General features: G+C 67.0%; 57 protein-coding genes (1 of these 57 running past the window's edge). 31 read left to right on the top strand and 26 right to left on the bottom strand.

Annotated elements, in window-relative coordinates:
- Positions 1-168 carry the 5' end (the start) of a cold shock domain-containing protein gene (locus tag DKG74_RS22450; protein WP_279340896.1) on the bottom strand. The gene continues 588 nt to the left of window position 1, outside the view, so 168 of the gene's 756 nt are visible here — the first part of the coding sequence; it begins with the start codon at positions 166-168; its stop codon lies beyond the left edge, outside the window.
- A gap of 353 nt (positions 169-521) precedes the next feature.
- Between DKG74_RS22450 and DKG74_RS18390 the strand changes: the two genes are divergently transcribed.
- The 3 genes from DKG74_RS18390 to DKG74_RS18380 are packed head-to-tail and all read left to right on the top strand — an operon-like array spanning position 522 to position 5,325.
- Positions 522-1,070 carry a PadR family transcriptional regulator gene (locus DKG74_RS18390; protein ID WP_109907645.1) on the top strand — a complete coding sequence of 183 codons (549 nt, stop codon included), beginning with the start codon at positions 522-524 and terminating at the stop codon, positions 1,068-1,070.
- A gap of 14 nt (positions 1,071-1,084) precedes the next feature.
- Positions 1,085-2,173, top strand: coding sequence for an efflux RND transporter periplasmic adaptor subunit (locus DKG74_RS18385; protein WP_109907644.1), 1,089 nt, complete (start codon positions 1,085-1,087; stop codon positions 2,171-2,173).
- Positions 2,170-5,325: an efflux RND transporter permease subunit gene (locus DKG74_RS18380; protein ID WP_109907643.1), complete on the top strand. Its 3,156-nt coding sequence runs from the start codon at positions 2,170-2,172 to the stop codon at positions 5,323-5,325. The genes DKG74_RS18385 and DKG74_RS18380 overlap by 4 nt, the downstream gene beginning before the upstream one ends.
- Before the next feature lie 37 nt (positions 5,326-5,362).
- Here DKG74_RS18380 and DKG74_RS18375 read toward each other — a convergent pair whose 3' ends face one another.
- The 4 genes from DKG74_RS18375 to DKG74_RS18360 all read right to left on the bottom strand — a co-directional run bounded on the left by DKG74_RS18375 (position 5,363) and on the right by DKG74_RS18360 (position 9,988).
- A complete protein-coding gene (locus DKG74_RS18375; RefSeq protein ID WP_109907642.1) occupies positions 5,363-6,394 on the bottom strand; it encodes an aromatic ring-hydroxylating dioxygenase subunit alpha in 1,032 nt (343 codons plus the stop codon).
- 153 nt (positions 6,395-6,547) lie between these two features.
- Positions 6,548-7,399, bottom strand: coding sequence for a CDP-diacylglycerol--serine O-phosphatidyltransferase (gene pssA / locus DKG74_RS18370; protein ID WP_109907641.1), 852 nt, complete (start codon positions 7,397-7,399; stop codon positions 6,548-6,550).
- Between the two features lie 25 nt (positions 7,400-7,424).
- Positions 7,425-8,117 carry a phosphatidylserine decarboxylase gene (locus DKG74_RS18365; protein ID WP_207779415.1) on the bottom strand — a complete coding sequence of 231 codons (693 nt, stop codon included), beginning with the start codon at positions 8,115-8,117 and terminating at the stop codon, positions 7,425-7,427.
- Positions 8,118-8,143: 26 nt separating this feature from the next.
- Positions 8,144-9,988, bottom strand: a complete 1,845-nt coding sequence (locus DKG74_RS18360) for an ABCB family ABC transporter ATP-binding protein/permease (protein ID WP_109907639.1) — start codon at positions 9,986-9,988, stop codon at positions 8,144-8,146.
- Between the two features lie 112 nt (positions 9,989-10,100).
- Here DKG74_RS18360 and DKG74_RS18355 point away from each other — a divergent pair, with 112 nt between their 5' ends.
- Positions 10,101-10,472, top strand: coding sequence for a hypothetical protein (locus DKG74_RS18355; protein WP_109907638.1), 372 nt, complete (start codon positions 10,101-10,103; stop codon positions 10,470-10,472).
- Here DKG74_RS18355 and DKG74_RS18350 read toward each other — a convergent pair.
- Positions 10,441-11,361, bottom strand: coding sequence for a DMT family transporter (locus tag DKG74_RS18350; protein WP_207779411.1), 921 nt, complete (start codon positions 11,359-11,361; stop codon positions 10,441-10,443). The genes DKG74_RS18355 and DKG74_RS18350 overlap by 32 nt on opposite strands.
- Before the next feature lie 101 nt (positions 11,362-11,462).
- On the opposite strand from DKG74_RS18350, the gene DKG74_RS18345 reads away from it, so the two are divergent.
- Positions 11,463-12,341, top strand: coding sequence for a LysR substrate-binding domain-containing protein (locus DKG74_RS18345; RefSeq protein WP_109907636.1), 879 nt, complete (start codon positions 11,463-11,465; stop codon positions 12,339-12,341).
- A 310-nt stretch (positions 12,342-12,651) separates the two neighbouring features.
- A complete protein-coding gene (locus tag DKG74_RS18340) occupies positions 12,652-14,664 on the top strand; it encodes a diguanylate cyclase domain-containing protein (RefSeq protein WP_243404163.1) in 2,013 nt (670 codons plus the stop codon).
- Positions 14,665-14,707: 43 nt separating this feature from the next.
- Here DKG74_RS18340 and DKG74_RS18335 read toward each other — a convergent pair whose 3' ends face one another.
- Together DKG74_RS18335 and DKG74_RS18330 are read right to left on the bottom strand one after the other, a co-directional pair.
- Positions 14,708-15,043 (bottom strand): hypothetical protein, encoded by a 336-nt coding sequence (locus tag DKG74_RS18335; RefSeq protein WP_109907634.1) that lies wholly within the window; start codon positions 15,041-15,043, stop codon positions 14,708-14,710.
- 32 nt (positions 15,044-15,075) lie between these two features.
- The gene (locus DKG74_RS18330) at positions 15,076-15,975 is read right to left on the bottom strand and encodes a flagellin N-terminal helical domain-containing protein (protein WP_109907633.1); all 900 of its coding nucleotides are present in this window, start codon (positions 15,973-15,975) and stop codon (positions 15,076-15,078) included.
- 331 nt (positions 15,976-16,306) lie between these two features.
- Between DKG74_RS18330 and DKG74_RS18325 the strand changes: the two genes are divergently transcribed.
- On the top strand, positions 16,307-16,717 hold the full coding sequence (locus DKG74_RS18325; RefSeq protein ID WP_133251621.1) for a hypothetical protein: 411 nt from the start codon (positions 16,307-16,309) through the stop codon (positions 16,715-16,717).
- A 12-nt stretch (positions 16,718-16,729) separates the two neighbouring features.
- Here the strand turns inward: DKG74_RS18325 and DKG74_RS18320 are convergent, their stop codons facing one another.
- From DKG74_RS18320 to flgE, 3 genes are read right to left on the bottom strand one after another with little or no spacing between them, the layout of a single operon-like run.
- A complete protein-coding gene (locus DKG74_RS18320; RefSeq protein ID WP_109907631.1) occupies positions 16,730-17,716 on the bottom strand; it encodes a flagellin N-terminal helical domain-containing protein in 987 nt (328 codons plus the stop codon).
- Between the two features lie 6 nt (positions 17,717-17,722).
- Positions 17,723-19,081, bottom strand: a complete 1,359-nt coding sequence (flgK, locus tag DKG74_RS18315) for a flagellar hook-associated protein FlgK (RefSeq protein ID WP_109907630.1) — start codon at positions 19,079-19,081, stop codon at positions 17,723-17,725.
- 33 nt (positions 19,082-19,114) lie between these two features.
- Entirely contained in the window at positions 19,115-20,353 is a 1,239-nt protein-coding gene (flgE, locus tag DKG74_RS18310) for a flagellar hook protein FlgE (RefSeq protein WP_165837751.1), read from the bottom strand.
- A 232-nt stretch (positions 20,354-20,585) separates the two neighbouring features.
- On the opposite strand from flgE, the gene DKG74_RS21520 reads away from it, so the two are divergent.
- From DKG74_RS21520 to DKG74_RS18280, 5 genes are all read left to right on the top strand, one after another.
- The gene (locus DKG74_RS21520; protein ID WP_165837750.1) at positions 20,586-21,707 is read left to right on the top strand and encodes an SH3 domain-containing protein; all 1,122 of its coding nucleotides are present in this window, start codon (positions 20,586-20,588) and stop codon (positions 21,705-21,707) included.
- On the top strand, positions 21,704-24,808 hold the full coding sequence (locus DKG74_RS18295; RefSeq protein WP_109907628.1) for a caspase family protein: 3,105 nt from the start codon (positions 21,704-21,706) through the stop codon (positions 24,806-24,808). Before DKG74_RS21520 ends, DKG74_RS18295 begins: the two co-directional genes overlap by 4 nt.
- A 94-nt stretch (positions 24,809-24,902) precedes the next feature.
- On the top strand, positions 24,903-25,760 hold the full coding sequence (locus tag DKG74_RS18290) for an AAA family ATPase (protein ID WP_109907627.1): 858 nt from the start codon (positions 24,903-24,905) through the stop codon (positions 25,758-25,760).
- 60 nt (positions 25,761-25,820) lie between these two features.
- The gene (locus tag DKG74_RS18285; protein WP_109907626.1) at positions 25,821-26,999 is read left to right on the top strand and encodes a vWA domain-containing protein; all 1,179 of its coding nucleotides are present in this window, start codon (positions 25,821-25,823) and stop codon (positions 26,997-26,999) included.
- Positions 27,000-27,013: 14 nt separating this feature from the next.
- A complete protein-coding gene (locus tag DKG74_RS18280; protein WP_109907625.1) occupies positions 27,014-27,445 on the top strand; it encodes a hypothetical protein in 432 nt (143 codons plus the stop codon).
- Positions 27,446-27,631: 186 nt separating this feature from the next.
- On the opposite strand, the gene recA is transcribed toward DKG74_RS18280, so the two are convergent.
- From recA to flgB, 8 genes are all read right to left on the bottom strand, one after another.
- On the bottom strand, positions 27,632-28,714 hold the full coding sequence (recA, locus tag DKG74_RS18275) for a recombinase RecA (RefSeq protein ID WP_109907624.1): 1,083 nt from the start codon (positions 28,712-28,714) through the stop codon (positions 27,632-27,634).
- A gap of 124 nt (positions 28,715-28,838) precedes the next feature.
- Positions 28,839-31,217 (bottom strand): hybrid sensor histidine kinase/response regulator, encoded by a 2,379-nt coding sequence (locus DKG74_RS18270; protein ID WP_109907623.1) that lies wholly within the window; start codon positions 31,215-31,217, stop codon positions 28,839-28,841.
- A gap of 9 nt (positions 31,218-31,226) precedes the next feature.
- Positions 31,227-32,315: a flagellar biosynthesis protein FlhB gene (gene flhB / locus DKG74_RS18265; RefSeq protein WP_109907622.1), complete on the bottom strand. Its 1,089-nt coding sequence runs from the start codon at positions 32,313-32,315 to the stop codon at positions 31,227-31,229.
- 10 nt (positions 32,316-32,325) lie between these two features.
- On the bottom strand, positions 32,326-33,081 hold the full coding sequence (gene fliR / locus DKG74_RS18260; RefSeq protein WP_109907621.1) for a flagellar biosynthetic protein FliR: 756 nt from the start codon (positions 33,079-33,081) through the stop codon (positions 32,326-32,328).
- Between the two features lie 4 nt (positions 33,082-33,085).
- The gene (gene fliQ, locus DKG74_RS18255) at positions 33,086-33,442 is read right to left on the bottom strand and encodes a flagellar biosynthesis protein FliQ (protein WP_109907620.1); all 357 of its coding nucleotides are present in this window, start codon (positions 33,440-33,442) and stop codon (positions 33,086-33,088) included.
- Positions 33,443-33,469: 27 nt separating this feature from the next.
- On the bottom strand, positions 33,470-33,808 hold the full coding sequence (fliE, locus tag DKG74_RS18250) for a flagellar hook-basal body complex protein FliE (protein WP_109907619.1): 339 nt from the start codon (positions 33,806-33,808) through the stop codon (positions 33,470-33,472).
- Positions 33,809-33,828: 20 nt separating this feature from the next.
- Positions 33,829-34,248, bottom strand: coding sequence for a flagellar basal body rod protein FlgC (gene flgC / locus DKG74_RS18245; protein WP_109907618.1), 420 nt, complete (start codon positions 34,246-34,248; stop codon positions 33,829-33,831).
- 22 nt (positions 34,249-34,270) lie between these two features.
- Positions 34,271-34,696, bottom strand: a complete 426-nt coding sequence (flgB, locus tag DKG74_RS18240) for a flagellar basal body rod protein FlgB (protein ID WP_165837749.1) — start codon at positions 34,694-34,696, stop codon at positions 34,271-34,273.
- Between the two features lie 148 nt (positions 34,697-34,844).
- Between flgB and DKG74_RS18235 the strand changes: the two genes are divergently transcribed.
- The 3 genes from DKG74_RS18235 to fliP are packed head-to-tail and all read left to right on the top strand — an operon-like array spanning position 34,845 to position 36,258.
- On the top strand, positions 34,845-35,177 hold the full coding sequence (locus tag DKG74_RS18235) for an EscU/YscU/HrcU family type III secretion system export apparatus switch protein (protein WP_109907616.1): 333 nt from the start codon (positions 34,845-34,847) through the stop codon (positions 35,175-35,177).
- Positions 35,174-35,509 carry a flagellar biosynthetic protein FliO gene (locus tag DKG74_RS18230; RefSeq protein ID WP_109907615.1) on the top strand — a complete coding sequence of 112 codons (336 nt, stop codon included), beginning with the start codon at positions 35,174-35,176 and terminating at the stop codon, positions 35,507-35,509. The genes DKG74_RS18235 and DKG74_RS18230 overlap by 4 nt, the downstream gene beginning before the upstream one ends.
- The gene (fliP, locus tag DKG74_RS18225) at positions 35,506-36,258 is read left to right on the top strand and encodes a flagellar type III secretion system pore protein FliP (RefSeq protein ID WP_109907614.1); all 753 of its coding nucleotides are present in this window, start codon (positions 35,506-35,508) and stop codon (positions 36,256-36,258) included. Before DKG74_RS18230 ends, fliP begins: the two co-directional genes overlap by 4 nt.
- A gap of 25 nt (positions 36,259-36,283) precedes the next feature.
- On the opposite strand, the gene DKG74_RS18220 is transcribed toward fliP, so the two are convergent.
- Positions 36,284-36,706 carry an MAPEG family protein gene (locus tag DKG74_RS18220; RefSeq protein WP_165837748.1) on the bottom strand — a complete coding sequence of 141 codons (423 nt, stop codon included), beginning with the start codon at positions 36,704-36,706 and terminating at the stop codon, positions 36,284-36,286.
- 153 nt (positions 36,707-36,859) lie between these two features.
- Between DKG74_RS18220 and DKG74_RS18215 the strand changes: the two genes are divergently transcribed.
- The 5 genes from DKG74_RS18215 (at position 36,860) to DKG74_RS18195 (ending at position 43,101) form a co-directional block, all read left to right on the top strand.
- Entirely contained in the window at positions 36,860-38,296 is a 1,437-nt protein-coding gene (locus tag DKG74_RS18215) for a cryptochrome/photolyase family protein (protein WP_109907612.1), read from the top strand.
- Positions 38,293-39,591: an NAD(P)/FAD-dependent oxidoreductase gene (locus DKG74_RS18210; RefSeq protein WP_109907611.1), complete on the top strand. Its 1,299-nt coding sequence runs from the start codon at positions 38,293-38,295 to the stop codon at positions 39,589-39,591. Before DKG74_RS18215 ends, DKG74_RS18210 begins: the two co-directional genes overlap by 4 nt.
- Positions 39,588-40,349, top strand: a complete 762-nt coding sequence (locus tag DKG74_RS18205) for a DUF1365 domain-containing protein (protein ID WP_109907610.1) — start codon at positions 39,588-39,590, stop codon at positions 40,347-40,349. Before DKG74_RS18210 ends, DKG74_RS18205 begins: the two co-directional genes overlap by 4 nt.
- Positions 40,346-41,605, top strand: a complete 1,260-nt coding sequence (locus DKG74_RS18200) for an SAM-dependent methyltransferase (RefSeq protein ID WP_109907609.1) — start codon at positions 40,346-40,348, stop codon at positions 41,603-41,605. Before DKG74_RS18205 ends, DKG74_RS18200 begins: the two co-directional genes overlap by 4 nt.
- A gap of 119 nt (positions 41,606-41,724) precedes the next feature.
- Positions 41,725-43,101 carry an MFS transporter gene (locus DKG74_RS18195; RefSeq protein ID WP_165837747.1) on the top strand — a complete coding sequence of 459 codons (1,377 nt, stop codon included), beginning with the start codon at positions 41,725-41,727 and terminating at the stop codon, positions 43,099-43,101.
- A 2-nt stretch (positions 43,102-43,103) separates the two neighbouring features.
- On the opposite strand, the gene DKG74_RS18190 is transcribed toward DKG74_RS18195, so the two are convergent.
- The 4 genes from DKG74_RS18190 to DKG74_RS18175 all read right to left on the bottom strand — a co-directional run bounded on the left by DKG74_RS18190 (position 43,104) and on the right by DKG74_RS18175 (position 45,361).
- On the bottom strand, positions 43,104-43,550 hold the full coding sequence (locus DKG74_RS18190; RefSeq protein ID WP_109907607.1) for a nuclear transport factor 2 family protein: 447 nt from the start codon (positions 43,548-43,550) through the stop codon (positions 43,104-43,106).
- Positions 43,547-44,293 (bottom strand): SDR family NAD(P)-dependent oxidoreductase, encoded by a 747-nt coding sequence (locus DKG74_RS18185; protein WP_109907606.1) that lies wholly within the window; start codon positions 44,291-44,293, stop codon positions 43,547-43,549. Before DKG74_RS18185 ends, DKG74_RS18190 begins: the two co-directional genes overlap by 4 nt.
- Positions 44,290-44,979 (bottom strand): DUF6134 family protein, encoded by a 690-nt coding sequence (locus DKG74_RS18180; RefSeq protein ID WP_109907605.1) that lies wholly within the window; start codon positions 44,977-44,979, stop codon positions 44,290-44,292. Before DKG74_RS18180 ends, DKG74_RS18185 begins: the two co-directional genes overlap by 4 nt.
- Positions 44,980-45,118: 139 nt before the next feature.
- Positions 45,119-45,361, bottom strand: coding sequence for a YMGG-like glycine zipper-containing protein (locus DKG74_RS18175; RefSeq protein ID WP_109907604.1), 243 nt, complete (start codon positions 45,359-45,361; stop codon positions 45,119-45,121).
- Positions 45,362-45,521: 160 nt separating this feature from the next.
- Here DKG74_RS18175 and DKG74_RS18170 point away from each other — a divergent pair, with 160 nt between their 5' ends.
- The 5 genes from DKG74_RS18170 (at position 45,522) to DKG74_RS18150 (ending at position 49,841) form a co-directional block, all read left to right on the top strand.
- A complete protein-coding gene (locus tag DKG74_RS18170; RefSeq protein WP_109907693.1) occupies positions 45,522-46,118 on the top strand; it encodes an NUDIX domain-containing protein in 597 nt (198 codons plus the stop codon).
- 63 nt (positions 46,119-46,181) lie between these two features.
- Positions 46,182-47,180: a cysteine synthase A gene (locus tag DKG74_RS18165; protein ID WP_109907603.1), complete on the top strand. Its 999-nt coding sequence runs from the start codon at positions 46,182-46,184 to the stop codon at positions 47,178-47,180.
- Between the two features lie 23 nt (positions 47,181-47,203).
- Positions 47,204-48,049: a 3-mercaptopyruvate sulfurtransferase gene (sseA, locus tag DKG74_RS18160; RefSeq protein WP_109907602.1), complete on the top strand. Its 846-nt coding sequence runs from the start codon at positions 47,204-47,206 to the stop codon at positions 48,047-48,049.
- Between the two features lies 1 nt (position 48,050).
- The gene (locus tag DKG74_RS18155) at positions 48,051-48,638 is read left to right on the top strand and encodes a GNAT family N-acetyltransferase (RefSeq protein ID WP_165837746.1); all 588 of its coding nucleotides are present in this window, start codon (positions 48,051-48,053) and stop codon (positions 48,636-48,638) included.
- Between the two features lie 306 nt (positions 48,639-48,944).
- Entirely contained in the window at positions 48,945-49,841 is an 897-nt protein-coding gene (locus DKG74_RS18150; RefSeq protein WP_133251619.1) for a hypothetical protein, read from the top strand.
- A 62-nt stretch (positions 49,842-49,903) separates the two neighbouring features.
- Here the strand turns inward: DKG74_RS18150 and DKG74_RS18145 are convergent, their stop codons facing one another.
- The gene (locus DKG74_RS18145) at positions 49,904-50,197 is read right to left on the bottom strand and encodes an addiction module antidote protein (protein ID WP_243404162.1); all 294 of its coding nucleotides are present in this window, start codon (positions 50,195-50,197) and stop codon (positions 49,904-49,906) included.
- Positions 50,198-50,428: 231 nt separating this feature from the next.
- Here DKG74_RS18145 and DKG74_RS18140 point away from each other — a divergent pair, with 231 nt between their 5' ends.
- The 6 genes from DKG74_RS18140 to DKG74_RS18115 all read left to right on the top strand — a co-directional run bounded on the left by DKG74_RS18140 (position 50,429) and on the right by DKG74_RS18115 (position 54,711).
- Entirely contained in the window at positions 50,429-50,683 is a 255-nt protein-coding gene (locus DKG74_RS18140; protein ID WP_109907599.1) for a ribbon-helix-helix domain-containing protein, read from the top strand.
- 4 nt (positions 50,684-50,687) lie between these two features.
- Complete coding sequence (locus tag DKG74_RS18135) at positions 50,688-50,999, top strand: type II toxin-antitoxin system RelE/ParE family toxin (RefSeq protein ID WP_109907598.1); 312 nt, start codon at positions 50,688-50,690, stop codon at positions 50,997-50,999.
- Positions 51,000-51,067: 68 nt separating this feature from the next.
- On the top strand, positions 51,068-52,252 hold the full coding sequence (locus tag DKG74_RS18130) for a PA0069 family radical SAM protein (protein WP_109907597.1): 1,185 nt from the start codon (positions 51,068-51,070) through the stop codon (positions 52,250-52,252).
- A gap of 51 nt (positions 52,253-52,303) precedes the next feature.
- The gene (locus DKG74_RS18125; protein ID WP_109907596.1) at positions 52,304-52,933 is read left to right on the top strand and encodes a ribonuclease HII; all 630 of its coding nucleotides are present in this window, start codon (positions 52,304-52,306) and stop codon (positions 52,931-52,933) included.
- A 56-nt stretch (positions 52,934-52,989) separates the two neighbouring features.
- Complete coding sequence (locus tag DKG74_RS18120; protein WP_109907595.1) at positions 52,990-54,129, top strand: site-specific DNA-methyltransferase; 1,140 nt, start codon at positions 52,990-52,992, stop codon at positions 54,127-54,129.
- A 111-nt stretch (positions 54,130-54,240) separates the two neighbouring features.
- On the top strand, positions 54,241-54,711 hold the full coding sequence (locus DKG74_RS18115) for a DUF2867 domain-containing protein (protein WP_109907594.1): 471 nt from the start codon (positions 54,241-54,243) through the stop codon (positions 54,709-54,711).
- Positions 54,712-54,838: 127 nt separating this feature from the next.
- Here DKG74_RS18115 and DKG74_RS18110 read toward each other — a convergent pair.
- Positions 54,839-55,379, bottom strand: a 541-nt coding sequence (locus DKG74_RS18110; protein WP_207779409.1) for a transposase, incomplete at its 5' end; no start/stop codon positions are given.

Genomic DNA, 55,379 nt, shown 5'->3' with positions numbered 1-55,379 from the left:
GCCCGCGGAGCTGAGGACGGAGACATGAAGAAAGGCGTCAGGGGAACCGTCGATCGGGGCAACGAAACCGAAGCCCTTCATGCTGTTGAACCACTTGACACGCGCTTTGACGTTGTTCGGCACTGGATGAGACCTTGAGAGACGCGCCGCTCGACCACGGCGACGCAAATGCTTTGTCGGACGCTACCCGCGACGCGCAGATTGGTTGCCGGCACCACCGAGCCCTGCCGACCCGCGCTTTAGGAAGCACTCGAACGATATGCGGCGTTTGCCCCACATTCAAATTAAATTTGGGGCTTGGGCGCACGAAGCCGTGCGTCATCGCAAAAAAATCTGATCCCCGGGCGGCTTGAGAGCCATGCAATTACAGAATGCGAGTTGGAGAATCTGCGCATAGCTCCCTGCACATTGCAACAACTTCGATTGACGCTGCCAGGCCATCGCCGGCATATATCGGGCGAGCATATATCGTTCCGATATAAATTCGTGAAATCGACCCAGCCCCTGCAACCGGACGCGGCATGGACATCAAGACGGTCTGTCTCGGCCTGCTGACCTTCGGCGAGGCCAGCGGTTATGAAATCAAGAAGCTGTTCGAGGACGGTACCTTCAACGGCGTCTTCGACGCCTCCTTCGGCTCGATCTATCCGGCCCTGACCCGCCTTGCCGAGGAGGGTCTCGTGATCGCGCGCGAAGAGGAACAGCACGGCCGGCCGGACAAGAAGGTCTATGCCCTGACGCCGGCCGGTCATGCGCGGTTCGTCGCCAGTCTCGTCGCCGGCATCCAGCCCGACCGGGTGCGCTCGGAATTCTCGATGGCGATGATCTTCGCCCATCTGCTGCCCGAGGCGACGGCCCAGTCCTATATCGACCAGCATCTGGCGGAAACCCGGGACGCCCTGCGCCGGCTCGACGTCGCCGACCAGGATCCGGGCAGCCAGATGCCCAACCTCAAATTCGCCATCGGCCTCGGCCGCGCCCGGCTGCAGGCGGGCATGGAATTCATGGAACGTCATCGTCATATGATCGGTCTTGCCGCCGTGGCGCCTGCGCCAGGCGGACAGGGCTGACGGGGGGAAAGTCAATGCGTAAGTCCTATGTCATCGCCACGGCCATGGCCGCCGCCATGACGGTCTGGATCGCCTCGGGCGCGCTCTCGGGCGAGGAGGCCGCGCCGCCGCCCCCGCCCGCCGACCGCGCGGACGCCAAGCCGGCCGCCCTGCCCCATGTCCGTGTCCGCAGCACGAGCGCCGCCGAATATACCGGCTCGATCACGGTGCGCGGCCGGACGGAAGCGGTGCGCAGCGTCGACGTCAAGGCGGAGACCGCGGGCGCGGTCAGCGAAATCCTGGTCCGCCGCGGCGCCGAGGTGAAGGCGGGCGACGTGCTCTGCCGTCTGTCCCTGCGCGATCGCCAGGCCGCCCTGACCGAGGCCGAGGCCGAGCTGCGCCAGCGCGAGATGGAATATAACGCCGCCGCCCAGCTGAAGGGCGCGGGCTATGGCACCACCAACCGCCTCGCCGAAGCCCGCGCCATTCTCGATGCGGCCCGGGCCAAGCTGACCCGCATGACCCAGGAATTGAGCGACACCGAGATCAAGGCGCCCTTCGACGGGATCATCGAGGACATGCCGTCCGAGATCGGCGACGTGCTGTCCCCCGGCGGCGATCAGGCCTGCGCCACCATCGTCGACGCCGATCCCATGCTGATCGTCGGCCAGGTCGCCGAGCGGGAAATCGCCGGCATCCGCATCGGCGCCGACGCCAGGGCGCGGCTGATCACCGGTCAGGAAGTGACGGGCAAGGTCCGCTTCGTCGCCACCAAGGCCGATCCCGACACGCGAACCTTCCGGGTCGAGATCGAGGTCGCCAATGCCGACGGCGCGCTGAAAGCCGGCGTGACCACCGAGGCGCGGGTGCCGACCACCCCGGTCGCCGCCCATCACCTGTCCCCGGCGATCCTCAGCCTCGACGGTGACGGCACCATCGGCCTCAAGATCGTCGACGCCGAGGCCAAGGTCCACTTCCTGCCCGTCGGCATCGTCGGCAGCGACGATGCCGGCGTCTATGTCACCGGCCTGCCGGCGACGGCCGACGTGATCGTGGTCGGCCAGGATTTCGTGCTGCCCGGCCAGAAGGTCGAAGTCTCCAGGGACGGAGGCAGCAACTCGTGAACGCGCTGATCGACTGGTGCCTGCGCTACCCGCGCACGATCCTCAGCTTCCTCGTCCTGCTGGCCATCGCCGGCCTGTCGACTTATCTGACCATCCCGCGCGAGGCCCAGCCCGACGCCGAGATTCCCTATATCTACGTCAACATGATCCATGAAGGCATCTCGCCGGAAGACGGCGAGCGGCTGCTGCTGAAGCCCATGGAAAAGGAACTCCGCTCCATCGAGGGCATCAAGGAGATGAGTTCCGAGGCGGGCGAAGGCTATGCCTATGTCCTCCTTGAATTCGACGCCGGCTTCAACGGCGACAAGGCCCTCGCCGACGTGCGCGAGAAGGTCGATCAGGCCAAGCCCAAGCTCCCCGCCGATACCGAGGAGCCGATCGTCACCCAGGTCAGCATCTCGCTGTTTCCGATCCTGCTCGTCTCCCTCTCGGGCGATGTGCCGGAACGCACCCTGCTGACCATCGCCCGCAAGCTGGAAGACGCCTTCGAGGCCCTGCCCGAAGTCCTTTCCGCCGATATCACCGGCAAGCGCGACGAGTTGCTGGAAATCGTGGTCGATCCGCTGAAGCTGGAATCCTATCGCATCAGCCAGTCGGAGCTGATCCAGATCGTCAGCATGAACAACCGGCTGGTCGCGGCGGGCGCGCTCGATACCGGCGCCGGCCGTTTCTCGATCAAGGTCCCCGGCCTGTTCGAGACCGCGGAAGACGTCTTGTCCCTGCCCATCAAGGTCTCGGGCGACGGCGTCGTCACCCTGCGCGACATCACCGAGATCCGCCGCACCTTCAAGGATCCCGAAACCTTCGCCCGGGTGAACGGCAAGCCGTCCCTCACCCTCGAGGTGAAGAAGCGCGCCGGCCGCAACATCATCGAGACCGTGGCCAAGGTGAAGGCCATCGTCGACTACGCGCGGGCGGAATTGCCGCCCAACGTGCAGATCGACTATGCGCAGGATGCGTCGAAGGAAATCGACAACATGCTGCTCGATCTGCAGAACTCGGTGCTGATCGCGGTCTTCCTCGTCATGGTCGTCGTCGTCGGCTCGCTGGGCGTCCGCTCGGCCGGTCTCGTCTCGCTGACCATTCCGGGCTCGTTCCTGCTCGGCCTCGTGCTGCTCGCGGCGATGGGCGTCACGCTGAACATGCTCGTCATGTTCTCCATGATCCTCGTTGTCGGCATGGTGGTCGATGGCGGCGTGATCGTCGTCGAATACGCCGACCGCAAGATGACCGAGGGCGTGCCCCGGGCCGAGGCCTATGCCCTCGCCGCGAAGCGCATGGCCTGGCCGGTGATCACGACGACGACGACGACGGCGATCGTCTTCGTGCCGCTGCTGTTCTGGCCGGGCATCACCGGGAAGTTCATGTCGTACATCCCGCTGACCCTGATCGTCACCCTGATGGGCTCGATCCTGATCGCGCTGATGTTCATTCCCGTCCTGGGCGCCATTTTCGGGAAGCCGGGCGCGACCGACGCCAAGACCGAGCATTTCATCGCGGTGACCGAGCGCGGCGACGTGCGTACCCTGCCCGGCTTTACCGGCTGGTATTCGCGCACCCTCGAAAAGGCGCTGCGCCACCCGGGCAAGATCCTGCTCGGCTGCATCGGCCTCCTCATCGGCTTGCAGTGGATCTATGCGTCCGAGGGCAAGGGCGTGCAGTTCTTCCCCGATGTCGAGCCGGAGCGGGCCATCGTGCTCGTCCACGCGCGGGGCAATCTGTCGATCCACGAGCGCGACGCCCTGATGCGCGAGGTCGAAAGCGCGGTCCTGCGCGTCGACGGCATCGACATCGCCAACACGACGGTGGGCTCGCCCCCCGCCGGCACCGACGCGGCCCCCGACACCATCGGCAACATGACCGTCGAGTTCACGCCCTGGCAGACAAGGCGCAAGGCGGCCGACATCCTCGGCGAGATTCGCGAGAAGGCGGGCCGCATCGCCGGCATCGCGGTCGAGACCCGCCTGCCCGATGTCGGCCCGCCCGTCGGCAAGGCGATCCAGATCGAACTGGCCGCCGCCATCCCCGATGCCCTGCCCGAAACCGCCGACCGCATCCGCCGACAGCTGGAGGCGATGCCCGGGCTGATCGACCTCGAGGACAGCCGCCCCCTGCCCGGCATCGACTGGGTGATGCGGGTCGACCGCGCCCAGGCCGGCCGCTTCGGCGCCGACATCACCTCGGTCGGCAACGCGGTCCAGCTCGTCACCAACGGCATCAAGATCGGCGAATACCGGCCGGACGACGCGGACGAGGAAATTGACATCCGTGTCCGCTTCCCCGAGACCCTGCGCAATCTCGACGCCTTCGACCAGCTGCGGCTGGAAACGCGGCTGGGTCAGGTGCCGCTGTCGAGCTTCGTCACCCGCACGGCGGAGCCGACCACGGGCAAGCTGATGCATGTCGACGCCAAGCGGGTGATCACCCTGCAGGCCAATGTCGCCCCCGGCGTGCTGCCCGACGAGAAGGTGCGCGAGATCAAGGCCTGGATGGCGACCCAGCGTTTCGATCCGTCGGTCAGCATCAAGTTCCGCGGTCAGGACGAGGAAACGGCCGCCGCCGGTGCCTTCCTGGCCAAGGCCTTCTTCATCGGCCTGTTCCTGATGGCGATCATCCTGATCACCCAGTTCAACAGCTTCTACTCGACCTTCGTGATCCTGTCGGCGGTCGCGCTGTCGACCATCGGCGTCTTCGCCGGGCTGCTGATCACCGGCCAGCTGTTCTCGATGGTGATGACCGGCATCGGCGTCATCTCCCTCGCCGGGGTCGTGGTCGCGCATAATGTCGTGCTGATCGACACCTACAAGGAGTTGCGCGGCCATGGCATGGAGCCTTTCGAGGCCATCCTGCGCACCGGCGCCCAGCGGATGCGGCCGGTGCTGCTGACCACCTTCACCACGATCATCGGCATCCTGCCGATGGCGCTCGGCCTGACCATCGACGTGATCGGGCGGGAAGTGACGGTGGGCGCCCCCTCGGCCCAGTGGTGGGTGCAGCTGGCGACCGCCGTCGCCTTCGGCCTGGCCTTCGCGACGGTGCTCACCCTCGTGGTCACGCCCTGCCTGCTGGCCCTGCCCCTCCGCCTGCGGGCGACCTGGGGGCCGCGCCTGCGCCGGCTGGGCCGCAAGCCCGAAGCATCCGTCACGCCCTGAGGAAAGGGGGGCCCCTGCCCCCTTTCCGTTCTCCCGCCTATTCTGCCGCGAGGCCGGCGTTTTCCGCGGCGATGGTGCGGTCGAGCAGGATGCGCATCTGGTTGACCGCGGCATCATGGGCGATGTTGATCACCGGCCGGTCGGGATCGCGCCGGATGTTCCTGTATTGCGCCTCGATCATTTCCTTGTCCTCGAGGAAGGCCTTGTGGATGCCGGCATAGAGCAGGTCGCCGACCTCGCGCCCCGCCGTCGCCTTGCTCGCCCCCCAGGAGAAATAATAGGTGCATTCGCCGGCCGACGCCGGCACCACCGACTGGCAGGTCCAGGTATCGAGCAGCAGCTTGCCGTCCGACGGACCTTCCGTCGCCTTGCCCGCCTCATAGACCTGGAAGCGCATGACGAAGACGCAAGGCAGTTGCACCGTATAGTCGATCAGCATGTCGTAGCGCCCGGTCATGACATGCTGGGTAAAGACGAGGGCCGGCGTGTCGCGGACCCAGCGCTCGACCCTGAAGCCGCGCTCCATCCTTGAGATGCGCGGCAGGCTGGCGGCGAAATCCTCGCCGCCGAAGGTCTTTCGGTGCACGAAGGTCAGATGCGAGAAATCGAGCAGATTGTCGAGCACCAGCCGGTAATCCGCCTCGAAGCGCATCGAACTCGGACGCATGTCCCAGTCGGGATCGCCGGGTCCGACTGAAAAGGGAATCAGATCGGCGTCGGCCCGCGCCGGCTCGCCCATCCAGACCCAGAGCCAGTTGTCCCGCTCCACCACCGGATAGCTGCGGACGACGGCGCGTTCGGGCACCCGGGACTGGCCCGGCACCTCGACGCAGCGGCCCGAGGCGTCGAACTTCAGGCCGTGATACATGCAGCGGATGCAGTCCCCCTCGATCTCGCCCAGATGCAGCGCGGCGTGGCGGTGACAGCAGCGGTCCTCGACCGCGACCGCCGTGCCGTCCTGCTTGCGATAGAGCGCCAGAGGCTGATCGGCGATGGTCTTGGCCAGGATCTGTCCCGGCGGCAACTCGTAGTCCCAGCCGGCGACGTACCAGCAGTTCCTGACGAACATGACGGTTCCTCCCTTTCCCGTTCTTGTTCCACCACCGGGGGTAGCCGGCGGCGGTCACGATCAGGATGGGGGCAGAGGGACACCCGGGGTCCAATACCTATTGGCTTGGCCCACGATACCTTTCGGGCATGATGCCCGGCGACAGGCGCCGGGTCAGACGGTGGGCGTGCCCTCGTCTTCGGCCTTGGCCTCGGCCGCCCTCTCGGCCGCCTTCTGCATCTCGCGCCGATAGGCGATGGGGCCGAAGGGGATGGTGGCCGCATAGGCGACAATGACAAGGCCAAGCACCTGCCACGGGTAGGACAGGGCAAGCGCGGTGCCGATGCCGACGAAGACGAGCGTCGGCAGCACCCAGTCGCGGTGCACGCGGATCTTCTTGAACGAGAAGGTCGGAATGCGGCTGACCATCAGGAAGGCGACGACGACCGTCGACACGCCCACGAGATAGGGCGAGTGGAACGGCATTTCGCCCAGGGAGAAGCTGGCGATCACCGGAAGAAGGACCAGCGCCGCCCCGGCGGGCGACGGCACGCCGGTAAAGAAGGCCGAGGTCCAGGCCGGCTTGTCCGGATCGTCGATCGCGACATTGAAACGGGCGAGACGCAGGGCGCAGCACACGGCATGGGACAGCACGGCGATCCAGCCGAAACCCGAAATATCGCCCAGCGTCCAGAGATAGAGCACCAGCACCGGCGCGACGCCGAACGAAAGGAAATCCGACAGGGAATCGAGTTCGGCGCCGAAACGGCTGGTGCCCTTGATCATGCGGGCGACCCGGCCGTCGATCCCGTCGAACAGGGCGGCGATCAGGATGGCGGCCACCGCCAGCTCGAACTTTTGCTCGAGCGCGAAGCGGATCGAGGTCAGCCCGGAGCACAGCGCGAAGGTGGTGAGCATGTTGGGCAGCAGGCTGCGCGCCGGCAGCCGGCTCGGCCGTGGCGGTTGCGCCTTGGGCTTGCGCCGCCGCAGGCGAACCCTCGTGTTCCAGCCTTCCCAGTCGCTCATGCCTGCCCCCTCATGCCCGCACCCGTCAGCCGACCGTGGCCAGCCGCGCGCCTTCGGTCGAGGCGAAATCGGCGAGCACCGTCTCGCCCGCGATGGCGCGCTGGCCGACCGCGACGAGGGGCGCGACACCTTCCGGCAGATAGACGTCGAGCCGGCTGCCGAAGCGGATGATGCCGAAACGGGTGCCGGCGGTCAGCTTCTGCCCCGGACCGACATCGCAGACGATGCGGCGGGCAACGAGGCCGGCGATCTGGACGACACCGAGGTCGCGGCCATCGTCGAGAACGAGGCGCAGGGAATTGCGCTCGTTGTCGTCGCTCGCCTTGTCGTCGGCGGCATTCAGGAACTTGCCCGGCCGGTAGGAGATACGGTCGATGGTGGCGGTGACCGGCATCCGGTTCACATGCACGTCGAACACCGACATGAAGATCGAGATGCGCGGGCGCGGCGCCTCGCCGAGGCCGAGTTCGGCCGGCGGCACCGCGAGCGAGGTATCGACGACCTTGCCGTCGGCCGGGGAGATCACCAGACCGTCGCGCGACGGCGTCGCCCGCGGCGGATCGCGGAAGAAATAGGCGCACCAGACGGTGAGCACGACGCCGAGCCAGCCCAGCGGCCGCCAGATCAGGAACAGGATCAGCGTCGCGATGGCGAAGAGCGCGACGAATTTCACGCCTTCCCGATGCAGGGGGTGCAGCACGGAACGAATGGAAGCCAGAATATCCACGTTACTTCTCCCTGCCGTCAGAGGCTGACCGCCAGGCCTTCGGCGCGGACCTCGGCGAGTTTCGCCTCGGCTTCCACCGCCTCGAGCTGGCGCTGCCACATGCCGGCATATTGGCCGCCCTTCGCCAGCAGGACGTCATGCGTGCCCCGCTCGACGATGCGGCCCTTGTCGAGGACCAGAATCTCGTCGCAATCGACGACTGTAGACAGCCGATGCGCGATGACAATAGCCGTCCGCCCGCGGGAAATCTCCTTCAGGCTGGTCTGGATTTCCTTCTCGGTCTGGGTGTCGAGGGCGGAGGTCGCCTCGTCGAGGAGAAGGATGGGCGGATTCTTCAGGATCGTGCGGGCGATGGCCACCCGCTGCTTCTCCCCGCCCGACAGTTTCAGGCCGCGCTCGCCCACCATGCTGTCGTAGCCGTCGGGCAGCGAAACGATGAAATCGTGGATGCGGGCCAGTTTCGCCGCCTGCTCCACCTCGGCATCGGTCGCCCCGGGCCGGCCGTAGCGGATGTTGTAGCGGATGGTGTCGTTGAACAGCACCGTGTCCTGCGGAACGATGCCGATGGCCTGACGCAGCGATGCCTGGGTGACGGCGTCGATGTCCTGACCGTCGATGGTCACCCGGCCCTGTTCGATGTCGTAGAAGCGGAACAGGATGCGGCTGATGGTCGATTTGCCGGCGCCCGAGGGGCCGACGATGGCGATGGTGCTGCCCGGCGCCGCCGTGAAGGAGACGTCGCGCAGGATGCCCCGGCGCTGGTCGTAGCGGAAGGAGACATCCTCGAAGCGAACCTCGCCGCCCGTCACCTGCAGGGGCCGGGCGTCCGGCTTGTCCTGTACCTCTTCCGGAACATCGAGAACCTTGAACATGGCCTCCATGTCGATCAGGCCCTGCTTGATCTCGCGGTAGACGAAACCGAGCATGTTCAGCGGGATGTAAAGCTGGATCAGGAAGGTGTTGACCAGAACGAAGTCGCCCACGGTCATCGTGCCCTCGGCGACGCCGACGCCCGCCAGATACATGACCCCGCCAAGCCCCGCCGCCATGATCGCCGACTGGCCGGCGTTGAGGAACGACAGGGTGGTCTGGCTCTTCACCGCCGCCTTCTCGTAGGCCATCAGGGCCTTGTCGAAGCGACGCGCCTCATGCGCCTCGTTCGAGAAATATTTGACCGTCTCGTAGTTCAGCAGGCTGTCGACCGCCTTGGTGTTGGCGTCCGTGTCCTGATTGTTCATTTCGCGGCGGTATTTGATGCGCCGCTCGGAGACGAGGAAGGTGAACAGGATATAGGCGACGATGGTCGCCACCATCACGCTGACCATGGGCCAGCCGAAGCCGGTCGCCAGCAGGATCAGCACGAAGGCGATCTCGAGGATGGTCGGCCCGATGTTGAACAGGGCGAAACGCAGGACGAGTTCAATGCCCTTGGTGCCGCGCTCGATCACCCGGTTGAGGCCGCCCGTGCGCCGGTCGAGATGGAAGCGCATGGACAGGCGGTGCAGGTGCTCGAAGGTGGTAAGGCCAAGACGCCGCACGGCGAATTGCGCGACCTTTGAAAACACGCTGTCGCGCAGTTCCGCGAAGGCCTGGGAGCCGACCCGCGCGAGGCCATAGGCGATGATCATCAGGATGGGGACGGTGACCACCGTCGCCTTGACCGACAGGGCATCGACCGCCGCCTTGTAGAAATAGGGCACGATGACATTGGCGATCTTGGCGAGGACGAGGAAGCCGAGGGCGTAAAGCACCCGGAGCCGCAGGTCGCGCCGATCCGCCGGCCAGAGGTAGGGCAGGAACAGGCGGATCGTCTGCCAGCCGCCCGGGGCGGCGGCCGGGGGGGCGCTCTTCGGTTCGCTCATGATGGATTTAAGGCTCTGTTAAGCGGAAAGGGCCGAAGTTGGGATATGGGGCGGCCGGGAAGGTTTGGCCAGCCGGAAACACGGGAACCCGCTCTATAGGAGATGACCGACCTTGTCCACGCTCTCGACCTTCGGCTTTCGCGTGGCGGGTGTCCGCTACGACGGCCATCTTGAGAACGGTGTCCTCGAAATCGGCGCCGACCTCGGCCCCCTGCCCTTTTCCGCCGAAGACGCGGAAGGTCGCCGCCGCTGGGCCAGAACCCTGAGCGCGGCGGAGAGCACCGCCGCCGACAGTCATGTCCTGACCCCGGACGCGCGCATCAACTTCCGCTCCCGCACCACCCTGGCCGGCCCGGTCGACCGCAAGCGCCTGATCGAGGCGCTGACCGTCATCCTGCTGTCGACCGGCGGCCAGATGCGCCGCAGCCCGCCGACCGGCAGCACCGCCCGCTTCAGGGCAGAGCGCGCCGCCCCGGCCTCGTGACGAGGGCGATGCCCGCCGCGATCGGCAGAATGCCGATCAGGTCGCCCGCCGGCACGCTTTCCCCCGCGATCAGCCAACCGAAGCCAAGACCGAGCGGCGGCATCAGGAAATGCAGACTGCTGGCCGCGGTCGCGCTGCGCCGCGCGAGGATGCGGAACCACAGGAAATAGCCGCCGACCGAAACCCCGAGCACCATCCACAAATAGGTCAGGACGAGCGGCAGGGTGAGCCGGACCGAACCCGCGTCCTCGACCGTCAGGGCGACCGGCATCAGGGCCAGTCCCCCCGCGAGCAGCTGAAAGCCGTTGCCGGTCCACGGACCGACCCCCTGGGGCGCCAGCCGCTTGTAGGCGATGGTCCCCGCGACCAGCGAGATGAGGCCGCCCGCGACGAGGAGCGTTCCCGGCCCCGCCTCCATCCCGCCACCGAGGCGCGAGCGCACGACGAGGGTGACGCCGACGAGGCCGAGCAGAAGCCCGCCCGCCTTGGCGAGGGTCATGCGCTCGCCCAGCACCGGCCCGGCAATGGCGGCGGTCAACAGGGGATTGGCACTGATCAGCACCGCGGTAAAGCCGGACGAGACGGTCTGCATCCCGCTCCACGACAAGCCGAGATAGATGGCGTTGTTAAGGAGACCGAGCAGGATCAGGGTCGCCAGCGCCCGTCCGTCCGGCCACGCCCCCTCGCCCCGCCATCGGCCCAGCGCGAGGCACAACAGCCCCGCCGCAAGAAAGCGTGTCGCCAGCAGCAAGAGCGGCGGGCAATCGACCAGCGCGATCTTGGCTGGGGCGAAAGCAGAACTCCAGATCAGGCAGAACAGGCCGAGCAGCAGCAATTCGCCGGCAGGCCCGGACTTTCGAAGGGTATGACGAAGGGATTGTTGGACCACGGCGGCGCTCCTTGACCGCGGAACCCTAGCCTCCGTCTTGTCCATTTGGAAATGGGATGATTTTATAATTACCATTCGATTATCAAATGAGAGCGGATGCCATGTTCGACCTCGACCTGTTGCGCAGTTTCGTCAGCGTCGTCGATGCCGGCGGCTTCACGAGGGCCGGAGAGCGGGTGAACCGCAGCCAGTCGACGGTCAGCCAGCAGATCCGCCGGCTGGAGGAGGACATCGGCAAACCGCTGCTGCGGCGCGACCGCCGGACCATCCACCTGACCGAAGCGGGGGAAACCCTGCTCGGCTATGCCCGCCGGCTGCTCGAGATCGCGGACGAGGCGCGGCAAAGCCTGGGGGGTGAGGCGCCCGCGACCACGGTCCGCCTGGGCATTCCGGAGGATTTCGCCGTGACCAGCCTGACCGGGGTGATCGCCGATTTCGCCCGGGCGCGGCCGAGCGTGCGGCTCGAAGTGCGCTGCGACCTCAGCGTCCGCCTGCGCGAGGGATTGGCGCGGGGTCAGTTCGACGCGGTGCTGGCCAAGCGCGAGCCGGACTCGGGACCGGCACTCGGGGCCTGGCCCGAAAGGCTGGTCTGGCTGGCCGGCAAGACGGCCGCTCTGCCGGCGCGGGGCGCGCCGCTGCCCCTTGTCGCCTTCATGCCCGGCTGCCTCTACCGGGACAGGGCGATCCGGGCACTCGACGCCATCGGGCGGCCTTGGCGCATTGCCTATGAAAGCCCCAATCTTTCAGGTGTGCAGGCGGCGGTGGCCGGCGGCCTCGGGATCGCGCTGCTCGAAGCGCGCATCGCCGGCACCGATCATCGCGTCCTTGGCCCGGAGGACGGAATGCCCCGGGTCCCCTCCACGGAGCTCGCCCTCGACCTGCGGCCCGACGCCCCCGAGGCCGCCCAGGCACTGGGCAGGACAATATTGACATTTTGCGATGAAAAATTTGCACCAAATCGAGAACAAATCGCCTTTTGATCGGAGTCCGACCAACTGTTCCCGGACTATTCTGGCCGAAGCCCCCGACCAATAATGAAACGTTAGGGGCTTTGAGAGACAACCGGACCCAGGTCTGGCTTAAAACGGCTTGGCGGACAGGGAAGTCTAACGCTCGATGTTGTCATTTCGCAAATTTCGCCTTCTGATCTTATTAACTTTCGGTTGCACGATTGCAATTCTTGGCACCTATTGGTTTTACCTTCTGGACGGCTTTGAAGGGCGCAGGCTCCAGACCCGCATGGAGGCCGAGCAATCGGTTGCCCTGACCGCTCAGTCCGCGGGCCTGCAGATGGAAGCGATCATCCGCGAGGTCGATTTCGTCCTGCAGGAACTGCGTTCGGAATATCTGACCGACCGACACGGTTTTCCAGAGGCCGCGCAGCGTATCCAGTCCCTGTTCGGGTCGCGGGAAATCCTGTCGGTCTGGATCGCCGACAGCGACGGCCGGATCGCCTACAGCAGCATCGACGATCGCTCATCCACCAATGTCGCCCACCGCGACTATTTCCAGTTTCACCGCGCGAGCGCGGGCGAAGACCGTCTTTATGTCTCGCCGCCTCTGGTCGGCCAGTACACCCAGCGCTGGATGGCAATCTTCTCGCGCCGGCTTGAAATCGACCGGCAATTCGCGGGGACGATAATGATCGCGGTCCCGCCCTCCTATTTCACGTCGCGGCTCGGCGCTGTCGGTGTCGGCGAGCGGGTCTCGGTGTCCCATCTGCCCGACGGCAACATATTCGTGGACACGCTGACGCCGGGTCGGGTCGGCGACCCCACGGCCGCGGACGCGCCGTTCCTCAAGCCCGATGCCCTGCCTTATGGCACATTCCGCGATGAAGACGACGCGGGCGAGTTCCAGATCATGGCCTGGCGCCGTGTCGACGACAGCCCCCTCGTCGTGATGGCGTCCGGCCACGAAGAGGCGCTGCTCGCGCCGACCGAGACGGCGATCGCGACCGAGTTCCGCAACAATGTGATGACCTCATCGCTCGCCCTGCTTCTGGTGGCCAGCGTCACCGTGATCATCCTGCGCGATGTCGGGCTGCGCCAGCGCCTGCACAAGCAGGATGCGCTGCATAAGGTACTGTTCGACGCCATGCCCGACGGCATGATGACGATCAATCACCGGAGTGAGATCACGCTCTGGAACGAAGCGGCGCTCGGCCTGCTCGGCGTCGACGAGGAAGGCCTGAAGGAGCGCCGCGTGCGGCTCTACGATATCGACGGCAAGCCCGTGTCCATTTCGCACTACCCCTCGATGAAAGCCCTCGACCGGGCAGGCCATCAGGGATTGTTTTACGTCATGGCGCAGGGCCGCAGGCGCTGGCTTTCCTTCGATGCCCGCGTCCTGCCCAGCGTCGACGGCGTGACACCGCACGGCGCCATCGTCGCCTTCACCGACGTGACCCGCCTCGTCCAGCTCGAGGATTCGATGCGCACCAGCCAGTCGGTGTTCGAGGCGGCGGGCGAAGGGATCATGGTGACCGACGCGGGCCGGCGCATCATCAGCGTGAACCCGGCCTTCACCCGCATCACCGGCTTTTCCGCCGACGAGGCGCTGGGCAAGGGGCCGGGCGAATTGCTGGGCTCGGGCGCGCACGATCAGGAATTCTACGCCCAGATGGACGAAAGCCTGAAGGCCAAGGGCTACTGGGAAGGCGAAATCACCAACCGGCGCAAGGACGGCAGCCTCTTCATCGAATGGCTGAAGATCAATGTCGTCCACGACGAGGCCGCTCAGGTGCTGCGCTACGTCGCCCTGCTGTCGGATATCAGCGAGCGCAAGCGGCAGGACCAGGAAATCTGGAAGCGAGCCAATTTCGATGCGCTGACCGGACTGCCCAACCGGACACTCTTCACCGACCGTCTCAACCAGGCCATCGGACAGGCCGACCGCCACAAGACACGGGTCGTCGTCTTCTTCATCGACCTCGACAAGTTCAAGGCCGTCAACGACACGCTCGGGCACAAGGCCGGCGACGATCTGCTGCGCCAGGTGGCTGACAGGATCCAGTCCACTATCCGGGCGGAGGATACGGCGGCCCGGGTCGGTGGCGACGAATTCCTGGTGTTGTTGCCCCAGGCCGGCGACGACGCCTCGCTGCTGCACACCGGTGAGCGAATTCGGGAGGCACTGTGCCTGCCGTTCGACATCGGCGGGCACGAGGTGAATATTTCCGCCAGTATCGGGATCGCCGACGCGCTCGCCGCGCAGTCCGATCCCGCCCTCGTCATCAAACGCGCCGATGCGGCCATGTACAGGGCCAAATCCAGCGGCGCCAACAGGGTGGTCATGATGTAACCCACCGGCCGGAGGACAAGCCTCCGGCCTCGGGTGCCGGCGATCAACGGGCGGTCAGGATCGTCTCCGACATGTTCAGGTTCATGTGGATCATCATTTCGATGACCTTGTCGTCCGGCTGCTGGCGCAGGGTCCGGGCCGCCTCGACCATGAAGCGGCTGGCCCGGCTGAAGAACTCCGACGTCGTCGGCGGCAGCTGGCGGCTGCGCACCAGGGCACGGTTGGCGACGGTCTGCCAGCGCGCCGCATTGACGTCGAGCGCGTCCGCCAGCTGGACGATGGGCTCGCCCTTGCGCGCATTGTCGAGCAGCACGGCGCATTCGAGGAAGGGATAGGCGGCCTCTTCGCGGGCCGAGAGAGCGGTGTTGGTATCGGTCATGGCTGATCTCCGTTATCGCTGGTTTCGGCGTCTTACTGGAAGAGCTGGAGGACGTTCTGTTCGCTCTGGCCGGCGAAGCTCAGGGCCTTCAGGGCGAGCTGCTGGCGGGTCTGCAGGGCGACGAGATTGGCGCCTTCCTCGTTCAGGTCGGCGAGGGTCAGCTTGTCCGAACCTTCGGTCAGCGAGTTGATGTAGTTCTTGGTGAAGTCGAGCCGGGTCTGCAGCAGCGTGACGTTGGAGCCGAGGCTGGCCGTCGCCGCCCGCACCGTCGAAATCGCGGTATCGAGCGTGTCCGTGATCGTGTCGATCGTGCTGATCAGCGCGCTCGCCGCGATGTCCGAGAAGCCGTTGGCCGCACCCGCCGTGCCCGCGCCGGTCAGGAAGGCCGCGAGGATGACGGAGCCCGCCGCGCTGCCGCCACCACCCGCGGTGATCAGCGCGCCCGCGCGAAGATCGCGGCTATTGACGACGACTTCCGACGAGGTGACTTCCGAGAAGCGGACCGTGAGGTTCTGGGTGGTCGAATTGACCAGGTTGGTGCCCTGATAGGAGGCATCGCCCAGCAGCGAATTCAGCTGGTTCAGCAGGTCGGAAAACTGGCTGGTCAGATCGGCCTTGGTTTCGACGTCAGCCGTCTTGGCCGAGATGGCGACACCCTTGATCTGCTTCAGGATGGTTTCCGCCGCCTGGGTCGCGTTCAGCGCCGACTTCAGCGACGAAATGCCCTGGTCGATGCCGTCCTTGCGCTCCGTCAGATCCGCGGTGCGGTCCGTCAGGTTCTTGGACTGGAAATAGGCCACGGCGTCGTCGAGCGCGCTCGAGACTTTGAGGCCCGTCGAAAGACGGCCCTGGGTGCGGTTGGCGAGATTGGTGGTGTCCTGCAGCGAGAGCAGATTGGCCCTCGATGTGGACGTCAGATGGATGTCGCTCATGCCTTGTCCTTTCTGGTCGATGTCCGCGCCTTTCTGCGGCGGGGCTCGGGCAGAAGGACTTCAAGCCTCGTGCCAACTCGGGGAAATCACGTAACTATATGATTTCATTATAATTTCCTGGAAGAAGCGGTTTTCCCGCGGAAACAGGCGGGAGGCAGAATCTGCCGACCGGGGCAGAAGATTCAGCGCGAACCCGGCAATATCGCCTTCGCCCTTGACTCGTTGTCACCATTTCGGGACTATTAGCGTCAGGGATAGGTCTATCGGGCGCAACCCGTCCCCAGAGCAGTGGCATGAGCCACCCGTTCCGAAACGCCCGACCGGTTCAACCATGATGGTGTTCGACAGCAGCGCATTGGCCACGTCGCCCTATCAGCCGCAGGTTTCGGCCGGCGGCATCGCGTCCGCGCAGGCATCGAGCAGCGGCGTCGCCGTCGAGACCGCACAGGCGGTGCGGGAAACCGGTCCGGCCTATTTCAGTCCGCGCATCACTTACGACAATTCGATCGGCATGACGATCCTGCAGCTGCGCGACCGGGATACCGGCGAGGTGCGCAACCAGTATCCGAGCGAGCATGTCGTCGAGGAATATCGCCGCCATCAGGTCGACGGCGGCGCGCGCGAGGCCGCCCCGGCGAAATCGCGCCCCTCCACCGGTCAGGGCGCGATCCCGACGGGCGGGCGCGCCGCCAGCGCGGGCGGGGACGACGAAGCCGCCCCCCGGGTCGAAGTACAGGCCTGACCGCCCCCGGCGTCAGAGGAATTTCACCAGCGACGTATCCGCCAGCGACGCGACGATCGAATAGGTCGCCTGCAACTGGTTCTGAATCTGGGTCAGCTTCACGCCGGCCTCGGCGGTGTCGATATCGACGATGCCGCCTTCCTCGTCCTTGAAGATGTTGATCATGGCGTCATTGGCCTTGCCGCTGTCGGTGACGGCGGTCAGGTCGATGGCGACATCGGTCGTCAGGCCCTGCAGCCCCGTGCGGGCGGCGCTGAGTTCGGTCACCGCCTGATCGCGGAAGCTGCGCCACGCCGTTTGCGCGGCCGTGTCGTCGGGCGCGGCCGAGGCGGCGGCGAAGGCGCTCTTGGCCATTTGCAGACCATAGACGAGACGCTGGATCGCGGGATCGGAAGCGACCTGACCGTAAGTGACGGTCTTGCCCGGCTCGGGCGAGAAACTGGCCTCGCGCCAGGCGGTCGCATCGCTGCCGGGGGCGGCGGTGTAATAGTCGGGCAGATCCGGGGAGGCCGTTTCCGCGAACGGATCGGCGGCGGCGAGATCCGGCAGCTGGCTGAGATCGGAGACCGGCGCCGTATCGTAATTGCCCCCCGACCAGAGATAGCGCCCGCCCAGCCGCTCGTTCAGCAGCGAGGTCAGTTCGGACAGGGCGGCGTCGATGGTCGAGCCGATCTGGCTTTCGTCCTCGGCATCGTAGGTACCCTGGCCCTGCAGCGCCTCCGACACCGTGGAAGCGAGCTTGTCCATGCGCGAGAGCTGCAGATTATAGGCCTTCAGCTCGGGCGTGACGATGTCGATCGCCTTGTTGTAGGCCTCGAGCCGGGTCACCTGCTGCCGGCTGTTGACGATGCGGCCGGCGTCGGTGCCGCCGTAATCCGACAGGTCGTTCGATTTCACCCCGGTCGCGACCTGGTTGGACAGGTCGCTGAACGCGCTCTGGCTGCGCTTGATGTTGTTCAGGGTCTGCAGCTGGCTGGCATAGGTCGTGACGGACAGCATGGCGGTTTACCTTATGATCGCGAACAGGCTCTCGTAGAGCTGGTTCACCGTTTGCATGACCTTGGCCGAGGCGGCATAGGCATTCTGCAGCACCTGCAGATTGGCCAGCTCCTCGTCCATGTTGACACCGACCGACGACTGGAAACGGGTCGCGGCCTCGGATTTGGTCGCGCTGGCGAGATCGGCCTTGTTGGTGACGGCGCCGACATCGGCCGACAGCGACGAGATGATCGACCGGGCCAGTCCCGCGTAGTCTTCGCCCGTCACCGTCAGGCCACCGGCCGACAAGGTGTGACTGCCGGAGACGAGAGCCGCCGCCGCCGGAGCGATGGCCGCCTGCTTCAGGCTGGCCGTGCCGTCGAGCAGCGCGGGGTTCACCGCGATGCTGGACCCCGTCATCACGAAGAAGCCGGAGGCGAGTTCGCCCGTCGCCGTGGTCGCGCCATCATAGGCCGTGGCGAAATCCCCGGTGCCGGTGCTGGTCAGGCTGGCGGCGAAGGCCTGGACCTGGGCCTGCAATTCGTCGATCACCGCGGTCCCGGCGGTGCTGCTGGTGCCGGTTGCCCGCAGGGCCAGCAGGCCGGCGATTTCGCCCGAACGGATCGAGCCGTTCAGCGAGCGGGTGTCGCCCGCCCGGGTGATGTCGGTGCCGTCATAGGCGAGGGTCGTCGCGTCCTGATCGACCAGGCTTTCGCCGCCTGCGGTATAGACCGCGAGGCTGCCGTCGCCCCGGGCGATGGTCTTCACATCGACCAGTCCGGCGAGGGCGCGCACGGCGGCGTCGCGCTGGTCTTCCAGCGTCGTCTTGTCGCCGCCGGAGGCCGCCACGGTCTTGATCTGCTTGTTCAGCGTGTCGATCCGCTCGAGGTAGCCGTTGGCCTCCTGAACCTTGGTCGCCGTGTCCTGCTGGATTTCGCGGTCGATGGTCTCGAGCCCGGCCGAGAGATCGTTGATCTTCCCGGCGAGGGCATCGGCCTTGGCGATCACCTCGGCCTGCGCGGTGCTGCTGTCGGGCGTCGCCTGCAGCACGGCGAAGGCCGCGTTCAAGTCCTCGACCGCGGTGGCGAGGCCGGCGTCCGACGTGCTGACGCCGAACAGGGTCGAGAGTTTCGACATATAGGTCGACTGCGCCCCGGCCTGCCCGGCCAGCGACGTATAGGCCAGCAGATCGCGGGCGAGCGCATTGTCGGTCGCCCGCGTGACATCCGCCGTGGTCACGCCGCCCGCGCCCGTCTCGGTGTTCAGCGACTTGCGGGTATAGGTCTCGTCGGTCGCGTTGGAAACATTGCCGCTGAGGACCTGAAGCGCGCGCTGCTGCGCGTTCAGGCCGGTCAGGGCGATATTCATGGCTCCGGTCAGGCTCATGGCATGTTTCCTCGCGCGGGCGCTTCGTCAGGCTCAGCGCTTGACGTTCAGGATTTCCTGCAACATCTCGTCGACCGTGGTCAGCACCTTGGCATTGGCGGAATAGGCGCGCTGGGTGGTGATCAGGTCGGTGAATTCCTTGCCGATGTCGACGTTGGACGATTCGACCGACGAACCGTTCAGGGTGCCGAGGCCGTTTTCGCCGGCATGACCGACCAGCGGCGTGCCCGCGGTCGTGGTGCCGAGGAAAGCCTGGCCGTCGACCGATTGCAGGTTCTGCGGCGCGTTGAAGCTGGCCAGCGCCATCTGGAAGCCGACGATGCTGCGACCGTTGTCGTAGTTCAGGGTGACGTAACCCTGGCTGTCGATCGACAGATCGCTGAAGCTGCCCTTGGCCGAGCCGTCGGCGCTGATGTCGCCAAGGTCGACGGTCGTGCCCGAATACTGCGTGACCGCGTCGGTCGAGCCCACGGTACCGAGGTCGAGACTGATCGTCTGCGGCGCCGCGCCCGGGAAGGTGAAGCTGGTCGAAAGCGGCGTCGGCGTCGCCGAGGCGAGCAGACCGGTGCTGTCGAAGGTAACGGCGAAGGTTGCGCCACCGCCCGAGGTATCGTCTTCCGCGCCCATGGCGACGGACCAGGCGTTGTCCGCGGTCTTGGTCCAGGTCAGATCGACCGAATGGCTGGAGCCGAGGGAATCATAGACATCGACCGAATTGTTCACGGTATCGCCCACGGCGACATCGGCGGGCAGGTCGGCGCGATAGGTGATCGCCCCGGTCGCCTCCGGCGCCAGGGTTGAGCCGGGCACCTTGATTTCGCTGATCGCGCCGGTGGCAAGACCCGTGGTCTCGTCGACCTTGTAGCCTTGCGCGTAATAGCCGGTGCCATTGGTCAGATAGCCTGCGGCATCCAGCTGAAAGTCGCCCGCGCGGGTATAATAGTCGCGGTCCTCGAAACTGGTGCCCGAGGCGGTCACGCTGGTCGGCTTTGAGACGACGAAGAAACCATTGCCCGAAATCGCCAGATTGCTGGAGATCGAGGTCGCCTCGGTCGAGCCCGGGACATTATTGGCATAGAAGGGCGTGGCCTTGACCCCGCCCGACTGATAGCTGGTTGCGCTGGCCTCGTTCACCAGCGCGTCGAAATTCGTGTCCACCCGCTTGTAACCGGTGGTGGTCGAATTGGCGATGTTGGTCGAAATCGCGCTCAGGGCCTGCGATTGCGCGTTGAGTCCCGAAAGGGCCGTGCTGAAATAGCCGACAAAGGACATGTGGTTTTCCCTCTTTTCTGTCCGGCCCCCGCGGGCGGGTGCCCATGCCAGCCCCGCTGCAAGGAGCGGGCCAGCAACGGAGGCCAGTATTTCCGCGGCTTTCAGCGGCGCGCGCCGGATCGGAGGCGGCAAAAGCTGCCGGGCGTGACCGGGATCACATGGCCTTGCCGTGCAAAATCGTCCCGGCTGGATTAGATTGTCGGTCGACTGATCCTTGGGGGGAATGAACATCATGGCGGCGCCCATCGCCTTTCTGAAACGCCCGCTGGTGGCGAGCCTGATCATCGGCCTCGCGGTCGCGCCCGGCCTTGGCGCCTGCACGCCCGATGCCTCGGCCCCCGGCGGCCAGATCGCCTCGGACGATCCCTGCACCGGCCCGCGTGGCCAGTTGACCTCGATCGGCGATTATTTCACCCAGGCGATGGTGGTCGGTGCCGTCGGCGGCGCCGCGCTCGGTGCCCTGACCGGCGCCCTCGTCTCGGGCGGCGATCTCGAAAGCACGCTGGCGGGGGCGGCGGTTGGCGGCGTCGCGGGGGCGGCTGCGGGCTACTACAGCGCCAAGTCGGAAGCGAACAGCAACCCGACGCAACTCGTCGGCGGCGTTTACAAGGATCTCTATACCGAGAACCAGCAGATCGACCGCACGACGACGGCGTTTCGTGCCGTGCGCGCCTGCCGCACCGCCGAGGCCGACCGCATCCGCGCCGATTACCGCGCCGGCCGCCTGAGCGCCGACGACGCCCGGGCGAAACTCGCCGACGTGAAGAAGAAATTCGAGTGGGAAGTGCAATACGCCGAGGAAGTCGGCGGCAAGATGAACGAGCGCGGCGAGCAATACACCTACGCCGCGACCGAGATTTCCCATTTCGACGGCCGCACCACGCCCCCGGCGCCGAGTGCGGCCAGCTATCAGGTGTCCGGCCCGGTGCTGAGTCGCGTCGCCTCGAAGTCCACCCGTGTCCGCGAGCTGCCGAGCACGTCGAGCCGGCAGATCGGCGGCCTGAAGGCGGGCGAGGTGGTCGAGGCGCGGGTGGTTTCCGGCACCTCGGGCCAATGGATGCGCGTGCGCCTCGCCGACGGCACGCCGGGCTTCGTCTCTGCCAGCCTGCTCGTCACCGCCGACAAATACCGGGGCGAGACCACGGCCGTCGCTTCGCGGGCGGAGCCCCAGGTGTCGGCGCCCCCGCCGCAGAGCGCGGGCGGCGTCGTCCAGCTGGCCGAAACCAACCAGATCAAGCAGCGCGCCCTCGCGGACGATGTCTCGGAATCCCGCTCGGTCCTGAGCAGCGCGACCTTCGAGCTGGACCAGCCGATCACGATGGCGCCCGGCACGGGGCATAGAACGCCGGCATGACCCTGCGTTCGCCGGGTTTTGGGGTCCGGACGGCCGCGGCGATCTTCGCCGCGGCCGTCGGCCTGTTCTGCGTACCCGCTTCCGCCCAGGCGCCGAAGGCGGGCACGGGTCTGACCGCCGTGCCTCAGCCCGTGGTCGAGACCGGGATGCATGGCGCCGCCATCAATGCCCTGACCCCGGTCAAGGGCGGCCAGATCGCCACGGTTTCCGACGACAAGACCATCCGCCTGTGGAATGCCGCCGATGGCCGCCTGAACGCGACCTTGCGCGTGCCAGTCGCCGCCGGGCCCGAAGGCGCCCTGCACGCCATCGCCGCCTCCCCCTCCGGTGCCTTCATCGCGGTCGGGGGCAGCACCGGCTTCGCCGCCGACGGCACCGCCAGCCTCTATGTCTACAATGTCGACAAGCGCAGCTGGGCCGGCCGCATCTCGCTCGACCAGCCCATCGCCGACACGATCAACGACCTCGCCTTCTCGCCCGATGCCAAATGGCTGGCGGTCGCGACCAACGACCGGCGGGGCCTGCGCGTCGTCGACATGAAGGCGCGCACGGCGCAGGTGATCGACGCCGATTACGGCGACGCCATCACCCGTATCGCCTTCGCCGCCGACGGCCGGCTGGCCGCCGCCTCGCTCGATGGCATGGTCCGGCTTTACGGCCCGGACATGAAACGTCAGGCGACCTATCGGGCTCCTGGCGGGCTGACGCCCTTCGATGTCGCCTTCTCGCCCGATGGCGCGACCCTCGCCGTCAGCTTCCTCGACGGTGACCGGATCGCCCTGCTCGGCGGGCGGGACCTGAAATCCGGCCGGTTCCTCGACGGCGGCGGCGGACGCGGCGGGCACCTGTCCGTGGTCGCCTGGAGCGATGGCGGCGATGCCCTGACGGCGGCCGGAACCTATGGCGATGCCTCGGGCCGGAAATTCCTCCGCCGCTGGCGCCTCGGCGATGGCACCGCCAGCGACATTCCCGCCGGCTTCGACACGGTGCTCGGCCTTGCCCCCCTGCCCGGCGGGATCGTCGCCTGGGCCGCCGCCGATCCGGCCTGGGGGCTGATCGGCGCCGACGGCGCCCCGATCCTGACGCGCGAGCGGGCGACGGCGGATTTCCGCGATCAGGTGGACGGCAGTTTCCAGGTCTCGGCCGATGGCGCGCGGGTGCGCTTTGGCCTTGGCCGCGGCGGCGCCCTTCCCTTCGTCTACGACCTCGTCTCCGGCGATTACCAGCCCGCCGACGCCGGGCCGGTGCGGGCGCCGGCCAATCTCGCCCATCTCGCGGGCTGGCGGAATGGCACGGCGCCGACCATGGATGGCAAGCCCCTTGCCCTCGAAGCGAACGAGATAGCGCGCAGCGCCGCCTTGAGCGCGACGGCGAAGCGCCTCGTCCTCGGCACCGACTTCGGCCTGAAGGCTTATGAAGGCGGCCGGCTGCTGTGGAAGAGCGACCTGCCCTCGCCGGTCTGGGCCGTTGCCCTCGCCGAACAGGCGGGCTGGGTCGTCGCCGGCCTCGGCGATGGCTCGATCCGCTGGTTCGATCTGGAAACGGGCCGCCAGGCCCTCAGCTTCTTTCCCCATGCCGATGGCCGGCGCTGGCTGGTCTCCACCGTCGAGGGCTTCTTCGACCACGGCCCGGGCGGGGAGAAACTGTTCGGCTATGTCGTCAACACGCTCGACGGCGGCAAGCCGAAGGGCGCGGACTGGATTTCCATCGACCAGGTCTATTCGCTGTTCTACCGCCGCGATCTCGTGGTCGCCAAACTGCGGCGCAGCGGCGAAGGCGATATCGCCGCCGCCGCCGCGAAGATCGGCGGCGTCGTCGCCGTGGTCGACCGCGGCCTGCCCCCTGCCCTGAGCATCGCCGAAATCTGCGAGATCGGCGACGGCGCGGCGCAGACCTGCCGGCCGCCGGCCGCCGACGGTGCGCCCCTGCGCCTCGCGACCGACCGCATTCGCCTGAAATACCGCGCGGTCGATCAGGGCGGCGGCATCGGCCGAGTCGTCGTCCGCCTGAACGGCGCGGTGGTTCAGGGCGGCGCCGCCAGCAGCATCAGCAAACAGGGCGAGCAGACCGGCGAGCGCATGGTCGAGCTTGGCCAGGGGACGGCGGAAATCCGCCTTTCGGCCTTCAACGCGGCGGGCGAGATCGAGGTCGATCGGGACAAGCAGCCGGTGCTGGCCATCGTGGTCGAGCGCCCGGCCCCTGTCGCCGCCGCGCCGCCGCCGCCGGCGCCGATCGCTACCGCCCCTGCGCCCACCAGCCCCGTCGCGGTCGCGCCGGTCGCGCCGGTCGCGCCTGCCCCGGAACCGGCCGCCGTTGGCGATCCGCCGGTCGCGGGCGGCAAGATTTTCGTCGTCGCCATCGGCGTCGACCGCTTCCAGACGCCGGAAATCCCGCCCCTCGTCAACGCCGCGGCGGATGCCACCGGCATCGCACAGGCGCTCGACGGGCCGTCGACCCGCCTGACCCTGCTGACCGACGAACAGGCCAGCCGGGCCGCCATCCTCGCCGCCCTCGACCGGCTGGCGGCGGAGGCGGGCCCGGACGATACCGCGGTGATCTTCCTCGCCGGACACGGCGTGCCGATCGAGGGGCGCTATTACTTCCTGCCGAGTGACATCGCGACCAAGTCGCGCGAAGCGATCCAGACCCAGGGCATCAATCAGGACGAGATCATCGAAGCCCTCGGCCGGTTGCGGGCCTGGCGTGCCGCCGTCGTGCTCGACACCTGTTTCGCCGGCCTGCTCGCGGTCGAGGACGCGGTGTTCCGCCAGAGCGCGAACGACACGGTGGCGGGCCAGCTGGTGCGTGCCTCGGGCCGCTTCATCCTGGCCGGTGCCGCCTCGAAGGAGGAGGCACTGGACGGCGTGAACGGTCACGGCGTCTTCACCGGCGCGCTGATCGACGGCCTGCGCGGCCTTGCCGATACGGAGGTGCGGGGCAACCGCGATCAGGTGGTCGACGTCTTCGAAATCGGCGAATTCGCCCGCAAGACCGTGCCCGAAATCGCCCAGCGCATCCGCGAGGGACACCGGCAGAGTCCGCGCTGGTTCTTCACCGGCTCCGATGTCTTCCCGCTGACCCGGATCGGAAAGGGCGGCTGACGCGACGTCAAATCCATGCGGCTTGATCGCGGCCGCGCCCTTGCCTAGTTTCGTTGGAACAGACCTTTAAAACAGGCACGAGGGTGCGCCCGCAATGAAGTTCACCGGTACCGAGTCCTACGTCGCCACCGACGATCTCAAAGTGGCGGTCAACGCGGCCATCACCCTGAAACGCCCCCTGCTGATCAAGGGCGAACCGGGCACGGGCAAGACCGTCCTCGCCCAGGAGGTCGCCGAAGCCCTCGGCCGCGACCTGATCCAGTGGCACATCAAGTCGACCACCAAGGCGCAGCAGGGCCTCTATGAATATGACGCGGTCAGCCGCCTGCGCGACAGCCAGCTGGGCGACGACCGGGTGCATGACATCGGCAACTACATCGTCAAGGGCAAGCTGTGGGAAGCCTTCTCGGCCAGCCCGGCGCCCATCCTGCTGATCGACGAGATCGACAAGGCCGACATCGAATTCCCGAACGATCTGCTGCAGGAACTCGACCGCATGGAATTCTACGTCTACGAGACGCGGGAGACCATCAAGGCGGCGGAGCGGCCGATCGTCATCATCACCTCGAACAACGAGAAGGAGTTGCCGGACGCCTTCCTGCGCCGCTGCTTCTTCCACTACATCAAGTTCCCCGATCCGGACACGATGCGCCAGATCGTCGACGTGCATTACCCGGGCATCCAGCACGATCTGGTGCGCGAAGCCCTGACCATCTTCTATGACATCCGCGAAGTGCCCGGCCTCAAGAAGAAGCCGTCGACCTCGGAACTCCTCGACTGGCTGAAGCTGCTGATGTCCGAGAGCTTCACGCCCGAGCAGCTGCGCGAGCGCGATCCCAAGAAGCTGATCCCGCCCATGCATGGCGCCCTCCTCAAGAACGAGCAGGATGTCCATCTGTTCGAGCGTCTGGCCTTCCTCGCCCGCCGCGCCGACCGCCAGCCGCCGCAATAGTCACCGGCTCGCCCCCCGGCCGCGCGCCGGGGCGGCAATCCCTGGAAGACGGGTGAAACGATGTTCATCAACTTCTTCTACGAACTGAAGAACGCCAAGATCCCGGTCACGCTGAAGGAATATCTCACCCTTCTCGAAGCGTTGAAGGCCGGGGTCGCGTCCTATTCGGTCGACGATTTCTATTATCTGTCGCGCGCGACGCTCGTTAAGGACGAGCGCAACCTCGACAAGTTCGACCGGGTCTTCGGCACCGTGTTCAAGGGGCTGGAAAGCGTCGCCGAAGGGGCGACCGCCGAAATCCCCGAGGAATGGCTGAAGAAACTGGCCGAGAAGACGCTGACCGACGAGGAAAAGGCGCTGATCGAATCCCTCGGCGGTTTCGACAAGCTGATGGAGACGCTGAAGAAGCGGCTCGAGGAGCAGAAGGAGCGCCACCAGGGCGGCAACAAATGGATCGGCACCGCCGGCACCTCGCCCTTCGGCGCCTATGGCTATAACCCGGAAGGCGTCCGCATCGGCCAGAAGGAGAGCCGCAACAAGCGCGCGGTGAAGGTCTGGGACAAGCGCGAATTCCAGAATCTGGACGACCAGCTCGAACTCGGCACCCGCAACATCAAGGTCGCGCTGCGCCGCTTGCGGAAATTCGCCCGCGAGGGCGCGGAAGTCGAGCTGGACATGCCGAACACCATCCGCTCGACCGCCAATAACGCCGGCTGGCTGGACCTGAAGATGCGCCCGGAGCGCCGCAACAAGGTGAAGATCCTGATCTTCTTCGACATCGGCGGCTCGATGGACAGTTACATCAAGATGTGCGAGGAGCTTTTTTCGGCCGCGCGCAGCGAATTCAAGCATCTCGAATATTTCTACTTCCACAACTGCCTGTACGAGAAAGTGTGGAAGGACAACAAGCGCCGCCACAACGACACGATCCCGACGTGGCAGGTGCTGCACACCTATGCCCATGACTACAAGGTGATCTTCGTCGGCGACGCCTCGATGAGCCCCTATGAAATCACCTATCCCGGCGGCTCGGTCGAGCATTGGAACGAGGAATCGGGCGAGGCCTGGATGCGCCGCACCCTCGACGTCTATCCGCACGCGATCTGGCTCAACCCCATCCCGCAGAAGCACTGGGATCACACCTCGTCGATCGGCGTGATGCGGCAATTGATGGAAGGGCGTATGTTCCCGCTCACCCTGAGCGGACTCGACGCCGCCGCGCGCGAATTGAACCGCTGAGAGCGGGAGAGATCATGAAGTTCAGTCAGCTGTTGTTTGCCGCCGCCCTGGCCGCGGCCACTGTGTCGGCCCCCCTGTCGGCCTTCGCGGATGGCAAGGTCGAGGGCCTGTGGCGTCTCGACGTCGCGGCGACGGTCGCCGCCGCCAAGGCCAGCGGCCAGATGCCGCCCGAAGCCCTGCAGAAGATGGAAGCCGACCTGACCGGCATGGGCCAGGGCTTCTCGCTCAGCTTCACCGGCCACCGGCTGCAGGCGGTGGCCGGCCCGTCGACGACCAATTGCTCCTGGACCTGGGCCGACGATTACGTCATCCCCAGCAAATGCATCGACCAGAAGGGCAAGGAAAACGATCTGGACCCGGAGAAGCAGGCGATCCGCTTCCTCGGCAAGGAAATCCATCTGATCGACAAGCCCTCGGGCCTCGCCCTCATCCTGCGCCGGGGCTGAGCCTCGGCCTCCCCGCCCCCGGCGTCACCCTTGACCCGGGGGAGTAGGCCCCATCCTGCCCAAGATCCCGGCCTGCGCCGGCGCGACGCGGATAACGGGACAGATCGTTTCCCATCGTCATGCCGGCGCAGGCCGGCATCTTGTTCCGCGTGAGGCGCCCTTCTGCGCAGGGCGCCGGGACGACGCTTATGCGTCGTCGGGCGAGCCTTCGGCGTCGGCCTCGGGCGCGCCGGTCATGGCGGCGGAGACGATGCCGGCATTGGCCCTGATCTTGCGCTCGATCTCGTCGGCGAGTTCGGCGTGGGTCTCGAGGAAGGTCTTGGCGTTCTCACGGCCCTGGCCGATGCGCTGGCTGTCATAAGAGAACCAGGAGCCGGACTTGTCGACGATGCCGGCCTTGATGCCGAGGTCGATCAACTCGCCCACCTTGGAGGTGCCGGCGCCATACATGATGTCGAACAGGGCTTCCTTGAACGGCGGCGCCAGCTTGTTCTTGACCACCTTCACCTTGGTCTGGTTGCCGACCACCTCTTCCTTGTCCTTGATCGCGCCGATGCGGCGGATGTCGAGACGGACCGAGGCATAGAATTTCAGCGCGTTGCCGCCCGTCGTCGTCTCCGGGCTGCCGAACATCACGCCGATCTTCTGACGGATCTGGTTGATGAAGATGACCATGCAGTTCGACTTGGAAATCGAGCCGGTGAGCTTGCGCAGGGCCTGGGACATCAGGCGGGCCTGCAGGCCGACATGGGAATCGCCCATCTCGCCTTCGAGTTCGGCCCGGGGCGTGAGCGCGGCGACCGAGTCGATCACCAGCACCTCGACCGCGCCGGAGCGCACCAGCGTGTCCGCGATCTCAAGCGCCTGTTCGCCGGTGTCGGGCTGGGAGATCAGCAATTCGTCGACGTCGACGCCGAGCTTGCGGGCATAGATCGGATCGAGCGCGTGTTCCGCGTCGACAAAGGCGCAGATGCCGCCCTTGCGCTGGGCATTGGCCACCACCTGAAGCGCCAGCGTCGTCTTGCCCGAGGATTCCGGCCCGTAAATCTCGATGATGCGGCCACGGGGCAGGCCGCCGATGCCGAGCGCGATGTCGAGGCCGAGCGAGCCGGTCGAGACCGCCTCCGCCTCCACCGCGCTTTCGCGGGCGCCGAGCTTCATCACCGAGCCCTTGCCGAACGCGCGTTCGATCTGACCGAGGGCGGCTTCGAGGGCCTTCTGCTTGTCCATGTTTTCCGATCCGACGAGGCGCAACGCTGGCGACGACATGAGGTGGAACTCCTTATTTCAAAGCCCCGGGCGGGATTCAACCCTGCCGCCACTGTACCTCATTTGTTCTCGCGCGCAATCCCGTTTTGTTCTCATTGCCCTGCCCCGCGCGTCAGCCCCGCCATCAGCCGCGATCCAGCACCTCGCGCACGAGGGAGCCAAGCTGTTTCAGGCTGAAAGGCTTGGCGAGGAAGGTGAAATCGAGGCCGGGGTCGAGGCTCTTGCGGAACTGTTCCTCGGCATAGCCCGAGATCAGGATCACCTTCAGCCCCGGCAGCCGGTCGCGCGCCGCGCGGGCCAGCGACGGCCCGTCCATCGACGGCATGACGACGTCGGAGACGAGGAGGTCGATTCGCTCGGTGCCGCCATTGATCAGCTCCAGCGCCTCCTCGCCCGTCGGTGCCTCGAGCACGCGGTAACCCTGGCGCTTGAGGGCGCGCACGGCGAAATTGCGCACCGCGTCCTCGTCCTCGACGATGAGGATGGTCTCGTTGCCGGGGGCCGCAGCCTCCGGCTTCTCCGGTGCCTCGACCACCTGTTCCTCCGGATCGCTGCCGGCGACATGGCGCGGCAGGGCGATGCGGAAGGTGGTGCCCTGCCCCGTCTCGCTCTCGACGACGATGGAGCCGCCGGTCTGCTTCACGATGCCATAGACGGTGGAGAGGCCGAGGCCGGTACCCGCCCCCACTTCCTTCGTCGTGAAGAAGGGCTCGAAAATCTTCGGCAGGACGTCGCGGGGAATGCCGTGACCGTCGTCCTGCACCTCGATCAGCACATAATCGCCCGGCGGCAGCTCGAGCGAGGGAAATTTGCCCAGGGCGCGACGCGACAGGTTGCGGGTGCGGATCTGGATATGGCCGCCCTCGCGCATGGCATCGCGGGCGTTGACGACGAGATTGATGATCACCTGATCGAACTGGCTGGGATCGACGCGCACCGGCCCGAGATCGGGGGCGTGGTCGAGATCGAGCCTGATGTTGGCGCCGATCAGCCGGCGCAGCAGGGTCGAGAGGTCGTTCAGCGTATCGCGGATGTCGATGACCTTGGGCCGCAGGGTCTGCCGGCGCGAGAAGGCCAGCAGCTGCCGCACGAGGTTGGCCGCCCGGTTGGCGTTCTGCTTGATCTGCATGACGTCGGGGAAGGACTCGTCCTCCGGCCCGTGGCGGGTCAGCAGCAGGTCGCAGAAACCGATGATCGCGGTCAGCAGATTGTTGAAATCATGGGCGATGCCGCCAGCGAGCTGACCTACGGCCTGCATCTTCTGCGACTGGACGAATTGCTCCTCCAGCGCCTTCTGGGCGCTGACGTCGAGCATGTAGACGATACGGGTCGGCTGCTCCTGCGAGCCCTGCAAGCGGCTGGCTCTGGTCGCGAACAGGCGCATGGTCATGGCCGGCCGCGCCTTGAAGCGCAGCTCGGCGCTCGCGCCTTCCGCCCCGGCCAGAACCTGGGCGAAGTCGATGCTCGGCCGCGGGTCCTCGGCCGGCAGGTCGATCAGCTTGTGCAGGTCCTTGCCGAGGACGAGTTCCGGATCGGGCGCGCCGGCGGCCAGCTCGGCGAAGACCGGATTGGCTTCCTCGACCGTGCCATCGGCGGCGAGGGCGGCGATGCCGACTGGCGCATCGTCGATGAAACGGCCGAAACGCTCGGCCGATTCCGCCAGCGCCTCGACCGAGCGGACAATCTCGCGCAGGTCGATGACGAGGCCGCCGCGCGAATTGCCGCCGCGCGGATCGGTCTGCAGCACGACCTCGACCGGAAACGGCGGCTCTTCCAGCGGCAGGAGGTCGGCGCGGAAGCGGCCGTCCCCGGCATCGGGATATTCCGCTGGGCGGAACGCCTCGAAGATCGACAGGCGGCCCTCGCCGATTTCCTCGACCGTGCGGCCGAGCCAGGTCGCGAGGGTCGCGTTCAACGCGGTGATGCAGCCGTCCTGATCCATCTCGAACCAGCCGAGGTCGGCATGTTCGAAGATGCCGGGATCGACCCGGGGCGGCATTCCCACCTCGCGCACGGTGAGCAACAGATAGCTGGCCCGGGGGCCGAGAGCGCGGCCCGACACCTCGACCTGGCGGCCGCTGCCGGGCAGGGTGAACTGGCGGGCGTGTCCGCCCTCGACCGCCGCGGCCCAGGCCTCGGGCACGGTCTCGACCGGAAGTCCCAGGCGATGCCAGGGCTGATTGTGCTGCAACAGGAGGCCGCCCGGCCCGGTGACCGCCCGCGCCACCGAGGACAGCTCCATGGCGGGGCCGATCTCCTCGATCATGGCTTCCACCGACTGGCGGCGGCGGCGCTCGGCCAGATGGTTGCTGACGGTGATGGCGGTCATCGGAATGGCGACCGCGACGATGCCGGTCACACCATAGAGCACGTCGCCCGTCGCGATGCCGACGCCGATCAGGGCACCGCCCGCGCCGGCCAGGATGCCCCGCAGAAAAGGCAGGATCGACCGCTTCTCGCGCGGCGGGGCTTCCCTCAGCTTGTCGGCGTCGACCTGGTCCATGGCTATTGATTACGGGACTGCGGGCCGCTTTGGAAGGCCCCCGCGACGCCGCAGCACGAAACCGATCACTTCCGCCACCGCCTTGTAGTGATCGGGCGGGACTTCCTCGTCGATTTCAACCGTGGCGTAGAGCGCGCGGGCGAGCGGCGGGTTCTCGACCAGGGGCACGCCCGCCTCGTCGGCCACCGCCCTGATCCGCGCGGCGAGCGAGTCGGCGCCCTTGGCGACGACGACGGGGGCGCCCATCTTCTCGGCGTCGTATTTCAGGGCGACGGCGAAATGGGTCGGGTTGGTGACGACCACGTCGGCCGTCGGCACCGCCGCCATCATGCGCCGCCGGATGCGCGAGCGGGCCATCTGGCGCTGGCGCGCCTTGATCTGGGGGTCGCCCTCGGTCTGCTTGTGCTCGTCCTTCACCTCCTGCTTGGTCATGCGCAGGCGGCGCAGGCGCTCGAAACGCTGGAACATGAAGTCGGCGCCGGCGATCACGGTCAGCACCACCAGCGCGCCGCCAAACAGGCGGATCACCGCCTGCAGCGTGAGCAGCGCGATATCGTCGAATTCGCGCGAAGGCAGCGCGATCATCGCGTTGAAGGTCGGTGCCGCGCCGATCACCGCCCCGGTGCCGACGGCGACGATCTTGGCGATGCCCTTGACGAATTCGACCAGCCCCTGGCGCGAGAAGATGCGGGTCAGGCCCTTCATCGGCGACAGTTTCGACAGGTCGGGTTTCATCTTCTCGCCGCTGAAGATGATCTTGTGCTGCAGGGCGTGGCCGGCGATCGCCGCCGCCACGAGCAGCAGCAGCGGCAGGCCGAGGCCGAGCAGCAGGTCCTGCCCGACCTCGATCAGGATGTCGACGCCGGTCCGCTCGTCGAGCGAGATCGCCCAGCCGTGATCGAGGAAGCCGGCGAGGCGCCGCCCCATGTCGGGCCCCGAGACGGTGGCGATGATGACGATGGCGCCGAGGCCGGCGGCAAGGCCGAACCAGTGGCCGACCTCGTTGCTCTTCAGGACGTCGCCGCGCTTCTCGGCATCCGCGATGCGTTTCGCGGAGGGTTCTTCTGTTTTGGAACTCTCGTCCTGGTCTTCGGCCATCGCCCCCCTCCTAGCGGATCAGCGGGCCGAGCGCGTCGACGAACCGGTCGGCGAACAGGGTCAGGGTGAAGCCCATGGTGAGGGAAAGCAGCAGGAAGGCGAGCGGGATCTGCAACGGCATGGCGATGAAGAAAACCTGCATCACCGGCATCAACCGGTTCATCAGGCCGAGCAGCACGTTGAACACGACACCGAAGGCAAGGAAAGGCGCCGACATCTGCATGGCGAGGGTGAAGGTATCGGCGATCACCCCGGTGGCCAGCCGGGCGAAATCGCCAACGGGCGGCGCGGCGGCGACCGGGAACAGGCGATAGCTCTCGACGAGGGCACCGATCAGCAGGTGATGCAGATCGGCGACGACGATCAGCGTCGTCCCGGTCATGACCAGGAAATTGGAGGCGACCGCCGACTGGGTGCCTTGCGTCGGATCGACGTTCTGGGCGGCGGCGAGGCCCGACTGCACGGCGATGATGGTGCCCGCGATATGCAGCGCGGAAACCGCCAGCCGGGCGATGCCGGCAATGGCGAGGCCGACCAAGACCTCGCCCCCGATCAGCGGCAGCAGCAGCGCGGGCTGGGCCGGCAGCGGCGGCAACGTGCCCGCCCGGGGCAGGATGATCACGGTCAGGAACAGCGCGAGGGCAAGGCGGATGCGGGCCTGGACATATTGTTCGCCAAAGACCGGCAGGACCATGACCATGGTGCCGATCCGGGCGAAGACCAGCGCCAGGGCGAAGACGCCGCCGGGCAGAAGCTGGTCCAGCATGGCGTCAGCCGCCGCCGGCGGGCGCGGCCGGGGGCGCCGTGCCGGGGACGGCGCCAGCCGGCGCGTTGCCCGGGGCGGCGCTAACCGGCACCTGCGCGTTACCGTCGGCGATGCGCGACATGATCTGCTGGGTGAAGGTGCTCATCTGCGAGCCCATGAAGGGCAGCGCGAGCAGAAGAACGGCGAAGATCGCGATGATCTTGGGGACGAAGCTGAGCGTCGCCTCCTGAATCTGGGTCAGGGCCTGGAACAGCGAGATGGTCAGGCCGACGACAAGCGCCACCACCATGACCGGCGCCGAGACGAGCATGATGGTCAGCAGCGCCTCGCGCGCGACATCCAGGGCTTCGCCAGCCGTCAAGTTTCAGCCTCCGACCGCCGATCCCGGTCAGATCGGCATACGCATGATTTCCTGATAGGCTGACACGACCTTGTCGCGGACCGCAACCACCGCCTGCAAGGTGACTTCCGCATTGGTCAGCGCGGTCACCACGTCGGTGACATTGGCCTTGCCGGCCGCCGCCGCCAGCGAGGTCTGGTCGGCCTTGACCGAGGTCGCGACCGCGTCGTCCATGGCGCGGCCAAGCACGGCGCCGAAGGAATTGGCATCGTCGCCGCCCGGCAGGGCCGCCGTCCGGCCAAGGGCTTCACCGCCAGGGGCCGAGCCCGCGCCGCGGCGCAGGGCATCGGTATAGGCGCCGAGGGCGCGGTTCGCGATGGGGTCCATGTCGGCTCCTTAACCCGGGCTCAGGAACGCAGCAGGTCGATGGTGCGCATCAACATGCCGCGGGCCGAATCAATGACGTTCAGATTGGCTTCATAGGTGCGTTGGGCCTGGCGCATGTCGCTGACCTCGACCAGCGTGTTCACATTCGGCGTCTTCACATAGCCATCGCCATCGGCCGCCGGATGGCCGGGGTCGAAGCGGCTGCCGAAGGGCGACTGGTCTTCGGTGACGGCTTTCACCTTCACCTCTGCCGCGCCCGTCGCCTTGTCGAGTTCGCTGGCGAAGGTGACGACCTTGCGGCGGTAGGGCTCGTCACCCGGCTTCATGCCCACGGTCTCGGCATTGGCCATGTTTTCCGCGATCACCCGCATTCGGACGCTCTGCGCCCTCATGCCGGCGGCGGAAATCATCATGGTCCGGGTCAGGTCGTCGACGGACATCTCTGTCTCCTTAACGCCGGCGTCAGGCCGACGGCCCACGCAGGGCGGTCTTGATCATCGCGACCTGCTTGCGATAGATGCCGGTGATCGTGTCGTAATCCATCTGGGTCTCGGCGAGGCGGGTCATCTCGTCCTCGATGACGACCGCATTGCCCGAGGGCGTGGATTCGTAAGTGCCGGAGCGTTCGGAGCGTGCCTGGCTGCCGTCGGCGACGCGGGTGCCCTGCATGTGGCCCGCCGTCGTCGTCGCGACCGCGACCGGCGCCGCGCCACCGCGGCCCAGCTCCCGCGAGACTTCGCGGGCGAAGGCATCCTCGGACAATTCGCGCGGCTTGTAGCCCGGGGTGTCGGCATTGGCCACATTCTGCGCGATCACGCGCTGGCGGGCGCCGAGGAAATCCATCCGGCGCACCAGCATACCGATCAGGGGAATGCGGTCGAGATCCATGGCGATTGCGGCCCTTGCCAGACATGGCGATGCTGACATGCTGGCACCGTCTCCTTAACGGCGGGTAAACGATCGGGCTTCCCCCGGGGCCAAGACCTCGTTAACCCTGTCGGTGCAGAATGGACCGGACCATGGAAAGCACGGGCCGATGAGTGACGACAGACCGACGCGCCGGCAGAAGGCCGTGGCGCTCTCCTACGAGCGGGGCCTCGATACCGCGCCGCGTGTCGTCGCGCGCGGTCAGGGCGAGCTTGCCGAGCGGATCGTCGCCCTCGCCCTCGCCCATGGCGTGAAGCTGCGCGAGGATGCCGATCTGGTCGAGATTCTGGAAACCATCGACCTCGACGAAACGATCCCGCTCGAAGCCTTCGCCGCGGTCGCCGAAATCCTCGCCCATGTCTATATGGCCAACAACCGGATGCGCGAGGCGCGGGCGATGCAGCCCGGCCCGGACCAGCCGCTGGGCGGCTTCCCGCGATGACGCTCGACCTCTTGCGCGCGGGTTTCGCCCTCGGTCTCGTCATCCTGCTGATCATCGCCTTCGGCGCCGTGCTGCGCCGGCTGGGCGACCGGGTACCGAAACGGGCGGGCAGGCGCCTCGCCGTCGTCGAAACCCTGAGCCTCGACCCGCGCCGCCGCCTCGTCCTCCTGCGTCAGGACGAGACGGAACATCTCGTGCTGCTCGGCCCCGGCGGCGATATCGCGCTGGACCGCCGGCCGGCGTCGGCGCCAGCATCGGCGGCGCCCGTTTCTTCCCCGCCCCCTGAATCTTCCCCGCCCCCCGAGTCTTCCCCGCCCGCGGAGTCGCCATGACCGGCCGCCTGACGCTGAAAACCCTCGCCCCCGCCTGCGGCGCCGGCCTTCTGCTGCTGCTCGGCAGCGGGGCGGCGCTGGCGCAGAGCCTGTCGCTCGACCTCGGCGGCGAAGGTGGCATGACCTCGAGCCTCGTTCAGGTCGTCGTCCTCGTCACCGTGCTCAGCCTCGCGCCGTCGCTGCTCGTCGTCGTCACGTCGTTCGGGCGGCTGGTCGTCGTCCTGTCCCTGTTGCGCAGCGCGATCGGCGCGCAGACGACGCCGCCCAACACCATCCTGATCGGCCTCGCCCTGTTCCTGACCGCCTTCATCATGGCGCCGACCTTCGACAAGGCATGGCGCGACGGCATCAACCCCTATATCGAGGGCCAGCTCGACGAGCGCGCCGCCTTCGACGCGACGGCGGCGCCCTTCCGCGCCTTCATGCTGAAACACACGCGGGAACAGGATCTGGCGCTCTTCGTCAACCTGTCCGAGGCCCCGGCGCCAGCGACGCCGGACGCGGTGCCGCTGACCACGCTGGTGCCGGCCTTCATGATTTCCGAACTGCGCCGGGCCTTCGAGATCGGCTTCCTGCTGTTCGTGCCCTTTCTCGTCATCGACATGGTGATCGCCTCGGTGCTGATGGGCATGGGCATGATGATGCTGCCGCCGGTGGTCATCTCCCTGCCCTTCAAGCTGATCTTCTTCGTCCTCGTCGATGGCTGGAGCCTCGTCGTCGCCAGCCTGATCCAGAGCTACGGCACCTGAGCGCGATGTCCCTCTCCGCGCCGGATCACAGGGTCAGCGCGGCGACGACGCACCAGACGGCGGAGACGACCAGCGCGCCCCAGGTCAGCAGAATGCCGTAAAGCCGGGGCGGCGTGCCCTCGGCCGAGATCGACAGGCCGATGCCGTGCAGCGCCCGCCCGGCGAACAGCGCCGCGCCGAGAACGTGGATCGCCCAGCCCGGCTGGCCCGAAAGCTCGAGAAGTCCGATGAGGACGAGGGTAAGCGGCACATATTCGACATTGTTGCCATGGGCCCGGATCGCCCGCTGCAGGGCGGAATCGCCGCCGTCGCCGAAAATCACATTGGATTTCATGCGCTGCAGACCGACCCGGAAGGCGAGGGCGAAGGACAGCAGGCCGTTCAGCCCGGCATAGAGCAGGGTCCAGTGCGGCAGCGCCGCCAGCGGGGCAACCAGTGCGTCGGGCATTGCGAATTCATCCTCCCTGCGGGGTGGCGGGCCGGCCGCCGGCATCATTGTCGGCTCGCAGTCCGCCATGGCCCGGCAACTTTCGCAAGGGGGCAGATCCGATACCGCCGGGGTTGCGTATAGCATCCTCAGAGACCTGACCCCGGAACGCTCATGACCGACCGCCGCCCGATGATCCTGTGGTTCCGCCGCGACCTGCGCCTGTCGGACCAGCAGGCCGTGGCCAGCGCGGCGAGCAGCGGCCGGCCGGTCATCCCGCTGCACATCCTCGATGAAACCATGGGCGGCGCGGCGCGCTGGTGGCTGCACCACAGTCTCGCCGGCCTTCACCGGGATATCGCCGCCCTCGGCAACCGCCTCGTCCTGCGGCGTGGACCGGCGACGGAGGTGATCGCCGGCCTGATCGCCGAAACCGGGGCGGAAGCCATCGCCTTCAACCGCAGCCCCGACCCCGCGGTCGCCGCCAGCGACGAGGCCCTGGCCCGCCGCCTGCGCCAGGCGGGGATTGAGGTCATCACCAGCGACGGCGGCCTGCTGTTCGAGCCGGGCGGCATCCGCACCGGCACCGGCCAGCGTTTTCGCGTCTTCACCCCATTCTGGCGCGCCTGCCGGGCCGCGCCCCCGCCGGCCTGGCCCTTGCCCGCGCCTGAAGCCCTGCCCGCCCCTTCGACGCCTGTCGCGGGCGACAAGCTCGACGACTGGTGCCTGCTGCCGACCGCGCCCGACTGGGCGCGGGGCTTCGCCCCCTGCTGGCAACCGGGCGAGGCAGGCGCCCGTGCCCGCCTCGCCGCCTTCATCCGCCACGATCTGCGCGATTACGGGGCACGGCGCGACCGGCCCGATCTGCAGGCGACCTCGCGCCTGTCGCCCCATCTTGCCTTCGGCGAGATCAGCCCGGGGCAGGTCTGGCACGCCGCCCATCACGCCCTCGCCCGCGATCCGGCCCGCTCGACGGGTGTCGAGCGTTTCCTGTCCGAACTGGGCTGGCGGGAGTTCTCCTATCATCTGCTGGCGGCCGAGCCGGAGATGCCGCGCCGGCCCCTGCGCCCCGAATTCGCCCGCTTCCCCACGCTGCGCGACGACACGGCCCTGCGCGCCTGGCAGCGCGGCCTGACCGGCTATCCCATCGTCGATGCCGGGATGCGCGAGCTGTGGCAGACCGGCTGGATGCACAACCGGGTGCGCATGGTCGCCGCCTCCTTCCTGATCAAGGATCTGCTGCTGCCCTGGACCGAGGGCCTCGCCTGGTTCGCCGACACGCTGGTCGATCACGATGTCGCCAGCAACGCGGCGAGCTGGCAATGGGTCGCCGGCTGCGGTGCCGACGCCGCGCCCTTCTTCCGCATCTTCAATCCGACCCTGCAGAGCCGGAAGTTCGATCCCGCGGGCGCCTACATCCGCCGCTTCGTGCCCGAGCTGGCGCGCCTGCCCGACGAGCTGATTCACGCCCCGGCCGCCGACCCCGACAGGGCGGCGCGCCATGGCGTGGTCCTCGGCCGCGACTATCCCGCCCCCATCGTCGACCACGACGCGGCCCGCCAACGCGCGCTCGCCGCCCTCGCCAGCCTGAAACAGGAGAATGCCGCATGACGCAAGGCATCCAGCGCATCGCCGTCGTCGGCACCGGTATCTCTGGCCTTTCCGCCGCCTGGCTGCTGCGGAACCGCCATCGTGTCACGGTCTACGAGAAGGACGACCGGCTGGGCGGCCATGCCCATACCCGCGTCGTCGACTACGACGGCGCGGCCATCCCGGTCGATACCGGCTTCATCGTCTATAACGAGGTGAATTACCCGCATCTGACCCGGCTCTTCGCCAGCCTCGGCGTCGTGACGGACGAAAGCAACATGAGCTTCTCGGTCTCGGCCGGCGACGGACAGCTGGAATGGGCGGGGGAGAGCCTGCGCACCGTCTTCGCCCAGAAGCGCAATCTGGCGCGCCCCCGTTTCCTCGGCATGTTGCGCGACATCCTGCGTTTCAATCGCGACGCCGCGGCCGACCTCGCCGCCGGGCGGCTGGCCGGCCTGTCGCTGGGTGCTTATCTCACGCGGGGCGGTTTCGGCGACGCCTTCCGCCGCGACTATCTGCTGCCCATGGGCGCGGCGATCTGGTCGACCCCGGCCGCCGACATGATGGATTTCCCGGCCGCCAGTTTCATCCGCTTCTTCGCCAATCACGCCCTGCTGCGCGGCCTCGATGAACGCCACCAGTGGCGTACCGTGCGCGGCGGCAGCCGGTCCTATGTCGAGCGGATCGGCCGCGACCTCGGCGACGCCGTCCGCCTGTCCTGCCCCGCGATCGCCATCGAGCGCGACGCCTTCGGCGCGACGGTGATCGACGCCGCCGGTGGCCGGGAGCGATATGACGCCGTCGTGCTGGCGACCCATGCCGATCAGGCGCTGACCCTGCTGGCCCGGCCGGACGAAGCCGAGCGCCGCATCCTCGGCGCCTTCCGTTACACCGACAATGTCGCCGTGCTGCATCGGGACAGCGGCCAGATGCCGCGCCGCCGGGCGGTCTGGTCCAGCTGGAATTACCTGACCGGCAAGGGTCATGCCGGCGACAAGGTCGCCCTGACCTACTGGATGAACCGGTTGCAGGGCATCGACCCCGCCCGGCCGCTCTTTGTTTCGCTGAACCCGTTCCGGCCGATCCGCGAGGATCTGGTCTTCGCCACCGACCATTACCGCCACCCGATGTTCGATGCCGGCGCCATCGCCGCCCAGCGCGAACTGCCATCGCTTCAGGGCCGCGACCGCGTCTGGTTCGCCGGCAGTTACGCCGGCAACGGCTTCCACGAGGACGGGCTCGCCGCCGGCATCGCCGTAGCGAGCGGCCTCGGCTGCCCGCCGTCCTGGCTGATGGCGAAGGTGGCGGCGGAATGAGCGGGCCGGCGGCCCGCCTCTTCGTCGGCCGGGTGTTCCACGGCCGGCACCGGCCCCTGCGCCACGCCTTCGGTTACCGCGTGTTCTCGGTCCTGCTCGACATCGACCGGCTGGACGAGGCGGCGCGCCGGTCCTGCCTGTTCGCGATCAACCGTTTCGGCGTCCTGTCCTTCCACGAGCGCGACCATGGCGCCCGCGACGGCAGCCCGCTTCGCCCCTGGGTGGAAGCGCAGGTCGCCAATGCGGGAATCGGCATCCCGCGCGGGCAGCGCATCGAGATTTTGTGCTTTCCCCGGCTTTGGAGTTTCGTATTCAATCCCCTGAGCATCTATTTCATCGGTGACGGCGAGATCCCGGCGGCGATCGTTTACGAGGTGAAGAACACCTTCGGTGAACAACACGCCTATGCGCTTTCCGTCGACGGGGAGAATGGCTTGATCGAGCAGGAAACCGCGAAGACCTTCCATGTCTCGCCCTTCATGCAGATGGGCCTGCGCTACCGCTTCCGTCTGCGCCGCCCGGATGACGCCCTCGCCGTCGCCATCGACGCCGGGGATGGCGACGGCCCGGTGCTGACCGCCCGCCTGACCGGGCGGGAGCGCGCCTTCGACGACCGCAATCTGGCGGCGGCCGTGCTCGGCCATCCGCTGATGACCCTGAAGGTGGTCGCGGCCATTCACTGGCAGGCCCTGCGCCTGTGGCTGAAAGGCGCGCCGTTTTTCCGCAAGCCCGCCGTTGCCGAGGATCTGCGTCCATGAGCATGACATCGACCGCCGGCAGCCACGCCGGCCGCCCCTGCCACGGCATCGTCGAACGCGAGACGGCGCTGCATCTGCCCGGGATCGACCGCTGGCTGCGCCTGTTGCTGCGCCTCGCCGGCCATCTCGATTACGGCACGGTGATGCTGACCCTGCCGGATGGCCCGACCATCGCGTTGCGCGGGCGGACCCAGGGGCCGACGGCGGAAATCGTGTTGCGCGATCAGCGCCTCGGCCGGCGGGTCTTGCTGCGCGGTGGCCTCGGCTTCGCCGAAGCCTATATGGACGGCGATTTCGACACGCCGGACCTGACCGCCCTGCTTGGCGTCATGAATGTGAACGAAGCCCTGATGGCGCGGGTGCTGGACGGCAAATGGTGGATGCGCGCGCTTTCCCGGGTCGGCCATGTCATGAACGGCAACAGCCGCAAGGGCAGCCGGCGCAACATCGCCCACCACTATGATCTCGGCAACGAATTCTATGCCGCCTGGCTCGACCCCGGCATGACCTATTCCGCCGCCGTGTTCGATGGCGGCGTCACCGATCTTTCGGCGGCGCAGGATGCCAAGAACGACCTGCTCGGCCACAAGCTCGGCCTCGGTCCCGACCTTCATGTGCTCGAGATCGGCTGCGGCTGGGGCGGTTTCGCCGAGCGGGCGGCGAAACAGTTCGGTGCGCGGGTCACCGCCGTCACCATCTCGCGCGAACAGCACGACTACGCCCGCCGGCGCATCTTCGAGGCCGGCCTCGCCGAGAAGGTCGACATCCGCCTGCAGGATTACCGCGACATCCCCGGTCGCTTCGACCGAATCGCCTCGGTCGAGATGTTCGAGGCGGTGGGCGAGCGCTACTGGCCCCGCTTCTTCGGCCGGGTGGCCGATTTGCTGAAGCCTGACGGCCGTGCCGCGCTTCAGGTCATCACCATCGCCGAGCCCTATTTCGAGCGTTATCGGCGCCATGTCGATTTCATCCAGAAATATGTCTTCCCCGGCGGCATGTTGCCGTCCCCCACCGCCTTTCGCGCGGCGGCGCAGGCGGCCGGCCTGCGCGGTGGCCAGACGACGACCCATGGCCCCGACTATGCCCGCACCCTACGGCTGTGGTTCGAGCGTTTCAACGCGGCGCAGGACCGGATCAGGCCGCTCGGCTTCGACGAGCGGTTCAGGAGATTGTGGAATTATTACCTGTGCTATTGCGAGGCAGGCTTCGACACCGGCTCGATCGACGTGATGCAGACCGTGCTGCATCCGGCCTGACCGGATTTCGGCCACAATCGGGATCGAGGCTTTGCCCCACCTTCATTTGGGCTTGCCTTAAACGGGGCGAGGCTACAGAACGGGTTCAGAGATCCAGGCAGCAGGGGCGGCAGAACAGCGTGGTCAATTCATCGACGTCCCGCCTCCCCGCGTTGCAGGTCTGGCTTTATGGTCTCCCCGCCCTCGCCCTGACCGCCGTCGGCGTGCCGCTGCTGCTCTATCTCGTGCCCTTCTACACGGTCGAAAAAGGCATTCCGGCGGGTGAAGTCGGTGCCATCCTGTTCGCCGTGCGCCTGGCCGACGCGATCTTCGATCCCACGTTCGGCGCGATTTCCGACCGGGTGCGCACGCGCTGGGGCCGGCGCCGGCCCTGGCTGCTGATCGGGACCGTGCTGCTGACCATCGCCATCTGGCACGCCTTCATGCCGCCGGAAACGGTCGACTGGGTCTATTTCCTGGTGTGGATGACCATTCTCTATGCCAGCTGGACCATGGTCATCGTGCCCTATGTCGCCTGGGGCGCCGAGTTGACCGGCAATTTCGACGAGCGCACGCGCATCGCCGGCATCCGCGAAATCTTCCTGCTGGTCGGCACCGTGCTGGCGGCGGGCGTGCCCACCATCCTGAAGGCGTTCGGCGGCGGCGGCCAGACTGCGACGATGGAGGCCATCGGCCTTTTCGTCATCATCGTGCTGCCGCTCTCCCTCGCCCTCATTTTCTGGAAGGTGCCGGAGCCGCAGGTCATCGCCACCGGCCACGGCCATGGCTGGCGCGCCTCGGTCGACGCCATTCGCAAGAACGGCCCCTTCCTGCGCCTGATCACGGCCTTCATGCTGAATGCGACGGCGCAGGCCATCGTCGCCACGCTGTTCTTCTTCTATGTCGGCTTCGTCCTTGGCGATCCCGGTCACGGCCCCATGCTGCTGCTGACCTATTTCGTCGCCGGCATCGTCGCCGTACCCTTGTGGATGCGTCTTGCCGAGCGCTTCGGCAAGCACCGGACCTGGGCCTATTCGATGATCTCCTCGGCGGCGATCTTCCTGATCACGCCCTTCCTCGGCCCGGGCGATTTCTGGATCTTCTTCGTCATCTCGATCTTCACCGGCATGAGCCTCGGCTGCGACCAGATCCTCGCCTCCTCCATGCAGGCCGACGTGGTCGACATCGACTCGATCCGTTCAGGCCAGCAGCGCGCCGGGCTCTATTTCGCGATCTGGAACATGGTGACCAAGATGGCGGGCGGCGTCGCTGCGGGCGTCACCCTGCCCCTGCTCGGCGTGTTCGGTTTCGATGCCAAGGCGACGGCCGACAATCCCAATCCGCCCCAGGCCCTGCTGGCGCTCGTCGTGCTTTTCGCCGTGGTACCGCCCGCGCTCCGCTTCCTGTCGGTCAAGATCATCTGGAACTATCCGATCACCCGCGAACGCCACGCCAAGCTGCGTGCCATGATGGAGCGGAAACTGGCTCGCCGCCTCGCCGCCTCGGGCGGGGAATAGGCTCAGGGCGCCGGCGTCGCGATGCGCCGGCGCAAGCGCCGCAGCACGAAGCCGAGCAAGGGGACATGCTCGTAAAGCTGCGAGGCGGCGTCCCAATGATCGACATGGGCCGTCACGAGGCCGCTCGCCGGATCGAGGCACAGCTCGCTCGCCCCCTCGATCTTCAGGGGCCTGTCCGGCCAGCGCCGCAGCCGGTAATCCATGGTCCAGAGCAGCACGGCCCGCTCGCCATCGCGAAAGCGCCCGCGCAAGGCAAAGCGCACGTCGAGGCAATCCTCGAACATCTGGCGGAACAGGGCCCGCGCATGGTCGAGACCGGCGATATCGTTGAAGGGATCGCGAAAGCGGATGTCCGGCGCCATGACCGCGTCCAGGGCATCGACGGTTTCCGGCCTCAAGCCTTCAAGCGCGGCGGCATAACGCGCCAGCGCGCCATCGAGATCCATCATCGCCCCTGCCCCGTCATCCGTCCGACCAGCGGAAAATACAGCCGGTAGGGCAGCAGCCGAAGCAGCTTGAGCATCAGGGTGAAGCGGCGGGGAAAATGGCTCTCGAACGCGTTTGTTCTGGTCAGGGCGCGGACCATGCGCCGTGCCGCGTCCTCCGCCTCGATGCGGAAAGGCATGGGGAAATCATTGCGGTCGGTCAGGGGCGTGCGCACGAAACCGGGGCTGACCAGCCGGATGTCGACGCCGCTGCCGGCCAGTTCCACCCGCAGCGCCTCGGCCATGTTGATGAGGGCAGCCTTGGTCGCGCCATAGGCTGAGGCGCCGGGCAGGCCCGAATAGCCGGCGACCGAGGCGACGATGGCGATCCGCCCGCGCCCGCGCGCCCGCATCAAGGGCAGCAGCGCGGCAAGACCGTTCACCACGCCAAAGACATTGACCGCGAAGAGATCGCGAAAATCCGCCGGTCGCAGATCGGATGCCGGGGTCGGCCGATGATTGCCGGCGTTGAGCACGGCAAGGTCGATCGGGCCATGGTCCGCCTCGATCGCGGCGACGGTCCCCGCCACCGCCGCCTCGTCGGTGACGTCCAGCGGCAGGGTGATGGTCCCCGCCGGCGGCTGCGCCAACCCCTGCGCGCCCCGCGCGCTGGCGGCGACGCGCCAGCCCTGCCGGACGAATTCCTCGGCGAGGGCAAAGCCGATGCCCGAACTCGCCCCGGTGATCCAGACGAAGGGTGCCGTCATGGCCGCACCTCCGCCTCGAGCCGGCGCGGCTCCACCACCCGGCGATACTCGATAACCGAGCCGTCCGAGGCGGCGAATTCCAGCTTCACCCAGTTCCCCGCCGCGTCGTACCACAGGTCGAGGTCGAGATCGCCCCGCATCAGGTAACGGCTGGCCGGCACCGCGCGGCCCTCGGATTGCACCGTGTCGAGGCCGGCATCGGTCACCGTCACCGCCATCGGGCGGCCGTCCTGACTGGAAATAAGCCGGCGCTGGCGGACCGAGTCCATGCGCCAATAGGTGGTCGGCAGCAGGTCGGCCGGTACCGTGCCGGCGAAATCGCTGCCCCTGACGACGAGACCATCCGCGCCAGCCGCGATATCGACCCGTTCCGCCGTACCGTCGTCGTTCGTGGCGCTGGTCATGGCGATCAGGCGGCCATCCCGCCAGCGTTCCTCGTTCCGGTGTTCGTAGCGGAAGAGCGTGATCGAGGCGAAGCTGACCGCGAGGCGGATGTCGATGTCGACGACGAGGTCGGCACCGTCATGCCGGAAGGCGATACGGTGCGTCCCGATCAGGCTGCCGTTTCGCCAGACTTCGAAATAGACCGGCTGCGGCGTCTGACCCGCCCGTTCGGCGCGGGCCGGGGCGGCAACGCCGCCAATCCAGACGATCAGGGCGACCAGCGCCCGCAACCAGGTTTTCATGCGCCGCCTCCCGCCTTGTCCGGTCTCCCTCACTTACGCGGGAAACCGGCAGGCGGATCAGCGACGGCCGGCTGAATTCGGCTCGGAGCCTGTCTGGGCATCCGGCGGATCGACCCGTCCGGCGTTTTCAGACAGGCTCTCAACGCCTCTTGTGGTCGTCGTCGCTGGTCAGGGCGCCGATGGCGGCACCGCCGGCACCGCCGATCAGGGCGCCGGTGATCGCGCTGCCCCCGGTGAGGGCACCGACCGCGGCACCCGCGCCGGCGCCGATGGCGCCGCCCGAGAGCGCGCGCTGTTCCTGACGGTTGAGGCCAGAGCAGGCGCCAAGGCCAAGGCTAAGGCAGACAAGGCCGAGGGCGGCGATGGTCGTCGACTTGCGCATGGTTCATCCTCCGATCAGACTGGTGAGCGCGACCTTTCGGCCGCGTGCAGCCCCTCACCCCATGACAGAGCAACGGCACGATCTGCCCCGCGGTTCCCGAAAAACCCGCCCCGCGTTGCCAAGACCTTGATTTGTAATGCTTTATCCCGGGATTCCCGCCATGGACAAGACTGTCGAAATCCTCTCTCGCGAGATCGTGCACAAGGGTTTTTACCCCAAGACCGTGCTTCGCCTGCGCCACCGCCGCTTCGATGGCACCATGAGCGCGGAAATCAGCCGCGACATCCTGGAACAGGGCGGCGCCGCCGTCGTGCTGCCTTACGATGCGGCGAGCGACCGGGTGCTGCTGATCGAACAGTTCCGCCCCGCCCCCCTCTTGATGGACGACGATCCCTGGCTCCTCGAGACCGTGGCCGGACGGACCGAGCCGGGCGAGGATCCCGCCGAGACCGCGCGGCGCGAGGCGGTGGAGGAGGCGGGCCTCGCCGTCACCGACATGGTGCGCGCCGCCATCGGCTATCCATCCCCCGGCTGCCTGAAGGAGCTGGCGACCATCTTCGTCGGCCGCTGCGACCTGTCGCGGAGCGGCGGCCTGCATGGCCTTGCCGACGAGCACGAGGACATCAAGGTCCATGTCGTCACCGTCGACGAGGCGCTGGCGATGGCGGCGGACGGCCGACTGCGCAACATGCCCGCCCTCGTCGCGCTCTACTGGCTCGCGCTCAACCGCGCGGATTTGCGCCGCCGCTGGGCTTGAGTCCCACGCGCCACCCCGGTAGGTTCACTAGTCCTTGAAGAGAGACACGACAAGCCGGACCCCATGCCGATTCGCCAGGATTTCATCGACACCATCGGGCACACGCCCCTCATCCGTCTGCGCGCCGCTTCCGAGGCGACCGGATGCGAGATTCTGGGCAAGGCGGAGTTCCTGAACCCCGGCGGCTCGGTAAAGGATCGCGCCGCCCTGTTCATCGTGCGCGACGCCGAGGAACGGGGCCTGCTGCGCCCCGGCGGCGTCATCGTCGAGGGCACGGCGGGCAATACCGGCATCGGCCTGTCGCTGGTCGGCAATGCCCTTGGCTATCGCACCGTGATCGTGATGCCCGAGACCCAGTCCCAGGAAAAGAAGGACATGCTGCGCCTGTGCGGCGCCGACCTTCGCCTGGTGCCGGCGGTGCCCTATGCCAACCCGATGAATTACGTGAAATATTCAGGCCGCCTCGCCGAGGAGATCGCGGCGGCGGAGCCGAATGGCGCGATCTGGGCCAACCAGTTCGACAATACCGCCAACCGCCGCGCCCATTACGAGACGACGGGGCCGGAAATCTGGGCCGATACCAACGGCAAGGTCGATGGTTTCGTCTCCGCCGTCGGCTCGGGCGGGACGCTGGCGGGCACCGCCATGTATCTGCAGGAACAGAACCCCGGCGTGAAGATCGCCCTCGCCGATCCGCCGGGGGCCGCGCTCTATTCCTATTACACCACGGGCGCCCTGAAGGCCGAGGGGACCTCGATCACCGAAGGCATCGGCCAGGGCCGCATCACCGCAAATCTCGAGGGGCTGAAGGTCGATACCGCCTATCAGATCCCGGATGACGAGAGCCTGCCGGTGGTCTTCGACCTCCTGAAGCACGAGGGTCTGTGCCTTGGCGGCTCGAGCGGCGTCAATGTCGCCGGCGCCATCCGCCTCGCCCGCGAGCTCGGCCCGGGTCATACCATCGTCACCATTCTCTGCGACGGTGGCGCCCGCTACCAGTCGAAGATGTTCAACCCGGAATTCCTCAAGGCGCGGAACCTGCCCGTGCCTTCGTGGCTCTAAAATCAAGAACCGGAGCATCATCAATGCCGAATGAGACAGGCCTCGTTTCCACCGAGTGGCTTGCCGAACACCTGGATGCGCCCGACGTGCGCGTCGTCGATGCCTCGTGGTATCTGCCCGGCGCCAATCGCGACCCCCGGGAAGAATACAAGGCGGGCCATATCCCCGGCGCCGTCTTCTTCGATATCGACGAAATCTGCGACCTGACCTCGCCCCTGCCCCACATGCTGCCGTCGTCCGAGAAATTCTCGGCCCGGGTGCGCAAGATGGGCCTCGGCGACGGCAACCGCATCGTCGTCTATGACGGCGGCGCGCCCTTCGCCGCCGCCCGGGTGTGGTGGATGTTCCGCGCCTTCGGCCATGACGATGTGATGGTGCTCGACGGCGGCTTCGCCAAGTGGAAGGCCGAGAGCCGCCCGGTCGACGACATGCCGCCCGCCCCGCGCGAGAGGCATTTCACCGCGCGCGAGAACACGATGCGCATCCGCGCCTTCGATCAGGTGCGGCAGAACCTCGTCACCCGCAAGGAGCAGGTGGTCGACGCCCGCAGCGGCGGCCGCTTCACCGGCGCCGAGGCGGAACCGCGCCCCGGCCTGAAGCGCGGCCATATCCCGGGCTCGGTCAATGTCCCGGCCGGCAGCCTGCTCGACCCCGAGACCGGCGTGTTCCTGCCCCACGCGAAACTGGCCGAGATTTTCGCCGCCGCCGGCATCGACCCGGCGAAGCCCGTGGTCGCTTCCTGCGGCTCGGGCGTCACCGCCTGCATCGCGCTGCTCGCCCTGCATGAACTGGGCGCGCGCAATCTCGCGCTCTACGACGGCTCCTGGGCCGAATGGGGCGCCCGCGCCGACGCCCCCATCGAGGTCTGACGTGACCGCCGACGCGGAGGCCCCGCCGCCGGACTGGGTGCCGGCGGCGGGCCCCGCCCAGGCCTCGCGCATCACCTATCTCGAAATGCTCGAGCGCCCGGCCCCCCGCCGGGCGCCGCCGCCCCTCGACCAGCATGTCCTGATGCGGGTTGAGGAGCCGAAAGTCGCCTATTTCCGCTGGCTCTACCATTACGTCGGCCGGGACTGGATGTGGATCGACCGCCGCCGCTGGCCGGACGACAAGCTCGCGGCCCATCTCGCCGCCCCGGGCTATGGCCTCTATGTCCTGCACCTCAAGGGCGCGCCCGCCGGCTTCTTCGAACTGGTGCCCCAGGACGGCGGCACGCGCATCGACCTCGGCCTCTTCGGCATCGCCCCCGACTTCATCGGCCGCCGCCTCGGCCCCTTCATGCTCGATCAGGCGATCCAGCTCGCCTGGGAACGCGGCCCCACCCGCATGACCGTCGACACCTGCACCCTCGACCACCCCAAGGCCCTGATCCTCTACCAGAAATTCGGCTTCCGCCCCTATGCGACGCGCGAGCGGCTGGCCTGGCCGCTGGGACCGGAGCTGGCACGGCTGGATTGAGGGGGGGGGATTCCCCTCGAGTTCATTCGTCATTCCGGCGGAGGCCGGAATCTCGTGACCAGATGGCCCCTGCGGCGGCACGAGGATGGAGTTTCGTATAGCGTCCCCGGAACCTTGGGCGTCCCCGGAACCTTGGCGTCCCCGGAACCCCGGAACCCCGGAACCCCGGAACCCCGGAACCCCGGAACCCTTGCCACCGCAAAGCCATGGCTTCCATCCTTTGTCAACTGAGCCTGGTATCAGCCTATCGGTACTGTTATTTGTTGAGCCATGGTGGAAATACTATATCTCGATCAGAACGCATGGGTGGCGCTGGCGCGCGGCGCTTGGGACAAGGTGAGTTATCCGCAGGAGCACGCACAGCTAGTAAAAGTCGTCACAGCGCTTCAGCAGCAGCGATTTATCGTCCCACTAAGCTTCGCCAATATCTACGAAACGTCAAAGATCAATGACCCCGTCCGCCGGGAAAATATGGCGCGAACCCAAGTTACAATCAGCCGTGGCCGCGTCTTTCGTGGCAGACGCCGGATACTGGGCGAGACGCTAGAAGCTTATCTGACCAACAAATTTGCGATCAAGCGCGCGCCGCCGGAGGAGTACTGGTTCCTGTCCGACATATGGTTCGAAGCGACCGCCAATTATTCGTCCGGGGCGTTCGGCTTTGCTCTGTCGGACAGAGTCCTCGACCATATGCGCTCCGATCCTGCAAGGGCACTGTTCGATTATCTTACCGCCAGCGATGAGCATGTGAGACTCGAAAGTGTCAGGCGCTTTAGCGCTGGCTCGGCTGATCTCGTAGCGAGAATCGAAGCACGACGGGCTATTGTCGCTTCTGAACCCTTGGCGCTGCGCAAACGCGCTTATGGCGCGCAGCTGATGATCGACGAACTCGATTTCATTCTTGCAACTGGCCGAAAGCTTGGATTGGACTGGAATGGTGTTCGCGACATTGGAGCTTCGTTGGTTCGTAGTATCCCAGTTGACGTACCGATCCTCGCTACCGAGAGGGAACTGGCTGTACGACTCGAAGATCAGGCTAGGCCTATCGCAGAGAACGACCTGCGTGACATGTCAGCCTTCGCTACAGTCTTGCCGCTCGCCGATATCGTCATCGGCGAAAAGACCTTCGTCAATCTCGCCCGACAGGCCCGGCTGGGCAAGACTTATGGCACGCGGCTGTTAACCTCGATTGACGAGCTCTGATCCGCAGGGTGCAGGAGATAAGGGGACGCTATATTCATCCCCGCTACCCTCGATCACTCCCCTCAAGCCGCCACGGTAAGGCGAAGCCCCAGCGCCTTGATCACCTTCAGGATGGTGGCGAATTCCGGGTGGCTGTGTTCGGACAGGGATTTGTAGAGACTGGCGCGGCCAAGGCCGGCGGCCGCCGCCACATCGCTCATGCCCCTGGCCCGCGCGATGTTGCCGAGGGCCGAAGCCATCACGGCGGGGTCGCCTTCCTCGAAGGCGGCGTCGACATAAGCGGCGATCATTTCGGGGCCGTCCAGATATTGGCTGGCATCCCATGCCGTGGTCACGGTGGTCATGTCCTTCGTCATCCTGTTCACATCCCGCGCGTTGCCGAGGGGAGGCGGTCAATCCGGATCAGAATGCGGGCTTTCGCTTGCAGGTCCCACGATCCCGCTGTCTCCGACGAAAGACAGCGTGATAGGCACGAAAGGCAACATGAACGCAGCAGAAGCCGATCACTCGGCACTGGCGAATGCAGCGGAAATCTTGCGACCGTCTTCACCCTTGCTTAACTTGAAGACAGACGAAAAGGAGCCTCCATGTCCCGGACCACGACCATGACCGTGCGGATCAGTGGCGCGCTGAGCGATTTCGTAGCCTCGAACGTGGGCGAGAACGGCGCCTACGAGAATATCAGCGAATATGTCCGTGACCTGATCCGGCGCGACAAGGAACGGGCCGAGCGGGAAGCCTTCGACCGCTTGAAGGCCGAGTTGACGCGCGCCTTCGCGGCGCCCGAGCACGACTATCGCCCCCTGACCGCCGCCGAGGTGATCGCCCGGAACCGCGGCTGACACCATGGCCGTCCTCGTCCAGGAGGCGGCGTCTCGCCGGCTCGATGAGATATTCCGTTACACGAGGGATCGCTGGGGAAGCGAACAGGCCGAGCGATATATCATTGACCTCTTCGCCGCTTTCGACAGGATCGAGAGCCATGGCGCGATCTCGCGGCCGATCCCGGCCGAATTCGGGGTCGAAGGCTTCTACTTCCGGCACGAGCATCATTTCGTCTACTGGCGGCGCCTGTCCGGCGGTGACATCGGTATCGTCACCATCCTCCACGAGCGCATGCATCAGATGGACCGGTTCCGCGACGATCATTCGGCCTGACCGGCGCGGCGACCAATCGCCATATTTTCCATGTTCACTTTTTGTTCCATTTCCGTCATGCTTGTCTCATGGCCGATCCGATCCCCCTGCCCCCGAAACGTGCCGCCAAGCCGCGGCCGGTTTTCGTGCGGGGGGAGGAGCGTGAGGCGTCCGCGGGGCCGGGGGATGGCGGCGTGCTGGCCGGGGCGGCGGCGCGGGCCGGGCGGGGCACCATGTCCAACGCCAGCGGCCGGTTCGAGCGCGAGGCGCGGGTGGCGCTGGACGACGGCTGGGGCAATCTGGACGAGCCGGCGCCCCGTATCGTGACCACGGTGCAGACGGACAAGGCGCGCAGTGTTATCACCCGCAACGACAGCCCGGATATTTCCTTCGACCGTTCGATCAATCCCTACCGGGGCTGCGAGCATGGCTGCACCTATTGCTATGCAAGGCCGACCCATGCCTATCTCGGCCTCTCCCCCGGGCTCGATTTCGAATCCCGCCTGTTCGTGAAGCCCGAGGCGGCCCGCCTGCTGGAGGCGGAGCTCGGCGTGAAATCCTATGTCTGCCAGCCCATCGCCCTCGGCACCAATACCGATCCCTATCAGCCGCTGGAGCGCAAGATGCAGGTCACGCGCCGCATCCTCGAAGTGCTGGAGCGCTGGAATCATCCGGTGACCGTGGTCACCAAATCCGCCCTTGTCGTGCGCGACATCGACATTCTCGCCCGCATGGCCGGCCGCAACCAGGCCAAGGTGGCGATTTCGGTCACCACCCTCGACCGCCGCCTGGCCCGGCGGATGGAGCCCCGGGCGGCGACGCCGGAGCGACGGCTGGAGGCGATCCGCGCCCTCGCCGCCGCCGGCATCCCGACGGGGATCATGACCGCGCCGATCATTCCGGGCCTGACCGATCACGAGACCGAGGCGATCCTCGAGGCCGGGCGGGCCGCCGGGGCCTCCATCGCCGGCTATGTCTTGCTGCGCCTGCCGATGGAAATCCGCGCGCTGTTCGAGGAATGGCTGGCCGCCGCCATGCCCGAGCGGGCCGGGCGGGTGCTGGCGCTCGTCCGCGACATTCGGGGCGGCAAGCTGAACAGCGCCGAATTTGGCCTCCGCCAGCGGGGCCAGGGGCCCTATGCCGAGCTGATCGCCCGGCGTTTCCGCCTCGCCTGCAGCCGGCTGGGGCTGGAGACCGCGCGCCGCCCGCTCGACACCACGCGCTTCCGCCGCCCGCTCGACAGCGATAACCAGATGGCCCTGTTCGGCGACTGAAGCGCGGCAAGGATTCACAAGGCCCGGTCTTCGTGCCATGGTCCCCGCGCCATGAAAGCGAAGACACCAAGCCTGCCGCCGCCCGACCTGTCCCGCGAAACCGCCCTGGGCGGCCTGGTCTGCGGCATCGACGAGGCGGGGCGCGGCCCCTGGGCCGGGCCCGTCTCGGCCGCCGCCGTGATCTGGCCGGCCGGCGCCGTGCTGCCCGCCGGGATCACAGATTCCAAGAAACTCTCCGCCGCCGCGCGGGAGCGCCTGTATGGCGAGATCCTGGCCACCGCCCATGTCGGCATCGGCGAAGCCAGCGTCGAGGAAATCGACCGGCTGAACATCCTGAAGGCGACCATGCTGGCCATGCGCCGCGCGGTCGAGGCCCTGCCGGTCGTGCCCGCCCACGCCCTCGTCGACGGCAATAGGGCGCCGGCCCTGCCCTGCCCGGTCACCACCCTGGTCAAGGGCGATGCCCTGTCGCTGTCGATCGGCGCCGCTTCGATCGTCGCCAAGGTGCACCGCGACCGCATCATGACGCAGGCTGATTTGCGCTTTCCGGGCTATGGCTTCGCCCGTCACATGGGCTATGGCACGCCGGAACATAGCGCCGCGCTACAACGGCTTGGGCCAACAAGTTTCCACCGCACATCATTTAGTCCCATCAAGGCATTGATTCAAAACGACTATTGACGTGATTCCCCGGCCGAATCAGGATGCGCTGATTCGGTTGCCTCTGGGGGTCGGTCATGACGAAGGAAATCAAGCAGGAACTGCCGCTCGATCGGATTCTGATCGGCGATTGCATCGAGATGATGCGAGGCCTGCCTGACAAGTCGGTCGATCTCGTCTTCGCCGATCCGCCCTATAATCTGATGCTGGACAAGGGCACCCGCGCCGGCCAGCTGCGCCGCCCCGACCAGTCGGTGGTCGACGGTGTCGACGACGACTGGGATCGCTTCGGCGACGGCGCCAGCATCGCCGAGTCATATGCCGAATACGACCGCTTCACGCGGGCCTGGCTGTTCGAGGCGCGGCGGGTGCTGAAGGATACCGGGGCGATCTGGGTCATCGGCTCCTATCACAACATCTTCCGGGTCGGCACCGCCTTGCAGGACCTCGGCTTCTGGATGCTGAACGACGTCGTCTGGCGCAAGGCCAACCCGATGCCGAATTTCCGCGGCCGGCGCTTCACCAATGCCCATGAGACGCTGATCTGGGCCGCCCGCAACGAGGCGCAGAAGAGCTATACCTTCAATTACGACGCCCTGAAGACCATGAACGACGATCTTCAGATGCGCTCCGACTGGCTGCTACCGATCTGCGGCGGCAACGAGCGGCTGAAGGGCGACGACGGCGCCAAGGCCCACCCGACCCAGAAGCCGGAAGCCCTGCTTTACCGCGTCATCGTCGGTTGCAGCCATCCGGGCGACGTCATCCTCGACCCGTTCTTCGGCACCGGCACCACGGGCGCCGTCGCCAAGCGCCTGGGCCGGCATTTCATCGGGCTGGAGCGCGACACGGCCTATGCCGCGGTGGCGCAGGCCCGCATCGACGCGGTCGAGACCGGGGGCGAGGCGCCCCTGTCGGTCACCAAATCGAAGCGGGAAGAGCCGCGCATTCCCTTCGGTCACGTGGTGGAGCGCGGGTTGATCCGCCCCGGCACCCAGCTGTTCGACCAGCGCCGCCGCTGGGTCGCCCGGGTGCGCGCCGACGGCAGCCTGGTCGTCAACGACGCCACCGGCTCCATCCACCGGGTCGGCGCCCATGTCCAGGGCGCGCCGGCCTGCAACGGCTGGACCTTCTGGCACTTCGAGCATCAGGGCAATCTGGTGCCCATCGACTTCTGGCGCAGCCGTCTGCGCGCGGAGTTGGGCGCCGCGCACTGACCTGCGACAATCGGAACCGCCGAAACGCGGGGACTGCGGCATTTTGGGTGCTTTTCCGCGACGGCGCGCCGTCGTCTCATTCCGCGAGGATCAATCATCGCGGAACACCCCATGCGCGTCGAGGCGGTCGCCCCCGAACCTGCGCTTGCCGAACTGCTGCCGGGCGCGGCCTATGCCGACGCCTATCGGGCGGTCACGGAATTGCGCAGCCTCGACGCCCCGTCGGCGGCGCGGCGCATCATGGGCCGCTCGCCCCGCTGGGTGCGCCTGCTCATGCGCCTGCGCAACGCCCTCGTCGCTCCCTTCGGCCTGAAGCCCGGCCATGAGGGCGATCCGGATCACGTCGGCATCTTCCCGGTGCTCAGCCAGTCGCCGGGCTGCGTCATCCTCGGCCTCGACGACCGCCATCTCGATTTCCGCGTCGCGGTCGAAGTGGTGCCCGCCCCCGGCCAGCGCCGCCGCATCACGGTGACGACACTGGTGCGCCCCCACAATATCTGGGGCCGTGTCTATCTGAAGGTGATCCTGCCCTTCCACCGGCTCATCGTCGCCGCGATGATGGCGCAGGCCGAGAAATCCTGAGCGGGTCTCTGCACCCGCCCGCGGCGTGCTCCCACCTTACCCCCCGCTCTCTCCCCCCTGCCAGCGGGCGGAGAGGGGGCTATTTCTCCCTCTCCGCCCTTTGGGGGGAGAGCGACTGTCTTGTTGGTCAAGAGAGATTTGGCATGGCCTGCCGGACGTCTCGTGCTTTTGCGTTGAGCCGGACGAGGAGTTTTCGGGCGAGGGCGATGCGGATGACCTTTCTGGGTTTGCCGGCGTCGAGCAGCTTTTTGTGGAAGTCCGCGAAGTCGCGATTGAAGCGCCTGACGATGCTGGCGACGATGAAGAGGATGGACCTGACGCCGGCCCGTCCCCCTCGGACATGGCGGTTCCCCGAATGTTTGCCGCTATCCCGGGCGAGGGGCGCGAGGCCTGCGAGCTTGGCGATCGCCTTGCCCGAGAACGTGCCGATTTCCGGCAGTTCGGCCATGAGGCGGGCAATCGTGCGCAGGGCGACACCCTTGATCGAGCGGCAGGCGACATTCAGGGCCTGCCAGAGGGGCTCGCTGTCGAGGAGGTCGACGATAGCGGCCTCGAAGGCGCGGGCCTGGCGGCGCAGAAGGGCGATGACCTCGTCGATCGAGGCCAGCACCATGGGATCGTCGATCAGGCGGCGCTGATTGGTCTGAGCGACAATGGTCTGGGTGATC

The organism is Zavarzinia aquatilis, from assembly GCF_003173035.1.
Classification (GTDB): Bacteria; Pseudomonadota; Alphaproteobacteria; order Zavarziniales; family Zavarziniaceae; genus Zavarzinia; species Zavarzinia aquatilis.
This window is presented reverse-complemented; position numbering and strand designations above follow the sequence as displayed.

Bases quoted from the DNA above. Each gene is read 5' to 3' on its own strand.
- DKG74_RS18390 (WP_109907645.1), top strand. From the start codon at position 522: ATGGACATCAAGACGGTCTGTCTCGGCCTGCTGACCTTCGGCGAGGCC.
- DKG74_RS18385 (WP_109907644.1), top strand. From the start codon at position 1,085: ATGCGTAAGTCCTATGTCATCGCCACGGCCATGGCCGCCGCCATGACG.
- DKG74_RS18375 (WP_109907642.1), bottom strand. From the start codon at position 6,394: ATGTTCGTCAGGAACTGCTGGTACGTCGCCGGCTGGGACTACGAGTTG.
- pssA (WP_109907641.1), bottom strand. From the start codon at position 7,399: ATGAGCGACTGGGAAGGCTGGAACACGAGGGTTCGCCTGCGGCGGCGC.
- DKG74_RS18360 (WP_109907639.1), bottom strand. From the start codon at position 9,988: ATGAGCGAACCGAAGAGCGCCCCCCCGGCCGCCGCCCCGGGCGGCTGG.
- DKG74_RS18345 (WP_109907636.1), top strand. From the start codon at position 11,463: ATGTTCGACCTCGACCTGTTGCGCAGTTTCGTCAGCGTCGTCGATGCC.
- DKG74_RS18340 (WP_243404163.1), top strand. From the start codon at position 12,652: ATGGAAGCGATCATCCGCGAGGTCGATTTCGTCCTGCAGGAACTGCGT.
- DKG74_RS18335 (WP_109907634.1), bottom strand. From the start codon at position 15,043: ATGACCGATACCAACACCGCTCTCTCGGCCCGCGAAGAGGCCGCCTAT.
- DKG74_RS18330 (WP_109907633.1), bottom strand. From the start codon at position 15,975: ATGAGCGACATCCATCTGACGTCCACATCGAGGGCCAATCTGCTCTCG.
- DKG74_RS18325 (WP_133251621.1), top strand. From the start codon at position 16,307: ATGATGGTGTTCGACAGCAGCGCATTGGCCACGTCGCCCTATCAGCCG.
- DKG74_RS18320 (WP_109907631.1), bottom strand. From the start codon at position 17,716: ATGCTGTCCGTCACGACCTATGCCAGCCAGCTGCAGACCCTGAACAAC.
- flgK (WP_109907630.1), bottom strand. From the start codon at position 19,081: ATGAGCCTGACCGGAGCCATGAATATCGCCCTGACCGGCCTGAACGCG.
- flgE (WP_165837751.1), bottom strand. From the start codon at position 20,353: ATGTCCTTTGTCGGCTATTTCAGCACGGCCCTTTCGGGACTCAACGCG.
- DKG74_RS21520 (WP_165837750.1), top strand. From the start codon at position 20,586: ATGGCGGCGCCCATCGCCTTTCTGAAACGCCCGCTGGTGGCGAGCCTG.
- DKG74_RS18295 (WP_109907628.1), top strand. From the start codon at position 21,704: ATGACCCTGCGTTCGCCGGGTTTTGGGGTCCGGACGGCCGCGGCGATC.
- DKG74_RS18290 (WP_109907627.1), top strand. From the start codon at position 24,903: ATGAAGTTCACCGGTACCGAGTCCTACGTCGCCACCGACGATCTCAAA.
- DKG74_RS18285 (WP_109907626.1), top strand. From the start codon at position 25,821: ATGTTCATCAACTTCTTCTACGAACTGAAGAACGCCAAGATCCCGGTC.
- DKG74_RS18280 (WP_109907625.1), top strand. From the start codon at position 27,014: ATGAAGTTCAGTCAGCTGTTGTTTGCCGCCGCCCTGGCCGCGGCCACT.
- recA (WP_109907624.1), bottom strand. From the start codon at position 28,714: ATGTCGTCGCCAGCGTTGCGCCTCGTCGGATCGGAAAACATGGACAAG.
- DKG74_RS18270 (WP_109907623.1), bottom strand. From the start codon at position 31,217: ATGGACCAGGTCGACGCCGACAAGCTGAGGGAAGCCCCGCCGCGCGAG.
- flhB (WP_109907622.1), bottom strand. From the start codon at position 32,315: ATGGCCGAAGACCAGGACGAGAGTTCCAAAACAGAAGAACCCTCCGCG.
- fliR (WP_109907621.1), bottom strand. From the start codon at position 33,081: ATGCTGGACCAGCTTCTGCCCGGCGGCGTCTTCGCCCTGGCGCTGGTC.
- fliE (WP_109907619.1), bottom strand. From the start codon at position 33,808: ATGGACCCCATCGCGAACCGCGCCCTCGGCGCCTATACCGATGCCCTG.
- flgC (WP_109907618.1), bottom strand. From the start codon at position 34,248: ATGTCCGTCGACGACCTGACCCGGACCATGATGATTTCCGCCGCCGGC.
- flgB (WP_165837749.1), bottom strand. From the start codon at position 34,696: ATGGATCTCGACCGCATTCCCCTGATCGGTATGCTGGTGCGCCGGATG.
- DKG74_RS18235 (WP_109907616.1), top strand. From the start codon at position 34,845: ATGAGTGACGACAGACCGACGCGCCGGCAGAAGGCCGTGGCGCTCTCC.
- DKG74_RS18230 (WP_109907615.1), top strand. From the start codon at position 35,174: ATGACGCTCGACCTCTTGCGCGCGGGTTTCGCCCTCGGTCTCGTCATC.
- fliP (WP_109907614.1), top strand. From the start codon at position 35,506: ATGACCGGCCGCCTGACGCTGAAAACCCTCGCCCCCGCCTGCGGCGCC.
- DKG74_RS18220 (WP_165837748.1), bottom strand. From the start codon at position 36,706: ATGCCCGACGCACTGGTTGCCCCGCTGGCGGCGCTGCCGCACTGGACC.
- DKG74_RS18215 (WP_109907612.1), top strand. From the start codon at position 36,860: ATGACCGACCGCCGCCCGATGATCCTGTGGTTCCGCCGCGACCTGCGC.
- DKG74_RS18210 (WP_109907611.1), top strand. From the start codon at position 38,293: ATGACGCAAGGCATCCAGCGCATCGCCGTCGTCGGCACCGGTATCTCT.
- DKG74_RS18205 (WP_109907610.1), top strand. From the start codon at position 39,588: ATGAGCGGGCCGGCGGCCCGCCTCTTCGTCGGCCGGGTGTTCCACGGC.
- DKG74_RS18200 (WP_109907609.1), top strand. From the start codon at position 40,346: ATGAGCATGACATCGACCGCCGGCAGCCACGCCGGCCGCCCCTGCCAC.
- DKG74_RS18190 (WP_109907607.1), bottom strand. From the start codon at position 43,550: ATGATGGATCTCGATGGCGCGCTGGCGCGTTATGCCGCCGCGCTTGAA.
- DKG74_RS18185 (WP_109907606.1), bottom strand. From the start codon at position 44,293: ATGACGGCACCCTTCGTCTGGATCACCGGGGCGAGTTCGGGCATCGGC.
- DKG74_RS18180 (WP_109907605.1), bottom strand. From the start codon at position 44,979: ATGAAAACCTGGTTGCGGGCGCTGGTCGCCCTGATCGTCTGGATTGGC.
- DKG74_RS18175 (WP_109907604.1), bottom strand. From the start codon at position 45,361: ATGCGCAAGTCGACGACCATCGCCGCCCTCGGCCTTGTCTGCCTTAGC.
- DKG74_RS18170 (WP_109907693.1), top strand. From the start codon at position 45,522: ATGGACAAGACTGTCGAAATCCTCTCTCGCGAGATCGTGCACAAGGGT.
- DKG74_RS18165 (WP_109907603.1), top strand. From the start codon at position 46,182: ATGCCGATTCGCCAGGATTTCATCGACACCATCGGGCACACGCCCCTC.
- sseA (WP_109907602.1), top strand. From the start codon at position 47,204: ATGCCGAATGAGACAGGCCTCGTTTCCACCGAGTGGCTTGCCGAACAC.
- DKG74_RS18145 (WP_243404162.1), bottom strand. From the start codon at position 50,197: ATGACGAAGGACATGACCACCGTGACCACGGCATGGGATGCCAGCCAA.
- DKG74_RS18140 (WP_109907599.1), top strand. From the start codon at position 50,429: ATGTCCCGGACCACGACCATGACCGTGCGGATCAGTGGCGCGCTGAGC.
- DKG74_RS18135 (WP_109907598.1), top strand. From the start codon at position 50,688: ATGGCCGTCCTCGTCCAGGAGGCGGCGTCTCGCCGGCTCGATGAGATA.
- DKG74_RS18130 (WP_109907597.1), top strand. From the start codon at position 51,068: ATGGCCGATCCGATCCCCCTGCCCCCGAAACGTGCCGCCAAGCCGCGG.
- DKG74_RS18125 (WP_109907596.1), top strand. From the start codon at position 52,304: ATGAAAGCGAAGACACCAAGCCTGCCGCCGCCCGACCTGTCCCGCGAA.
- DKG74_RS18120 (WP_109907595.1), top strand. From the start codon at position 52,990: ATGACGAAGGAAATCAAGCAGGAACTGCCGCTCGATCGGATTCTGATC.
- DKG74_RS18115 (WP_109907594.1), top strand. From the start codon at position 54,241: ATGCGCGTCGAGGCGGTCGCCCCCGAACCTGCGCTTGCCGAACTGCTG.